Origin of the sequence: Mesorhizobium sp. L2C084A000 (assembly GCF_000502875.1) — a bacterium.
In the GTDB taxonomy this organism is placed as follows: domain Bacteria; phylum Pseudomonadota; class Alphaproteobacteria; order Rhizobiales; family Rhizobiaceae; genus Mesorhizobium.
On sequence record NZ_AYWX01000009.1, the window covers coordinates 55,903 to 110,581 of the forward strand.

At 60.8% G+C, this 54,679-nt stretch carries 60 protein-coding genes and 1 tRNA gene (1 of these 61 cut by a window edge); 28 read left to right on the forward strand and 33 right to left on the reverse strand.

Annotation, left to right across the window (positions count from 1 at the left end; all coding sequences use genetic code 11):
• The 6 genes in view from ctaD to X735_RS147910 are tightly spaced (at most 14 nt apart) and all read right to left on the reverse strand, a layout consistent with a single transcriptional unit that may run on beyond the window.
• Positions 1-1,080 carry the 5' portion of a cytochrome c oxidase subunit I gene (gene ctaD / locus X735_RS147935; RefSeq protein WP_023811929.1) on the reverse strand. The gene continues 891 nt to the left of window position 1, outside the view, so only the first 1,080 of its 1,971 coding nucleotides appear in the window; its start codon is at positions 1,078-1,080; its stop codon lies beyond the left edge, outside the window.
• Positions 1,077-2,072: a cytochrome c oxidase subunit II gene (gene coxB / locus X735_RS147930; protein WP_031213477.1), complete on the reverse strand. Its 996-nt coding sequence runs from the start codon at positions 2,070-2,072 to the stop codon at positions 1,077-1,079. The genes ctaD and coxB overlap by 4 nt, the downstream gene beginning before the upstream one ends.
• Before the next feature lie 14 nt (positions 2,073-2,086).
• Positions 2,087-2,620, reverse strand: coding sequence for a c-type cytochrome (locus X735_RS147925; protein WP_023811931.1), 534 nt, complete (start codon positions 2,618-2,620; stop codon positions 2,087-2,089).
• Complete coding sequence (locus tag X735_RS147920; RefSeq protein ID WP_023811932.1) at positions 2,617-3,486, reverse strand: substrate-binding domain-containing protein; 870 nt, start codon at positions 3,484-3,486, stop codon at positions 2,617-2,619. Before X735_RS147920 ends, X735_RS147925 begins: the two co-directional genes overlap by 4 nt.
• Positions 3,467-5,347, reverse strand: coding sequence for a methanol/ethanol family PQQ-dependent dehydrogenase (locus X735_RS147915; protein ID WP_023811933.1), 1,881 nt, complete (start codon positions 5,345-5,347; stop codon positions 3,467-3,469). The genes X735_RS147920 and X735_RS147915 overlap by 20 nt, the downstream gene beginning before the upstream one ends.
• Entirely contained in the window at positions 5,344-6,048 is a 705-nt protein-coding gene (locus X735_RS147910; protein ID WP_081734901.1) for a heme-binding protein, read from the reverse strand. The genes X735_RS147915 and X735_RS147910 overlap by 4 nt, the downstream gene beginning before the upstream one ends.
• 1,251 nt (positions 6,049-7,299) lie before the next feature.
• On the opposite strand from X735_RS147910, the gene nanR reads away from it, so the two are divergent.
• The 9 genes from nanR (at position 7,300) to X735_RS12195 (ending at position 16,931) form a co-directional block, all read left to right on the forward strand.
• Positions 7,300-8,007 (forward strand): transcriptional regulator NanR, encoded by a 708-nt coding sequence (nanR, locus tag X735_RS147905; protein ID WP_023811936.1) that lies wholly within the window; start codon positions 7,300-7,302, stop codon positions 8,005-8,007.
• Positions 8,007-8,312: a putative quinol monooxygenase gene (locus X735_RS147900; protein ID WP_023811937.1), complete on the forward strand. Its 306-nt coding sequence runs from the start codon at positions 8,007-8,009 to the stop codon at positions 8,310-8,312. The genes nanR and X735_RS147900 overlap by 1 nt, the downstream gene beginning before the upstream one ends.
• A gap of 46 nt (positions 8,313-8,358) precedes the next feature.
• Entirely contained in the window at positions 8,359-9,135 is a 777-nt protein-coding gene (locus tag X735_RS147895; RefSeq protein ID WP_081734881.1) for an aldolase/citrate lyase family protein, read from the forward strand.
• Positions 9,136-9,148: 13 nt separating this feature from the next.
• The gene (locus tag X735_RS147890; RefSeq protein WP_023811939.1) at positions 9,149-10,201 is read left to right on the forward strand and encodes an NAD(P)-dependent oxidoreductase; all 1,053 of its coding nucleotides are present in this window, start codon (positions 9,149-9,151) and stop codon (positions 10,199-10,201) included.
• A 118-nt stretch (positions 10,202-10,319) separates the two neighbouring features.
• Positions 10,320-11,975: an extracellular solute-binding protein gene (locus tag X735_RS147885; RefSeq protein ID WP_023811940.1), complete on the forward strand. Its 1,656-nt coding sequence runs from the start codon at positions 10,320-10,322 to the stop codon at positions 11,973-11,975.
• 27 nt (positions 11,976-12,002) lie between these two features.
• Positions 12,003-13,004 (forward strand): sugar ABC transporter permease, encoded by a 1,002-nt coding sequence (locus X735_RS147880; RefSeq protein ID WP_245273236.1) that lies wholly within the window; start codon positions 12,003-12,005, stop codon positions 13,002-13,004.
• 41 nt (positions 13,005-13,045) lie between these two features.
• Positions 13,046-13,852, forward strand: coding sequence for a carbohydrate ABC transporter permease (locus X735_RS147875; RefSeq protein WP_245273237.1), 807 nt, complete (start codon positions 13,046-13,048; stop codon positions 13,850-13,852).
• A gap of 11 nt (positions 13,853-13,863) precedes the next feature.
• On the forward strand, positions 13,864-14,958 hold the full coding sequence (gene ugpC, locus X735_RS147870) for a sn-glycerol-3-phosphate ABC transporter ATP-binding protein UgpC (protein ID WP_023811943.1): 1,095 nt from the start codon (positions 13,864-13,866) through the stop codon (positions 14,956-14,958).
• Positions 14,955-16,931, forward strand: a complete 1,977-nt coding sequence (locus X735_RS12195; protein WP_023811944.1) for a hypothetical protein — start codon at positions 14,955-14,957, stop codon at positions 16,929-16,931. Before ugpC ends, X735_RS12195 begins: the two co-directional genes overlap by 4 nt.
• Before the next feature lie 876 nt (positions 16,932-17,807).
• Here the strand turns inward: X735_RS12195 and X735_RS1000000168765 are convergent.
• The 5 genes from X735_RS1000000168765 to X735_RS147860 all read right to left on the reverse strand — a co-directional run bounded on the left by X735_RS1000000168765 (position 17,808) and on the right by X735_RS147860 (position 21,183).
• The gene (locus X735_RS1000000168765; protein WP_155930582.1) at positions 17,808-18,242 is read right to left on the reverse strand and encodes a hypothetical protein; all 435 of its coding nucleotides are present in this window, start codon (positions 18,240-18,242) and stop codon (positions 17,808-17,810) included.
• Between the two features lie 615 nt (positions 18,243-18,857).
• Positions 18,858-19,208, reverse strand: a complete 351-nt coding sequence (locus X735_RS1000000169850; RefSeq protein ID WP_245273238.1) for a hypothetical protein — start codon at positions 19,206-19,208, stop codon at positions 18,858-18,860.
• Between the two features lie 17 nt (positions 19,209-19,225).
• Positions 19,226-20,179 carry a hypothetical protein gene (locus X735_RS01000000165970; RefSeq protein ID WP_245273239.1) on the reverse strand — a complete coding sequence of 318 codons (954 nt, stop codon included), beginning with the start codon at positions 20,177-20,179 and terminating at the stop codon, positions 19,226-19,228.
• 110 nt (positions 20,180-20,289) lie between these two features.
• Positions 20,290-20,379 (reverse strand) — tRNA-Ser (locus X735_RS147865).
• 468 nt (positions 20,380-20,847) lie between these two features.
• A complete protein-coding gene (locus X735_RS147860) occupies positions 20,848-21,183 on the reverse strand; it encodes a hypothetical protein (RefSeq protein WP_023811948.1) in 336 nt (111 codons plus the stop codon).
• Positions 21,184-21,559: 376 nt separating this feature from the next.
• Here X735_RS147860 and X735_RS147855 point away from each other — a divergent pair, with 376 nt between their 5' ends.
• The 7 genes from X735_RS147855 to X735_RS147825 all read left to right on the forward strand — a co-directional run bounded on the left by X735_RS147855 (position 21,560) and on the right by X735_RS147825 (position 29,180).
• The gene (locus tag X735_RS147855) at positions 21,560-22,792 is read left to right on the forward strand and encodes a septal ring lytic transglycosylase RlpA family protein (RefSeq protein ID WP_023811949.1); all 1,233 of its coding nucleotides are present in this window, start codon (positions 21,560-21,562) and stop codon (positions 22,790-22,792) included.
• A gap of 103 nt (positions 22,793-22,895) precedes the next feature.
• A complete protein-coding gene (locus tag X735_RS147850; RefSeq protein ID WP_023811950.1) occupies positions 22,896-24,059 on the forward strand; it encodes a D-alanyl-D-alanine carboxypeptidase family protein in 1,164 nt (387 codons plus the stop codon).
• A gap of 137 nt (positions 24,060-24,196) precedes the next feature.
• Positions 24,197-24,871, forward strand: a complete 675-nt coding sequence (gene tmk, locus X735_RS147845; protein ID WP_023811951.1) for a dTMP kinase — start codon at positions 24,197-24,199, stop codon at positions 24,869-24,871.
• Positions 24,868-25,923, forward strand: coding sequence for a DNA polymerase III subunit delta' (locus X735_RS147840; RefSeq protein ID WP_023811952.1), 1,056 nt, complete (start codon positions 24,868-24,870; stop codon positions 25,921-25,923). The genes tmk and X735_RS147840 overlap by 4 nt, the downstream gene beginning before the upstream one ends.
• A 90-nt stretch (positions 25,924-26,013) precedes the next feature.
• Positions 26,014-27,564, forward strand: a complete 1,551-nt coding sequence (gene metG / locus X735_RS147835; protein ID WP_023811953.1) for a methionine--tRNA ligase — start codon at positions 26,014-26,016, stop codon at positions 27,562-27,564.
• On the forward strand, positions 27,564-28,358 hold the full coding sequence (locus tag X735_RS147830) for a TatD family hydrolase (RefSeq protein WP_023811954.1): 795 nt from the start codon (positions 27,564-27,566) through the stop codon (positions 28,356-28,358). The genes metG and X735_RS147830 overlap by 1 nt, the downstream gene beginning before the upstream one ends.
• Positions 28,359-28,361: 3 nt before the next feature.
• Positions 28,362-29,180: an MBL fold metallo-hydrolase gene (locus X735_RS147825; RefSeq protein WP_023811955.1), complete on the forward strand. Its 819-nt coding sequence runs from the start codon at positions 28,362-28,364 to the stop codon at positions 29,178-29,180.
• 13 nt (positions 29,181-29,193) lie between these two features.
• On the opposite strand, the gene X735_RS147820 is transcribed toward X735_RS147825, so the two are convergent.
• On the reverse strand, positions 29,194-29,847 hold the full coding sequence (locus X735_RS147820; RefSeq protein WP_245273240.1) for a GNAT family N-acetyltransferase: 654 nt from the start codon (positions 29,845-29,847) through the stop codon (positions 29,194-29,196).
• A 382-nt stretch (positions 29,848-30,229) separates the two neighbouring features.
• Positions 30,230-30,712 (reverse strand): RidA family protein, encoded by a 483-nt coding sequence (locus tag X735_RS147815; protein WP_023811957.1) that lies wholly within the window; start codon positions 30,710-30,712, stop codon positions 30,230-30,232.
• 189 nt (positions 30,713-30,901) lie between these two features.
• On the opposite strand from X735_RS147815, the gene X735_RS147810 reads away from it, so the two are divergent.
• The 3 genes from X735_RS147810 to X735_RS1000000167665 all read left to right on the forward strand — a co-directional run bounded on the left by X735_RS147810 (position 30,902) and on the right by X735_RS1000000167665 (position 33,057).
• Positions 30,902-31,588 carry a TetR/AcrR family transcriptional regulator C-terminal domain-containing protein gene (locus tag X735_RS147810; RefSeq protein ID WP_023811958.1) on the forward strand — a complete coding sequence of 229 codons (687 nt, stop codon included), beginning with the start codon at positions 30,902-30,904 and terminating at the stop codon, positions 31,586-31,588.
• 307 nt (positions 31,589-31,895) lie between these two features.
• Positions 31,896-32,867, forward strand: coding sequence for an SDR family oxidoreductase (locus X735_RS147805; protein ID WP_023811959.1), 972 nt, complete (start codon positions 31,896-31,898; stop codon positions 32,865-32,867).
• 40 nt (positions 32,868-32,907) lie between these two features.
• Positions 32,908-33,057: a hypothetical protein gene (locus X735_RS1000000167665; protein ID WP_023811960.1), complete on the forward strand. Its 150-nt coding sequence runs from the start codon at positions 32,908-32,910 to the stop codon at positions 33,055-33,057.
• A gap of 60 nt (positions 33,058-33,117) precedes the next feature.
• Here X735_RS1000000167665 and X735_RS147800 read toward each other — a convergent pair whose 3' ends face one another.
• Complete coding sequence (locus tag X735_RS147800) at positions 33,118-33,624, reverse strand: ferritin-like domain-containing protein (RefSeq protein ID WP_023811961.1); 507 nt, start codon at positions 33,622-33,624, stop codon at positions 33,118-33,120.
• A gap of 230 nt (positions 33,625-33,854) precedes the next feature.
• On the opposite strand from X735_RS147800, the gene X735_RS147795 reads away from it, so the two are divergent.
• Positions 33,855-35,564 carry an HAD-IIB family hydrolase gene (locus tag X735_RS147795; RefSeq protein WP_023811962.1) on the forward strand — a complete coding sequence of 570 codons (1,710 nt, stop codon included), beginning with the start codon at positions 33,855-33,857 and terminating at the stop codon, positions 35,562-35,564.
• A 52-nt stretch (positions 35,565-35,616) separates the two neighbouring features.
• Here X735_RS147795 and X735_RS01000000165975 read toward each other — a convergent pair whose 3' ends face one another.
• From X735_RS01000000165975 to X735_RS147780, 4 genes are all read right to left on the reverse strand, one after another.
• Positions 35,617-35,979, reverse strand: a complete 363-nt coding sequence (locus tag X735_RS01000000165975) for a hypothetical protein (protein ID WP_245273241.1) — start codon at positions 35,977-35,979, stop codon at positions 35,617-35,619.
• Between the two features lie 108 nt (positions 35,980-36,087).
• On the reverse strand, positions 36,088-38,367 hold the full coding sequence (locus tag X735_RS147790; RefSeq protein ID WP_023811963.1) for a xanthine dehydrogenase family protein molybdopterin-binding subunit: 2,280 nt from the start codon (positions 38,365-38,367) through the stop codon (positions 36,088-36,090).
• A gap of 3 nt (positions 38,368-38,370) precedes the next feature.
• Positions 38,371-39,393 carry a xanthine dehydrogenase family protein subunit M gene (locus X735_RS147785; protein ID WP_023811964.1) on the reverse strand — a complete coding sequence of 341 codons (1,023 nt, stop codon included), beginning with the start codon at positions 39,391-39,393 and terminating at the stop codon, positions 38,371-38,373.
• Position 39,394: 1 nt separating this feature from the next.
• Positions 39,395-39,967, reverse strand: a complete 573-nt coding sequence (locus X735_RS147780) for a (2Fe-2S)-binding protein (protein WP_245273254.1) — start codon at positions 39,965-39,967, stop codon at positions 39,395-39,397.
• 209 nt (positions 39,968-40,176) lie between these two features.
• On the opposite strand from X735_RS147780, the gene X735_RS12100 reads away from it, so the two are divergent.
• The 3 genes from X735_RS12100 (at position 40,177) to X735_RS147770 (ending at position 41,311) form a co-directional block, all read left to right on the forward strand.
• A complete protein-coding gene (locus tag X735_RS12100) occupies positions 40,177-40,347 on the forward strand; it encodes a hypothetical protein (RefSeq protein ID WP_023811966.1) in 171 nt (56 codons plus the stop codon).
• Positions 40,348-40,509: 162 nt separating this feature from the next.
• Positions 40,510-40,827, forward strand: a complete 318-nt coding sequence (locus X735_RS147775; protein ID WP_023811967.1) for a hypothetical protein — start codon at positions 40,510-40,512, stop codon at positions 40,825-40,827.
• Between the two features lie 40 nt (positions 40,828-40,867).
• Positions 40,868-41,311 (forward strand): PPC domain-containing DNA-binding protein, encoded by a 444-nt coding sequence (locus X735_RS147770; protein WP_023811968.1) that lies wholly within the window; start codon positions 40,868-40,870, stop codon positions 41,309-41,311.
• A gap of 22 nt (positions 41,312-41,333) precedes the next feature.
• Here the strand turns inward: X735_RS147770 and X735_RS147765 are convergent, their stop codons facing one another.
• Both X735_RS147765 and X735_RS147760 read right to left on the reverse strand, forming a co-directional pair.
• On the reverse strand, positions 41,334-42,608 hold the full coding sequence (locus tag X735_RS147765) for a DUF763 domain-containing protein (protein WP_023811969.1): 1,275 nt from the start codon (positions 42,606-42,608) through the stop codon (positions 41,334-41,336).
• 102 nt (positions 42,609-42,710) lie between these two features.
• Positions 42,711-43,319, reverse strand: a complete 609-nt coding sequence (locus X735_RS147760) for a cysteine hydrolase (protein WP_023811970.1) — start codon at positions 43,317-43,319, stop codon at positions 42,711-42,713.
• Positions 43,320-43,521: 202 nt separating this feature from the next.
• On the opposite strand from X735_RS147760, the gene X735_RS147755 reads away from it, so the two are divergent.
• Both X735_RS147755 and X735_RS147750 read left to right on the forward strand, forming a co-directional pair.
• On the forward strand, positions 43,522-43,917 hold the full coding sequence (locus tag X735_RS147755) for a GFA family protein (RefSeq protein WP_023811971.1): 396 nt from the start codon (positions 43,522-43,524) through the stop codon (positions 43,915-43,917).
• A 24-nt stretch (positions 43,918-43,941) separates the two neighbouring features.
• Positions 43,942-44,373 (forward strand): HD domain-containing protein, encoded by a 432-nt coding sequence (locus X735_RS147750; RefSeq protein WP_023811972.1) that lies wholly within the window; start codon positions 43,942-43,944, stop codon positions 44,371-44,373.
• 30 nt (positions 44,374-44,403) lie between these two features.
• Here the strand turns inward: X735_RS147750 and X735_RS147745 are convergent, their stop codons facing one another.
• The 5 genes from X735_RS147745 to X735_RS147735 form a co-directional block, all read right to left on the reverse strand.
• A complete protein-coding gene (locus tag X735_RS147745; RefSeq protein ID WP_023811973.1) occupies positions 44,404-44,814 on the reverse strand; it encodes a DUF427 domain-containing protein in 411 nt (136 codons plus the stop codon).
• 124 nt (positions 44,815-44,938) lie between these two features.
• A complete protein-coding gene (locus X735_RS1000000169855; RefSeq protein WP_245273242.1) occupies positions 44,939-45,226 on the reverse strand; it encodes an alpha/beta hydrolase in 288 nt (95 codons plus the stop codon).
• Positions 45,227-45,373: 147 nt separating this feature from the next.
• Positions 45,374-45,655, reverse strand: coding sequence for an alpha/beta hydrolase (locus X735_RS1000000169860; RefSeq protein ID WP_245273243.1), 282 nt, complete (start codon positions 45,653-45,655; stop codon positions 45,374-45,376).
• Positions 45,656-45,821: 166 nt separating this feature from the next.
• A complete protein-coding gene (locus X735_RS147740) occupies positions 45,822-46,007 on the reverse strand; it encodes a hypothetical protein (RefSeq protein ID WP_023811976.1) in 186 nt (61 codons plus the stop codon).
• Between the two features lie 88 nt (positions 46,008-46,095).
• Positions 46,096-46,290: a DUF2934 domain-containing protein gene (locus tag X735_RS147735; protein ID WP_023811977.1), complete on the reverse strand. Its 195-nt coding sequence runs from the start codon at positions 46,288-46,290 to the stop codon at positions 46,096-46,098.
• A gap of 316 nt (positions 46,291-46,606) precedes the next feature.
• On the opposite strand from X735_RS147735, the gene X735_RS147730 reads away from it, so the two are divergent.
• Positions 46,607-46,864: a hypothetical protein gene (locus X735_RS147730; protein WP_023811978.1), complete on the forward strand. Its 258-nt coding sequence runs from the start codon at positions 46,607-46,609 to the stop codon at positions 46,862-46,864.
• A 10-nt stretch (positions 46,865-46,874) separates the two neighbouring features.
• Here the strand turns inward: X735_RS147730 and X735_RS147725 are convergent, their stop codons facing one another.
• Positions 46,875-47,111, reverse strand: coding sequence for a hypothetical protein (locus X735_RS147725; RefSeq protein WP_023811979.1), 237 nt, complete (start codon positions 47,109-47,111; stop codon positions 46,875-46,877).
• A 95-nt stretch (positions 47,112-47,206) separates the two neighbouring features.
• Positions 47,207-47,620, reverse strand: a complete 414-nt coding sequence (locus X735_RS147720) for a hypothetical protein (protein ID WP_245273244.1) — start codon at positions 47,618-47,620, stop codon at positions 47,207-47,209.
• A gap of 235 nt (positions 47,621-47,855) precedes the next feature.
• Here X735_RS147720 and X735_RS147715 point away from each other — a divergent pair, with 235 nt between their 5' ends.
• Positions 47,856-48,497: a DUF1236 domain-containing protein gene (locus X735_RS147715; RefSeq protein ID WP_023811981.1), complete on the forward strand. Its 642-nt coding sequence runs from the start codon at positions 47,856-47,858 to the stop codon at positions 48,495-48,497.
• Between the two features lie 127 nt (positions 48,498-48,624).
• Here X735_RS147715 and X735_RS1000000167675 read toward each other — a convergent pair whose 3' ends face one another.
• The gene (locus tag X735_RS1000000167675) at positions 48,625-48,789 is read right to left on the reverse strand and encodes a DUF3309 family protein (protein ID WP_023811982.1); all 165 of its coding nucleotides are present in this window, start codon (positions 48,787-48,789) and stop codon (positions 48,625-48,627) included.
• 144 nt (positions 48,790-48,933) lie between these two features.
• Complete coding sequence (locus X735_RS147710) at positions 48,934-49,551, reverse strand: NAD(P)H-dependent oxidoreductase (protein WP_023811983.1); 618 nt, start codon at positions 49,549-49,551, stop codon at positions 48,934-48,936.
• Between the two features lie 321 nt (positions 49,552-49,872).
• On the opposite strand from X735_RS147710, the gene X735_RS147705 reads away from it, so the two are divergent.
• Positions 49,873-50,712, forward strand: coding sequence for an alpha/beta hydrolase (locus tag X735_RS147705; protein WP_023811984.1), 840 nt, complete (start codon positions 49,873-49,875; stop codon positions 50,710-50,712).
• Between the two features lie 28 nt (positions 50,713-50,740).
• On the opposite strand, the gene X735_RS147700 is transcribed toward X735_RS147705, so the two are convergent.
• The 4 genes from X735_RS147700 to X735_RS147685 form a co-directional block, all read right to left on the reverse strand.
• Positions 50,741-52,081 carry a sorbosone dehydrogenase family protein gene (locus X735_RS147700; protein WP_023811985.1) on the reverse strand — a complete coding sequence of 447 codons (1,341 nt, stop codon included), beginning with the start codon at positions 52,079-52,081 and terminating at the stop codon, positions 50,741-50,743.
• Positions 52,078-52,518 carry a DUF2231 domain-containing protein gene (locus tag X735_RS147695; protein WP_023811986.1) on the reverse strand — a complete coding sequence of 147 codons (441 nt, stop codon included), beginning with the start codon at positions 52,516-52,518 and terminating at the stop codon, positions 52,078-52,080. Before X735_RS147695 ends, X735_RS147700 begins: the two co-directional genes overlap by 4 nt.
• Positions 52,519-52,649: 131 nt before the next feature.
• Positions 52,650-53,261 carry an alpha-ketoglutarate-dependent dioxygenase AlkB gene (locus X735_RS147690; RefSeq protein WP_031213486.1) on the reverse strand — a complete coding sequence of 204 codons (612 nt, stop codon included), beginning with the start codon at positions 53,259-53,261 and terminating at the stop codon, positions 52,650-52,652.
• A 386-nt stretch (positions 53,262-53,647) separates the two neighbouring features.
• Positions 53,648-54,397, reverse strand: coding sequence for a Crp/Fnr family transcriptional regulator (locus tag X735_RS147685; protein ID WP_023811988.1), 750 nt, complete (start codon positions 54,395-54,397; stop codon positions 53,648-53,650).
• Between the last annotated feature and the right edge of the window lie 282 nt (positions 54,398-54,679).

Sequence of the window (54,679 nt, forward strand, 5' to 3'; positions counted from 1 at the left end):
GATCATCATGCTGGACGCGGTGAAGAAGCTTGCGCCGAGCTTCGGCAATCCGGTGGCGAACATGTGATGGACCCAGAGCCCGAACGACAGGAGGCCGACAGCGAAGAGTGACAGGACAAGCCCGAGATGGCCGAATGTCGGTCGCCTGGCGAAAGCCGGGATGATCGAAGAGACCATGCCCGTCGCCGGCAGGAAGATGATGTAAACCTCCGGATGGCCGAAGAACCAGAAGAGGTGTTGGAACAGCAGAGCATCCCCACCCTCCGCCGGGTTGAAGATGTGCGTGCCGACCAGCCGGTCAAGGATCAGGAAAGTCGAGGTGATCATCACCGCCGGCATCGCGAAGACGACGACGAAAGAAGTGACCAGCATCGCCCAGACATAGAGCGGGATCTTGTCCAGCGACATGCCGGGGGCCCGCTGCTTGAACACCGTGACGATGGTTGCCACCGCGACGGCCAGTGACGACACTTCGGTATAAGTGATCATCTGCGCCCAGACATCGGCGCGCTTGCCCGGTGCGAATTCGGGGCCGGACAGCGGCACGTAAGCGAACCAGCCCACATCAGGAGCCATGTTGAGGGCAAAGGACACCCAGGCGAAAGCGCCGCCCGAGACGTAGATCCAATAGCTGAACGCGTTCAGGCGCGGAAACGCGATGTTGCGGGTGCCCACCATCAGCGGCACCAGGTAGATCCCGGTCGCCTGCACGATGGGCACGGCGAACAGAAACATCATCGTAACGCCATGCATGGTGAACAGCTGGTTGTAGAGGTCGGGCCCGATCAGGCCGCGTTGCGGTCCCGAAAGCTGGATACGCATGGCGACAGCGTTGAGACCGCCAAGACCAAGGAAGACGAAAGCGGTGATCAAATAGCGTCGTGCGATTACCTTGTGATCGACGCTCGAGAGCGCTCCGACGATGCCGGACGGCGTCCGCCAGGTGCGCTCGAGCCAGCGATGCAGGCTGGCATCATCCATGCCCGTATCGCGGGGGCCGTCACGTTCGGGAGCAAGGTCGCCCTTGGCGGGGTCTGGTTCCGGGATGTGGCGGTCGCCTGTGACATCGGCGCTGCTCATTTCAGCCCCTCGAGATAAGCGACGATTGCGTTGAGCTCGTCGCCGTTGAGATCTGCCACTGGCATGTGGGAACCCGGCTTGATGCCTTGCGGGTCGGCTATCCAGGCGGCGAGATTGCCGCGGCTCATCGTCAGCGTTCCGGCCGCCAATGTTTTCCGGCTTGCTATGTGGGTGAGATCGGGAGCCACCGTTCCGCCGGCCGGCGTCCCCCCGATCCTATGGCACATCACGCAGGGGCGCTTGAGGAACAGGTCCGCGCCGGCCTTGGCCTCGCCACTCGCCGGCGCGCCGGCCGGCTGCAACTGGTCGTTCAGCCAGGCATCGAATTTCGGACGCGGCTCAGCGATGATGAAGGTGCCCATATTGGCATGCTGCGCACCGCAGAATTCAGCGCATTGACCACGGTAGACGCCCGGCTTGTCCGCCTTGATATCCAGCACGTTCATGTGGCCGGGGATAAGATCGAGTTTGCCGGCCAAGCTTGGGATCCAGAAGGAATGGATCACATCGGTCGAGGTCAATAGCAGCCGCACCGGCTCGCCGGCAGGGATATGGATCTCGTTTGCCGTCGTCAGGATGCGGCTCGGCGTAGCATCCTCGTAGCGCAACTCCCACCACCACTGGTGCCCGGTCACCTTGATTGTCAGCACAGCCTCCGAGCCGATCGCAGCAAGCGTCCTGTTGGCGAAAAAGCTCAGCAGCGTAAGTCCGATCAGGATTATGGCGGTCAGCCCGACAGCGGTGACAACCACGCGCATCTTGCGGCGTTCGGCCCCTGCGTCGAGTAAGAGGGGCTCATCGCCGGGACGCGATCGCATGACCAGCGGTGCTGCGAGCGCGATCATCACCAGCACCCACACAACCGCGCAAAGCGCGGTGAAGAACCAGATCAGCCAGGCCAACTCGTCGGCTGCGGGGCCTTTCGGGTCCAGCGCCGACTGCCAGCCTGCGCATCCCTGCAGAAGCAGGACACAGAAGGGGGCAAGCGCCATGAAGGCGAGCCGTCTCACGGCGACTTTCCCAGCGTCGCGGCATCCGGCAGGCGGTTTTCAGACGGGTGCACCATCATATCGTCGTTGCGCTGCGGCGCGGCGGAGGAGGGCGCGTTGCCGCTCAGTGCGCGTACGAAGGCCGCAAGTTCCCAGATTTGGTCGTCGGGTATCTTCTGGCGGAAGCTCGGCATCCCGTTTGGTCGCCCGTCGCGGATCGTGGCATGGATGCTTTCGATCGAGCTGCCGTAGAGCCACTTTTCGTCCATCAGCGCCGGGCCCATGCCGCCACCGCCATTGGCGTGACAGCCCGAGCAGTTGAACCAGCCGAACAGGCGCTTGCCCTCGCTAAGGTGAAAGGCGTTCGCCTCGAAGCTCGCCGCCTTGTTGTCACTGGCGGAAGGCCGCTGGCCGCCGGGCTCAAGCGCGGTCACCGGTGTCGGCTGTTCGCCTGAGCCGAGCGCCGATTGTGGCCGGGTATCGCGCTCCTCACGCTGGCAGGCGACCAGGACCAGCGTCAAGGGCAGCAACATCGCCAGAGCCTGCCTCATCGCGCCGGATTCCCGGCCATGTCCAGACGCGGTACGCCGTATTGCGCCAGAACCGCGTCGATCTCGGCCTTGTGTCTGGCAAGCGCGCTATTCACATCGCCACGCAGCGCATCGTCCTCGCGCCGAACACCCATTGAGATGTCGTACATCAGCGGCAGTTGCGGTCCGTCGATGCGAGGCGTGACCGGCGTGATCCGGAGCGACACCTTTTGCCTCTGGGCGAAATAGCCGGCGAGCGGACCCCAGACCACGGCAAGATCAATCTCACCGTTCGCGACAGCTTCGACGATGCGCGCCGGAGGGTTGGGAGCGGAGTAGTCGCCATAGACGGGATAGCCGATCAGATGTCCGATGATGCCGCGGCGGCCAAGCGCTTGGACAGGCGGCGAGTTGGCGCCATCGTCGCCGATGAGCTGAACACCGATGCGCAATTCTCGCAACCGCGGGTCGTTGAATGAGGCCACGTCCGGGCCGTCCTGGCGGGTCACGAAGACATAGGACGAACGGTAGTAAGGCGTGGTGGTGCGCAGCATTTCGAGATTGGCAGGCGTGCCGGGCACGAGATCGCAAAGGCCTGCCTTCAGCGTGTTGCGGATGAAGCCACGGCGCTGCGCCCACCAAGTATACGTCAGCTTGGCGCCGAGATCAGTGGCGATAATTTCCGCGATCCTGTTCTCGAAGCCTTGACCGGCCGCGTTGGAAAACGGCATGTTGTTCGGGTCGGCGCACACTCTCAACTCACGTGCATTGGCAATAGCCGGCAAGAGCAATAAGGCGAGCCCGGCCATGCCGATCGCCACCCGTTGGAACGCCTTGCGCGTCGGACGGACGGTCAAGTCCAATCCATCAAGGAAGCCGGAACACATAAAGCGTGCCTCCCGCCGTGGTAGCGTTCTTCAGATCCTTCATCGCGTTGACGAAGCCAAGTGCCGCGGTGGCATCGCGTGGGTCGAGGTCGCCCGAAACGATGGCGCCGGCCCAGCCACCGACGCCCGACAGAATTGCGACATATTGGTGCCCATCGGGGCCGCGATAGGTGATCGGCTGGCCGATGATGCCGGACGATGTCTTGAACTGCCAAAGCAGATCGCCAGTCCTGGCGCTGACGGCCTTGAACCAGCCTTCCATGGTGCCGTAAAAGACGACATCGCCGGCAGTGACGACGGTGCCGCTCCACACCGGAAAGTTCTCCTTCAGGACCCAGGCCGGCTTGGCGGCGGCAACATCCCAGGCGGTGAAGGCACCACGATTGCCGCCCGGCCCGGGGATCATGCGTACGTTCATGCCGACATAGGGTGTGCCTGCGATGTAGTTTACCTCGACGCCTTCTTCGTCCATGCAGAGATTGTTGTGGGGGATGTAGAGCAGGCCGGTCTTCGGCGAAAAGGCCGATGGTTGCCAGTCCTTGAGGCCGGACGCTGTCGGGCAAATATCTCGGACCACCTTGCCGGTGCCGGTTCTCTTGTCGGGGTTTGCAATCAGCCGGCCGGTCTTCAAATCGACACCCTTGCTGGAATTGACCGGGCCATAGGCTGTGGCAGACAGCACTTCGCCAGTGGTTCGATCGAGGATATAGAGGTAGCCATTGCGTTCCGGTCGGACCAGGACCTTGCGCGGCTTGCCTTGCCAGGTCATGTCCAGAAGGATCTGCTCGTTGATGCCGTCATAGTCATGGAGGTCATGCGGGCTCCACTGGTAGAACCACTTCGCCGCTCCGGTATCGGGATCACGCGCGAAAATACCGGACGTCCATTTGTTGTCGCCGGGCCGCAAATCCGGATTCCACGGTCCTGGATTACCTGTGCCGTGGAAGATCAGGTTCAAGTCCGGATCGTAGGAGATCCAGCCCCACATGTTGCCGCCGCCGATCTTCCAGGCTTCCGGCGGCCATGTCGTCACGCCGAGGTCCTTGCCCTTGTCCATGTCGTAGTGGGGCTTGAAGTCCGGGCCGATCAGCACATCCTTGTCGGGCCCTGTGCCATAAGCTGTCCAGACAACATGTCCGTCTTCCGCATCGAGCGCCTTGACCCAGCCGCGGACGCCCATTTCGCCGCCGGAATTGCCGACCAGAACTTTGCCCTTCACCACCAGCGGCGCCATGGTGATGGTCTCGCCGATGTTGATGTTGCCGATATGAGTGTTCCAGATCGGCTTGCCCGTATTGGCATCGAGCGCGATCGTATGGCCGTCCAGCGTGTTGAAGAAGATGCGGCCGTCGGCGAAGGCCGCGCCGCGGTTAACGACATCGCAGCAAGCCACCCCTTGTGCCGCCGGCTCGGGGTTGGGCTCGTACTTCCATTTCATCGGCGCACCCGGCCTGGAGAGGTCAAGTGCGTAGACGATGTTGGGAAAGGGCGTGACGATGTACATGATGTTGCCGACGACCAGTGGCGCTGCTTCCTGGCCCTTGTTCACACCGGTCGAGAAGGTAAAGGCGACCTGCAGGTTCTTGACATTGCCTTCGTTGATCTCGGTCAGGTCGCTGAAGCGGGTCGACGCGTAGTTCTTGGCCGGCATCGTCCATTGCCCGTCGTCGGGTGGCGCTGCGGCGGCGGGCGGCGCAATAGCCGCTGCCGATGGGGGCTCCGAGGCACCGCTCAGGAATGGGCCGCATGCCAGCAGCATCACCGAGAGTATGCAGGTGCGAAAAGAATTCCAGATCGCCAATGCGCGGGCGCCTCGTCCTGCGTCAACGCGCGCCGGTGCCGGGTGCAGCATGCCTTTCATTTGTGGATCGAACCTCCCACGCCGGCGCCGAGCTCCGCCGCGATGTCAGCCTCGGTGCCGGCACAAAGCGGATGGCCCCAGCCCGATGCGCTTTTGCCCCCGGGATCGAGATCGTAGACGATGGCGTCCTTGCGATTGGGATTGACCCCGGCAGGAACCTTGTCGAGGCCGAGCGCCGCGCGAACACGCCAGGCGACATTGTGATCGGCGCATGAGGAATCTCCGGAGACTCCGATGCCTCCGACGATGCTCTTGCCGTCATAGAGGGCAAGCCCGCCGCCAAACACAACGACGCCTCCAATCGGCTTGCCGACTAGGGGATCGCTGGCGCTTCCGAACGTTTTGGGATCGCCCGCATAGGCCGCGGCCTGGTTGACCGGATTGGTTTCCTGCAAGCCGAAAAGCGGCCCGCCCGGCTGCGCCCCCGCGTAGAGATTGGCCGTCGATAGGGCCATCTGCGCCAGGCTGAGCCCATTGGCCGTATTGGCCTTCTCTGCCGCGACGAGGCGACTGCCTGGCCATTGCGAATCGGCGGTGGGACCGCTGAAAGCGATCGCGCATACGGCGCCGTCAAGGGCGACGATAGCGGCCCATTCGTTGGTCTCAAAGCCACCGTTGGCAGGTCCGCCGCTTGCTTTCACATTGGCCTTGAGGACAGCGAGCAGCCTATCGTGGTCGGCCGGGCAGGGCGCCTGTGCCATGGCTTGGCCCTGTGGGAACAGGCCATCCGTCAACAACACCAGACCAAAGGCTGATAGCAAAAGCTGACAGCGATACATTGTCCTGCCCATTCGTTCGAGCATCAAAGAATCCCGGAGCACTCTGGCAGACTGGAAATGCGAGAATGAAACCGTGATCCAATGCCGTCGGTATTTAACTTGGGCGATGCAGCTATGTTCCTGCTTCTGCAAAAAATTGCGCAGCCCCTCGTACGCCGATGCAAGTTGCCGTCTGTCCGTGTCGCCGGCGGAATATCCGCGGCCGAGATTGTGCTACCTGCTGTGATACGTATTGTGATACGAACAACACCCGGGAGGAAGAACAAACGTAATAAAAACAGTTAGTTGATGGGCAGACTGACCCAGCCAACGGTACCATCGGCTTTCCTCATAAAGCATTGAATTTAGTGGATGATCGCCCCTCCGTTGCAGGAAGCGGTCGGGATCATGCTGCCCAGAGAGATCAGGGATCACGGAAGGCGTGTGGTTCTCCGTATACCAGCCGTGACGGAGAAGAACGAACGGCAGACCCGAGGTCCGCAACGCAGCTTGACCTTTTGCAACGCTGCGCTGAAGCGCTTGAGGGGTTTTGAGCTATGGCGTTCCGGATGGGTGTCGCATCGGCCCGAACTGCGAGGTCGATCCTGGCTGCGTAAATTAAACTCGTTGACGATGTCCGCTTCTGGCTGTTGGGACGCTTGGTCTTATCGTCCAACTGGGGATCGTATGAGAACGGCAGCTATCTCAAATGCCTGCCGAGACCTGACAGTCGGTTACAGCCCGTTGCCGCCGGACTGCTTGCGCCCGCTTTTGGTCAGGCGAAATGCGTCAAAAGATGTTCGATGACGCGCTGTGTAGCATCGATGTCTGCCATGCTCAGCCCTCGGCGATGATCGCTAGTGCCTATGCAAAGCTAGCATCAAGGGAGGTCAGCGCCTCAATCGCTCCGTCATATACGCTGTCGAGTGTCGCTCCCCAGCCGTCTGCTGCGCCACGAGTATCGATGCCAAAGCGGGCGAGCGCCTCCTCGATGCCGGCGTCGATGCGCCCAGCCAATTTTACGCCAGATTCGTTCCAACTTTGTGCGGCGTCTCAGTTGGGCGAACGCCGATAGATACTCGTTTGACAGGAAGAACAATGACCGTTCTCACTTGGTCACGAGCGTCTGTTGGTAGAAGGATCGTTGACAGAGGCGCTCTGGGGCCATAGCGTATTGGTATAACAGGTATGCCAATGATCGGAGTTCTGATCAAGCCGCGGAAGCTTTCGGACGAGGTTGCAGCGCACCTTGAGCGGATGATCCGCGAGGGAGAGCTGGCCGAAGCCGACCGGCTCCCATCCGAACGGGAACTCATGCGGCAGTTTGGGGTCGGGCGCCCTTCAATCCGCGAAGCCCTGCTGCATCTGAGCAAGATGGGCCTTGTCGAGGTGAAATCCGGCGAGCGCGCCCGCGTCACTCGGCCAACGCCCCAATTCGTGATCGACGCCCTCTCGGGGCCGGCGCGTCACATGATTTCGGCCCCCGGCGGGGTTCATGACTTCCAGAGCGCGCGTTTGTTTTTCGAAGTCGGTCTTGCCCGCAACGCCGCCATCAATGCCACCCCAGAAGATATTGAAAGTCTCAAAGAGGCGCTTGAAATCAACCGACAGTCGATCGGGGACCTGACGCGCTTCGAGCGCACCGACGTGGACTTCCACTACGTGCTGGCGGTGATCACCCGCAATCGAATCTTCACAGCTATCCACGCGGCGTTGGCCGAATGGCTGCTCGAACAGCGGCGCACGACTTTGGCCAAAGGTGAAGACCGCAAGGCCTATGAGGCTCATCGCGAAATCTTTGATGCCGTCGCCGCGCGCGATCCAGACGCCTCCGAAGCGGCTATGCGCAGGCATCTGGAATATGTGTCCAGGCGCTATCTGGAAATTGCAGGTGCCAAGTGATGAGGGGCTTCGTGGTCTGGGTCGATTTCCGCCTCAAGCCGGGTGCCCGGGGCAGATTCCGCGAACTTGTGGACGCCAATGCAACCGCGTCGATGCGCAGCGAGGCCGGCTGCCGCCGCTTTGACGTGACGGAGGCGCGCGGCGAACCGGACCGGGTCCTGCTCTATGAGATTTACGATAGCGAGGCCGCATTCGAGGAGCACTGCCGCACCGCTCACTTCGACGAATTCAATACGCAGAGCGCGCCGCTCGTCGTGACCAAGTTGGTGATGACCTGCGACCTCGTTCTTGAGGCCACGCATTGACGAGAACTAGGCGGATTGGCCCTTTTGGGCGAACGGGAGGAAGTGCATGTCAGAGCCAAGTCTCAGGGCGTTAACTTCTCACAGGCGGGTCAAACTTGGTACGCTCGTCGCCGAGTTCGCGACGCCGGGTATAGGTCACATCCTGAAGTCCGCTGGCTGTGACTTCGTCTTTTTCGATATGGAGCATTCGGGCTTCAGCCTGGAAACGGTGAAGAGTGCGATCCGCTATTTCGAAGCGGCCGACCTGCCGGTTATGGTGCGTGTGCCATCGCAGGACTACCATTTCCTTGCCCGCGCCATGGACATGGGGGCCGAAGGCCTGATCGCCCCGATGGTGAGTACCGTCGAGCAGGCGCAGCACATCATCAATTCCATGAAATATCACCCTGCCGGCGTCCGCGGCGTGGCGCTGCAGATCGCTCATGACCGCTACCGTCCGGGCTCGGTCGCTGATAAATTCTCAGCCGCCAACAAGCGCTCGACATTCATCTGCCTGATCGAGACCGCCGACGGCGTCAAGAACATCGACGGCATCGCGGGACTGGACGGGGTCGATTGTCTGTGGGTCGGACATTTCGATCTGTCCGTCTCGCTCGGCATTCCGGGCGACTTCGCCCACCCCACTTTCACCGCTGCAATGGCCAAAATCGTTGCAGCCGCCAAGAAGCACAACAAATCGCTTGGACGCCTGGTGCCCAACGTCGCGCAGGGACACGACTTCTACGCACAAGGCTTCGATTTCATTTGTTATTCGGGCGACGTTTGGGTCTTGCACGACGCGATGGCTGACGCGGTTTCCAAAATCCGGGCCGGGTGCCAATAGAGCGGAGGAGACGATGGACAGCGTGAAATTCAGGGTGGCGCTTTCCGGTGATTTCCGTAAGCCGGACGGCTCGCCGACCTATCCAGATTTCGATCTGGAGCCGCTGCGCAATGCGGCGGGCGTCGAGATGATGTTCCTGGAATCGAACAGTCCGCTTCGCGCCGACCAACTTGAGGATTTCGATGCGCTGATCCTTCTCGCCCATCGCTTCGATTCCACGAGTGTCCCCAGGAGCGGCCGCCTGGCCGTCGTTGCCCGCTTCGGGGTCGGCTACGACACTGTCGACGTTGAGGCCTGCACCGCCGCCGGCATTGCCTTGGTCATCACGCCCGATGGCGTGCGACGGCCCGTCGCCGTATCCGTCATCACCTTCATGCTGGCACTGACCGGCAAACTGCTGACAAAGGACGCGCTCACCCGCAAGGGACCTCATGGCTTCCAGGAGCGCTCGGAACATATGGGCGTCGGGCTCGTCGGGCGTACGCTTGGGTCGCTGGGCATCGGCAACATCGGCGCCGAGGTCTTCCGCTTGGCGAGGCCCTTTGACATGCAATTCATTGCCCATGACCCGTTCGCTGACAAGAGGATTGCTGCCGACCTGGGCGTCGAACTGGTCGGGCTGGAGGACCTGTTTCGCCGCGCCGACGTGCTGTCGGTGAGTTGCCCGCTGTCGCCGCAGACCCACCACATCGTCAATGCTGAGCGGATTGCCCTGATGAAGCCGACAGCTTACCTGATCAACACCGCGCGCGGCCCGATCGTCGACCAGAAAGCGCTGACACAAGCGCTGCAGGCGCGCCGCATCGCGGGGGCCGGTCTCGACGTGCTCGAGCCGGAGCCTCCCGATGCAGACGATGCGATCCTCAAACTCGACAATGTCATCCTGGCGCCGCACGCGCTTTGCTGGACCGACCAGTGCTTTGCCGGCAACGGTGCCGCCGACGTCAAGGCGGTGATCGAGGTGCAACACGGTCGCGATCCGCACGGCGTGGTCAATCGCGAGGTGCTTTCGAGCGAGCTGTGGAAGACCAGGCTGTCGGGGCTCGCGGCCCGCTTCGGAACCTAGGAGGACGCTGATTTTTGGTGCGCCGCCGCGGCCCCCTTGCGGCGACTTTACGGGAGGAATGCTCGACCGCCGCGCCCGCGGACGAGTGAGGCAAATGGAAACGGGAGGACCAAGCACTATGAACGATCGTGACAAACGTGACTTTCAGGCAGGTCTCGAAGCAGAGGTCGACGCCTTCATGCGCGGCGAAACCACCCGCCGAACTTTCATAACCCGCTTCGGTCAGATGACCGGCATGTTGGCTGCGTCTGGCCCGATGCTGGGGATGATGACCGATTGGGCGGTGGCGCAGCAGACGCTGGAACTGGCGGACGCCACCTCGCCGCTCGGCCAAGCGCAGGCCGCAGCCCTGAAAGCATCGAAGGAAGGCCCGGCGGACGGTTCCGCCTTTCGCGCGGTGGAGGCCGCCAAGGCGCATTCGGGCGTCACCCTCAACATGACCTACGAGGCTGGCCTGCAGGCACTCGATCCGCGCAATTTCAGTGGGCCGATGTGGGAGCAGCTTACCGGGATGAAGTCGAATGTCGTCGAACTGTCGAACCCTGACCAGTACTCCAAGGCAGTCGCCGAGCACATCGCCGGCTCGGGTGCCTATGACGTTCTCGACATCTCACCGGCCTGGACACCGTCGCTTGCCGATGGCGGCGTCATTGCCCCTCTAGACGACTACATCGCCAAATACATGAACCCGGCAGACCTCGAGGACTATCATCCCCTGTACAAGGCGCTGCCGACCTACAAGGGCAAGATCTGGGGGTTCTTCGACGACGGCGACATGTTCGCTCTCTACTACCGCAAGGACATCTTCGAGGATCCGAAAATGGTGGAGGCTTACCAGGCGAAGTTCAACGCCAAGCTTGGACCGCCGAAGACCTGGGAAGAATATGCCCAGATCGCCCAGTTCATTACCGACCAGATGGCGCCAAAGGTTTATGGCGCGGGACATTTCCGCAAGGCGGGCAGCCCTGGCAATCAGTTCGACTTTCTGCAGCAGTACCGCGCCAACGGCGGAAAACTGTTCGGAGACGACATGAAGGCCGGCTTGGTGTCGGATGCCGGCGTCAAGACGCTGACAAACATGCTCGCCGCAAACAAGGCCTCGATCCCCGGTAACAACGAGCTCGACGCCGTTTCCTTGTGGGCGGCTTTCCTGACCGGCAAAGTCGCGATGATCTATTCCTGGCCTCCTAGCGGCCGTATGGCGGCGAACTATTCGCAGTCCGCCACGGCAATCAACTTCATTCCGCAGTCGCAGATCGCTGGCAAGGTCGGCTATGCCGTCGTTCCGGGAAATCCGGAACATGCGACCGGCTACAACAAGGCACTGTCGGCGGATTCACCCAACCCAGAGGCGGCGTATCTGTTCATGCAATGGGTATGCTCGCCACCCGTCTCGCTGGCACGTTGCATGCTGCCCTATGCGCTACGCGACCCATACCGCATCTCGCACTTCAAGTCCGAGCTCTACGGCGCGCTCTTCCCCAGTGCCAAGGAGTACCTTGCCAACCTCAACAACTCGGCAAATGTCGGTCTGCTCGATCCGATCATGCCGGGCGCGCAGGACTACTTCTTGAGCATCGACCGCATGTGCACCGCGGTGTGGGCTGGGGCGGATGCGAAGGCGTCGCTTGAAACGGCGGCCGCCGAGTGGAACGAGACGACCGACCGACTGGGTGTGGATTCGCAGAAAGGCTTCTACACCGAGTTCTTGAAACTGCCTGGCGCCACTGCCGACAACACGGTGGAAAAACTTGGCATGGCCGTCACCCTCTGAGGGGAGGCATGCTGTCTGGAGCAATTGGTGTTGCGGGCGCTTGGCTCGCAACACCTCCCCGCTAAGCGGCGATTTTTGGATACGCCTATGCAGCCCACCGCCACGATCCGTCGCTTGAAGGCCGCCGGCGCACCGCCCCGGCTGTCTGCCTTTGCCCAATGGGCAGACCGTCACTTCAAGTGGCTGCTGGTGGCGCCCGCGGTGCTGCTGATATTGGCGCTCTCGATCTATCCGCTTCTGTTCTCGCTGGTGGTATCTTTCATCAACTACGACTTCCAGGTGCCGGGCCACGCCTTTGTCGGATTGAAGAACTTTGAGCGGGTCGTGTTCGATCCAGTAGCACGTTGGTCGCTGTTGCTGACAGCATGGCTGTCGGGCATCAGCGTCGCTATCGAATTCGTGCTCGGTCTCCTGGTGGCGCTGACAATGGTGCGCAGCTTTCCGGGCCGCGGTGTGATCATGTCGATCCTGATCGTGCCGCTGTTCATCAGCCCGGTCATCGTCGGCCAGGCCTGGACGCTGCTTTTACAGCGGCCTTTCGGACCGACCAACTATATCCTGACGCAACTATTGGGGCAGGAGGTTACGATAGGATGGATGACGGAGCGCCCGTGGCTCTATATCTCGCTGATCATCGCCGATGTCTGGCAGTGGACGCCGTTCATGTTCGTCATCCTGCTCGCTGGGCTGACCGCAATCCCACCCAATCTCTATGAGGCGGCAGAACTTGACGGCGTCAACGCCTGGCAGGCTTTTTGGGCGATCACGCTCCCGCATCTCGGGCCGATGATGCTGCTGGCCCTGACCTTCCGTCTGCTCGACGCAATCCGTATGTTCGATACCATTTTCATCATGACAGGCGGTGGCCCGGGAACACAAACTTACACGGCCTCCTATTATCTCTATACCGTCGGCTTCACGCAGTTTCATCTATCGCAAGCAACAGCAGGAAGTTGGCTGTTCCTGATCTTTACGGCGCTCATCGTGACGTTGCTGGTGCGTCGGCTCTTGAAGGTAGAACCGGTCTAATGGCCGCCGTCGCGCCCGCCCGCCGCAGGAAACGCCGGTCGTTGCCGATCGGCCGAATTCTGCTGCTGGGGTTCTTCCTGGTGTTTGTGCTGTGGCCGCTCTACTGGATGTTCAACACCTCCATCAAGCCCAGCGACGACTACCTCACCGTACCGCCTGTCTGGTTCCCTGCCGCACCGACGCTTGTCCACTACGAAGCTGCGCTGTTCACCTATCGCGGTCTCGACGGGCTTATCAACAGCCTGATTATTTCGCTTTCGGCGACGGTGCTTTCGGCACTGATCGGCACGCTGATGGCTTATAGTCTGGCGCGCTACAACACGGGCGGCCGGCATCTGTCCTTCTGGGTCCTGTCGCAGCGCTTCCTGCCACCGATAGGCATCGTCCTGCCGGTATTCCTTATCTATCGTGGCGTCGGGCTGTACGACACCCATATCGGGCTGATCCTAGCTTACACGGTCTTCACGCTACCGGTGTCGGTTTGGATGATGTTTGCCTATTTCCGCGGCATGCCGAAGTCGATGGAGGAGGCGGCCCTCGTCGATGGCTGCACGAGATGGGAGGCGTTCTGGCGCGTTGCCGTGCCGCTCGCAGCACCAGGCATCGTCGCGGCGGCTGTCTTCGCCTTCATTGCCTGCTGGACGGAGTTCTTCTTCGCTCTGATTTTGACCAGCCGAACTGCCTTTACGCTGCCAACGGTCTTCCGAGCCTTCATCGGCTTCCAGGGCGCACAATATGGTGAAGCCGCAGCCCTTGCCATTGTCTCCCTTGTGCCATCGATCGCCCTTGGAGTGCTTGCTCAACGACATCTCGTGCGCGGGCTGACGCTCGGCGCCGTTCGCGGATAGGAAGGGAAGGCATGGCCGAAGTCAGAATCACCGGCTTGCACAAGCGCTACGGCGCCTTCCATGCGGTGCGCGGCATTGACCTCCACATCCCCGACGGCGAGTTCACTGTCCTGGTTGGACCCTCCGGATGCGGCAAGAGCACTCTGCTGAGGACCATCGCAGGACTGGAGGAGAGCTCACAAGGCACGATCGAGATTGGCGGCGAAGTGGTCAATGATTTCCGGCCGCGCGATCGCGACGTGGCAATGGTGTTTCAAGATTATGCGCTCTATCCGCATATGAGCGTGGCCAAGAACATTGGCTTCGGCCTCAAGGCTCGCAAGATGCCGAAGCCAGAGGTCGAGGTGCGCGTGGCCGAGGCGGCACGCATGCTTGGCATCACTCCCTTGCTGGGGCGTTTTCCGCGTCAGCTGTCCGGTGGCCAGCGTCAGCGCGTCGCCATCGGCCGCGCCATAGTCCGCAACCCCCTCATCTTTTTGTTCGACGAGCCACTGTCCAATCTCGACGCACAGCTTCGCGACGAAATGCGCGGCGAAATCAAACGCCTTCACCAGGACATTGCCACAACGATGATCTACGTCACCCATGACCAGATCGAAGCGATGACGTTGGCTGACCGCATCGTGCTGATGCGCGACGGGTTGATAGAGCAGCAGGGCGCGCCACTCGAGTTGTTCGAGCACCCGGCCTCAACCTTCGTCGCTGGGTTTCTGGGTTCGCCGCGGATGAGCTTCCTGCCAGGCAACCTTGCCTTGGACGGAAGCGCCGCCGCCATCCGGCTCGCGGACGCGCTGCTGCCCTTAGCGCCGGGCAGGGGGCTGAAGGGCGTCGCAGACGGACAGCAGGTGCTGCTCGGGTTGAGGCCAGAACATCTCACTCGGGCGCACACTGCCACACCGGAGCAGGGCACGTTTCGCTATGAGGCAACGATCGACCTGCTGCAGCCGACCGGCTCGCGCAGCTACGCGACATTCCGACTGGCTGGCGCGCCGGTGATGGCTGAGCTGCAGGCGCACGACGTCAGCCGTCCGGGCGAGAAGCTTGCGATCGACATCAACATGAACCGGGCCTCGATCTTCGACGCCACGACGGAGCGGGCAATTTGACCTCGACAGCTTCCCTGGCAGTCCGCTTATGTGGCACCGAACAGCACGAGGCACCGCTGCGCACACTGCGCGCCGGATCCTTGTCGGTCGCGTTCGACAATGGGGCGTTGCGCTACATCCGCATCGGGACGATCGAGATCTTGCGCGGAATCTCGTTTCTTGTACGGGACGAAAACTGGGGAACATGTACCCCCGTTCTCGATGATCTGCGGATCGACGAGAGGCCGGATGCGTTCGCCATTGAATACCGTGCAACATGTGCCGCAACATCCGGCCGCCTGGTTTACCGGGCACGCGTCTCGGGCAGTGGCGATGGTGCGCTGTCGTTTGTGACAGAAGCAGAGCCTGAGACCGACCTTTTGACCAACCGGACCGGCTTCGTCGTGCTGCATCCCATAGCAGATTTGGCCGGCAAGCCGGTGCGGGTCCTGCATCAAGATGGTCTCGAAAGGCTTTCGCATTTTCCGGACTTTATTGATCCGGAATGTCCGTTCACCGACGTGCGCGCGTTGTCACATGAGATCGCGCCTGGGATCTGGGCCACCTGCACCATGGATGGTGATGCCTTTGAGATGGAGGATCAACGCAATTGGTCTGACGCATCCTATAAAACCTATGTTCGTCCCTTGCGTCGCCCGTGGCCCTACAGACTGCCCAAGGGCCAGAAATTCACCCAGGCCGTCCGGCTGCATATGTCGGGGACGCTTCTTGCGCCGATGTCTGAAAATCCTGACCCGCCGATCAAAGTGACGATTGGCGGACCGGCCGGCCGAGTGCCTCGCATTGGCGTCGGCGTCGCCGCCGACGAGGCCAGGCACGCCCTTGGAAACTCCGATCTAATTCGGCAATTGGCTCCGCAGTGGATAGCCTGCCAGGTCGATCTCCGTCTCGGGCACGGCCACGATGAACTTGAACGGTACGCAGCGCTGACTCGGTTGATTGGTGCAAGCGTCGTGCTGGAGATCATAACCAGGGGAACGCTGGATCCCTTCGGCGAGTTGAAGCCAGTCGCGGATGCTGTCCGTCGCCTCGGCCTCAATCTAGAAGCTATCTGCGTCTTTCCGGCGCAGGACATGAAATCGGTACAGCCGGGAGCAGCATGGCCGGCCATGCCGAGCTTCCAGGAAAGCTACTCGGCAGCGCGCCGGGCTTTCCCGGGTGTACCGGTCGGCGGCGGCATGGCCGCGTACTTCACCGAGCTCAATCGCAAGCGCCCGCCAAGCGAGGCGCTCGACTACGCGACCTTTACCACCTGTCCAAGCGTGCACGCTGCCGACGATGTGTCAGTGATGGAGACGCTTGAGGCCATTCCCCACCTGATCCGCTCTGCCCGTTCCTTCATGGGCGAATTGCCGCTGCGTGTGGGTCCCAGTCAGCTCGGCTGCCGCGAGAACCCTTACGGTGCCTCCACGGCGCAGAACGAAGCGAATGGTCGCGTCTGCCTATCGCGCATCGATCCTCGTCAGCGCGGGCTGTTCAATGCGGCCTGGATCGTCGGCTATTTCGCCGCATGCGCTCGCGAGGGCATCGAGGCCGTCGTCTTCGGTGACTTCACCGGTCCATTTGGCCAAATCCATAGGAAGGCTGATTTCGTGCAGCCATGGTTTGACCAGCAGGATTCCCGAACGGTCTATCCCGCTTTCCATGTCTTGGCTGGTCTCTCAAAGCTCGTCGGAGCCACCTTGCTGTCCGTAGGAACTTTCGGCGCTGACGGCGTTGTGACGATCGCAGCTGAAAACGATCGGGGCGTGACCCTGTGGGTCGCTAACCTCACCGCCAAGACGCAATCTGTGCGGCTTTCGGATGCGCCGAGCAGCGCCCGTATTGCTCTTCTCGGCGCCGAGCAGTTCGAGCAGGCGGCAACCGATCCCAACTTCATGGAAATTTCCGCAAGACCGCTGGATGACCAATTCATCTCGCTTGACGCCTACGCCGTCGCGCGAGTCGACCTCGATCGGCCGTCTTCGGCCTAGCCCGATCTTCGCTTAGTTGGCCAAAACCCCAACAAAGATGAGGGTGATAGTTCTATGAGGCCCTAAGGCCGCGCTTGGGATCCATCTCGCTTTGACCCCCAACCCCATCGTTGGTCAATTCAAAGGCATAGCGCGCGAAAGCAGCAGATGATTGAGACCTGGTCTGCCGTGCAAAACGTCCGTGAGCCTGGTTTGCTCTGGCTGCGCCGGGCAAGCCTCACGCGCCTCAATGCCCCCTGGCCACTACGTGCGCTTCAGCATGTGCCTGGAAACCCGTTCACCGAAACGATTTTCAGGTCAACAAAAGTCAACATAATCGTAACACCCCATGGAGTGGCACCGTTTGCATCTTGATTCATTCAAGCGGATTGTTGACCCATTCAAACCCGTCCGAATATGTCCGTTGAGGAGTCAAGTCATTCGTTGAGCGCCGACGATTGCCAAGCCAATTTGCTAGGAATCAGCCGCAGCTCTCCACCTCTCCCAACGATACCGCTGCGCTTCGGCTATCCTATCCTTTCCTCCTTGGGATGTGGGGCCTGTACTCAGCCCACCATGAAACCGACATCTGAGCTTTCCAGGCACAGCTGCGTTTCTGCATTCCGTCCCCCTCCTAGTTTTAGCTTCGCATGTCTCGGTGTAGTCTTGGGCCAACTGGTTCTGTCCTCCATGTTCGATCCTTCGCTCCAACGCGGAACAGGGTAGCTTCGCCGCTCGCGGCAAACATTTTTCAAAATGGTTTAGGTAAGATTTTTTGTTTCGTTGGATTTCCGTCTTGTATGGTCTCTATCTCTGTCTCTGTGTCGATAGGGTATCGATGGGGTATGGATAAGGTATCGATAGGGTAGGGCAGCGACAGGGTCTCGATAGGATGGCTCACTGAGAGCGTTTCAAAGACCCAGCATTTCGGACGATTGCGGTATTATGAATACCCGATTTGAATGGGAGTACCTCTGATTCATCTTTTAGCTTTACTGGGCAAAGCCGCTCAAGCTCGGATAGCGCCGCTCCACGAACTCGCTTGCTTACAATCTTGTCGATTTGCATTATCACGCCAAGCCGATGTTTTTCACCCATCGGCGGGTTATCTTTGAACCAGTCGATAATGAAATATTCTTCAGTCTTTGGATCGTAGATGACAAAACGATCTTCGATAAGGACAGTTCGAGCCAATGACAGCTGTTTTTCATTTAGGCGGCTCTCTGCAATGGCATGAGCATCGGGGAGCTGACAGCAGCCCCCACTGGTCTGGTACGGAGACGTAAGCAGGTAAACGTAAAAATGGTGGCTCTCCAGAGCTGGCAAAAGCACGGGCCGCTTCGATCCCGTCCAGCGTCGTAGAAATCTTAGCCGAGGCTCGGCATCGGTGAGAAACAGCGCCTGCAGGCGGTGGAACGCCTCGTGGTAGGCCGCATTGGGCCGGCCGCTGTCCAGCGCGGTACGATTGCGTCTCTAGGCGTGTAGTAGCCGCCGGCGGTGTCCGTCCGGTCGCTCCAAACTCAGGCGCGTCTGCTCGGTGTCACCGTCGACGGCACCCCAGCCGCATAGGCCGATTTCGCTGCCTTGGGGCGTAGACCCTCGAAGGCTTTTCGCGCGAAGTCGCCCGTCTCTTTCGACTGTTGCCGAAGCAAGTCGAGCTCAGAGGGCGTCAGCATCACGGAAGTCGAGGATGTACTCAGCTTCGGAGCGGATGAGGGCCGAAGGCTGGAGATTGAGTTCTTCCCTAACGACATCGCCATACATCCTTCGGCCTCTCGGATTTGTTCTCGGCTCACGGCCATTAATCGGAGAGCACCGCATATACAAGCGTGACTGTACCCCTGAGAGCGCATACGTGCCGTTGTTCGAGCATCTGGAGCGCGCCGTCGAGCTCAAGCGCGCCACGATGATAACGCGGCGGTCCTCACCGCAATGATGCGCGGGAGGTCAAAGATGCGCCGGCGGTTTGAACGCGATCTTCTTCAGCCAGAACTGCTTTTGCTCGAGCGTCGGGCCAGAACGGTATTTTGGCCGATGCCATTTGTGGCCCATCAGCATGGCCACGACCTTTTCGGGCGCCTCCACGGCCGTCAGCCGATCCTCGTATGTGTGCCGCAGGCTGTAGAGAGAGTGGTCATCAGTCGGCAGGAGATTCGCATTGTCAAGAAACTTGTTGACCAAGGCAGAGAGCGAGTCGGCCTTGTCGAGATAGCGCGGAAACCCTTTGGGGTGGAGCTTCATTACGGCGAGCGCGCAACCCACGAGCGGAATGTCGCGCAGGGAGTGGTCTGTCTTCAACACGCGTCCATCGGGCCTCACCTGCACATGTGGCACCGCGCATCTAGCAAGATGCGGTGCGGCAGAAGGTTCGCCGCCTCCGACAAACGCATGCCGGTGTCCGCTATCAGCAGCACAAGGTGACGGGCCTCCTCGTTGAGTTCCGCCAGCGCGCGGTCGGCAAGGATCTTGTCTTGGACGAAAGCCGCTTCGAAAGCCGCTCGTTGGACCGCGACCTGTCCCGATAGCCGCAATTTCTTGAACACCGGCGGCAAATTCAGCTGATGTGCCATGTCGACAGTGGTCAGCATCTTCGACACGTGGCCGATGTCCTTGTTTGCGGTGCCGATGTCGAGACTTTCCACGCGTATGCGTTTCTGCCACCACTCGCGAAATTGTATGGCGTGGCTCCGGGTGAGGGCGGCTATGTTCATGTCGCCCACAACCTCGATAAGGTTGCCAACGGCGCGCTTTTTCGGATTGCGCCACTTTCGGAGCTGGTTCGGGGACATGGCATTGAGGCTTTGGGCCTCGATCTTCTCGAATTCTGCAACCAGCCCCGTGAGGCGGATCGCCGGCCGCTCCTCACCACCCAGGGCGGCCGCCACCTCCCGCTCGTCCTCAATGACGTTCCTGTCGAGGAGCAGTCTAATGCGGTCGACAATATCATCGCGCGCGCCTTCAGCGAGCTCGGCATTCGTCTGATAGACCAGCCTCAGGGCTTTCGCCCGCTGCTGGGCCGCCTCGAAACGCAAGCGAGCTTCGCCAGATTGACCGTCGCGAAGCCCTCCCCAATACGCATCGAGCTCGACGTGGAGGCGCTGCACTACTTCCTTGGCACGAATGCCACGGGGATCGTTTACGATCGGAATGTCGGTGCTGATGCGGACCAGGACGCGGCGATCGAGCTCGGCGAATTCCTTCGGAACACGGCGAACGAGGTACCAGGTGCCGTCGCGCTTATGCGCCTTTGGCGGATCCTTCCGCGCCATTCCATCCCCTGGCGTTACACAGATTGTTACACATAATAAGGGGCATGTTGCGCGAGCAAGGTCAATAGGAGGTTCAAAATGCTAAAAAGGTGGGTTGCAGGGGCGCCAGTTGGCGGAGGAAGTGGGATTCGAACCCACGGTGAGCTTGCACCCACGCCGGTTTTCAAGACCGGTGCCTTAAACCGCTCGGCCATTCCTCCATCGTGATTTTTCAACCACTTGGGTAGCGCGGGGGCCAACCCGTTTGGCCTGTTGGCACCGGATTGGCACCGAAGGCGCTCCCGGCTGGTTCACGCCTCATTCCTGTAAAGCGGCATTGAGGGCTGCGTCAACCACCGCTGCGTCGCTTCCTGCTGTCCTGGGCAGACTCTGAGCTTGTCGGGATCGAGCACCGGGACCATCGCGGTCCAATGGTGCATGAAGAAGAAGCCCGCCGCGGGCGTTGCCCGAGATTGTGAGGCGCTGCAGTGCTTCCATGCAGCGCCCCAGGCAAGGGCGCAGTCCAGCTATCGCCAGAACCATCCTTGCAACCGGGCGGGGCGGGTTAATCCCTATAGGTCAACCTCTTGGGAGAGCTGCGGCATTTCCCCAAAAAATTCAGTTCGCCAAGGGAACAGCTGCTCGTGAGGAAGGCCGAAGCTGCAAATCGGCTCCGGCCTGCGTGTTCCTCAGTCTTTGCAGCTTTCGTCCGCCTTTGCCGCCGCGGCCTTATCACCATGCTGCTGCGCCTCAATGTCCTGCTGCGAGGTTGCAAGATTCTTGTCGCCGCCGCCTTCGGCGCCCGCCAACGGCATCGTGGCGCCATCCTTGGCGGCTGGCTTGCCCGCGCTATCCGACGCTTTTGGGGTCTCTAAAGGCGCATGAGTTCCATCTTTCGAAATACCGGCGGTCTGTTCGGAATCCGTCCCTGCGTTGGAAGCCGACTTGTCCGGGCATGCGGCGATCGCAGACCCGGCAGAAAGTGACATTGCGATCGCGATTGTCAATGAAGCCATTTTCATCATGCTCGTCCTTCTGTTCGAGTGCCCTGCGGAAGAAACTAGCGGCGCATTTCTTTGTTCCGACGGTCGGTCCGCTGCCCGTCAAAGCTTGGTCAACGGCAGGCATGGGCGGCAGGAGCGAAGCCAGGCTCTTTGTGGCAGAGGGCATCACATCTCTCGCGTGGAAGCACGAAAACCGTTACTTTTCAGAAGGCTTTCACGGTGGAGACGCCACAATCTTGCCCGGTTGCAGCCACAATCGGTTAATACCGTGATAAGCAATTCCTGCGCACAAAGGATCGGGGTTCAAAGGCGTCGTTGTATTGGTCGGGTGAGTGTTTCGGCTTCTTCGACGGTTGGACACGACGTCTAGGTCAAGACTGAAGGGGACATCAGGAAAATGCAGGCTGTGACGCAACCGCGTCTTCGTCGCGCTGCTGCAGTCGCGTTGTTCGCCATGTCGGCCGCCTTGCTGGCGGCTTGTGCGTCGCAGCCCGAGCCGAAAGCGATGGTCTACAAGAAGACCCGCTCCAAAGAATATTTCGCCGAATCCGAATATGGCGTGAAGGCAAGCCCGCGTGTGATCTCCCAGAATGGGCGCATCCAACGTGGCGGCGGCAGGGATCAGCTCGGCAAACCCTATCAGGTCCGCGGCAAGTGGTATTACCCCCGGGAAGACAAGCGCTACGCCAAGGTCGGCCTGGCCTCCTGGTATGGCGACGCCTTCCATGGCCGGCTTACCGCCAATGGCGAAGTCTACGACATGACCCATCTAACGGCGGCGCACCCGACCATGCCGCTGCCGAGCTATGCCCGCGTCACCAATCTCAAGACCGGCAGTTCGGTCATCGTTCGCGTCAACGATCGCGGCCCATATCACGAAGGCCGCATCATCGATGTCTCGGAGCGCGCTGCCCAGATGCTTGACTATGCCAACACCGGCACCGCTCAGGTGAAGGTCGAATATGTCGGCCGCGCGCCGCTCGACGGCGATGACGACCAGTATCTGATGGCTTCCTACCATCCCGGCAACAGGGCGCCAGACCCGTCGGATGGACTGCCGACCGGCGTCATGGTCGCCATGAACGGGCCGTCGCCAAGCCTGCCTGCGGGCGCCGCCGCCGTGCCGTTTCCGGGCCAGTTGACCGATTCCGGCGCTGTCCAGCCGGTCATGTCGACGCAGTCCTCGGCCTATGGCGATCTGGCGCTTCCGGATTTCGGCCCGATCGTGCCGGAGCGCCCGCAGATCAATCTGCCGCCGCAATCACCGTTTGCCGTGGCCTCGCTGTCCTATGCCGACGAGCGGGTCGAACGCGCCTCAAATGCCTTCGCCGCAATGGGTAGCGACGGCATGTCGCCGGCCGACGTGCTCCAATCGTGGAAGCGGCAGCCGCCACCGGCCGGTCCGTCCACCGACTACGTTGCTGCCGGTTCGTTCGAGGATGCCGGAGAAGCCAAGCGTATTGCCGCTCAGCTTGCCGCCTTCGGCAAGATCGAGATCCAGCGTTCGGAACTCGACGGCGAGGATTGGTATTCGGTCAATCTCTATCCCGATGGCCATCACAACCTGGATGATTTGCTGCAGGCTGCCTGGTCGCATGGCGCTCCCGATGCGCTGGCTGTGCGCAACTGAGCACAAGCCAGGCTGGATTTCCGCTACGCGGTTGATCCGCCGTGCAAAAAGCCCGATACTTTTTGCGGGCTTGCCGGCGGTGCCGGCCAACGGGTCGAACATCATGCAATTGCGCTTGCTCCCGCTCGCCGGGCTTCTGGTTTTTGGCCTGCTGCTGTTTTTCCAGGCTCCGGCCGGTGCGCAGCTGTTCGAGACCAAGGCCGCACAGGCCTTCATGATCGACGCCGAGACCGGGACGGTGCTGTTTTCCAAGAATGCCGACAAGCCGATACCGCCGGCCTCGATGGCCAAGCTGATGACCATGGAAGTGGTTTTCAACGCCATCAAGTCCGGTCGCCTGAAGCTCGACGATACGTTCGTTGTCAGCGAAAACGCCTGGCGCAAGGGTGGCGCGCCTTCGGGAACATCGACAATGTTCGCCAAGCTCAAGTCGTCGATCCGGCTCGAAGACCTGATTCAGGGCGTGACCGTGCAGGCGGCCAATGACGGCTGCATCGTCATCGCCGAAGGCATGTCGGGATCCGAGGACAATTTTGCCGCGCAGATGACCGAACGGGCCCGCCAGATCGGCCTCAAGACGTCGACTTTCGTCAATTCGACCGGCCTGCCGGCGGATGGCCAACAGACGACCATGCGCGAGCTGGCGCAGCTCGCCCTGCACCTGTGGCGCGATTATCCGGATCTCTATCGCTATTACAGCCAGAAGGATTTCACCTGGAACAAGATCTCACAGAGGAACCGCAATCCGCTGCTGGCGATGGACATCGGCGCCGACGGCCTGGCGGTCGGTGCGAGCGAGGCAGCCGGTTTCGGCATCGTCGGTTCGCTCAGCCACAATGGTACCCGCGTGATCGCGGCGATGAGCGGGCTGGCCTCGGACAAGGAGCGCGCCGAGGAAGCGCGAAAGCTGCTCGACTGGGGTGTCCGCTCGTTCGAGAAGACTGAAATTTTCGCCAAGGACGAGGTGGTTGGAGAAGCCCAGGTTTTCGGCGGAGCGAAATCCGGGGTGACGCTGAAGGCCAAGGGTCCGATCGACATTTTCCTGCCGATCACCAACCGCGACAAGCTGACGGCCAGGATCGTCTACAACGGCCCGGTTGCTGCACCGGTGGAGGAGGGGCAGCCGGTGGGTGCGCTGCGCGTATGGATCGGCGATACGCTCAGCCAGGAGACACCGCTTTTCGCCGCCGAATCGATCGGCGTCGGCACGCTGCCGCAGCGCGCACTCGATGCCGTCAAGGAACTGGCGGTCGGCTGGCTGCGATAACGCATATCACTCAAAACCAGCCATGGTTTTGGGGGCGACTGCACAAGGGCAAAAATTGACGGCATGGACGTTTGGCCGAACGCGGACTATCTAGAGCGCTACAATCCCATTCAGCCATGGACAAGAAGGCCTCTCGGTTGGCACGCGGTTTTTTCATCACCTTCGAAGGCGGCGAGGGGGCAGGCAAGTCGACGCAGATCGAGCGGCTGGCCAGGAAGATGCGCGCCAAGAAATACGATGTGCTGCTTACCCGCGAACCCGGCGGCTCGCCGGGCGCCGAAGCCGTCAGGCATGTGCTGCTTTCGGGCGCGGCCGAACCGTTCGGACCGAAGATGGAAGCGCTGCTTTTCGCCGCCGCGCGATCCGATCATGTCGAGCAGCTCATCCGGCCGGCGGTCGAGCGTGGTTCCATCGTGCTTTGCGACCGCTTCCTCGATTCCTCGCGCGTCTACCAGGGCGTCACCGGCGGCATCGATTCGGCGTTCATGGATGCGCTGGAGCAGGTCGCCATCAACGGCATGATGCCGGACATGACGCTGATCTTCGACATCGATCCGGCGGAAGGCCTGAGGCGCGCAACGCTGCGGCGCGGCACCGAGGCAGTCGCCGACCGCTTCGAAAAGGAGACGCTGGCGATCCATCAGGCCCGCCGCGAGGCGTTTCTGGCGATCGCCAAGGCCGAGCCGGAGCGCTGCATCGTCGTCGACGCAGCCGCCGAGCCCGACGCGGTCGAGAACGTCGTCACCGCGGCGGTGTTCGCGGCACTGGCGGCGAGAACGCCGGCACGCGACAGGCAGGCAACGCCGGCATGATCTTCGAACGCATCGCACCCGAGCAGCACGACACGCTCGACGGCGTGCCGGAGCCCTCCGAAACGCCCGTTCTGGTCGGGCATAGCCAAGCTGCAGGCGTGCTCACCGCCGCTTATCGTGCGGGCAAGCTGCCGCATGCGCTGATCTTCTCCGGGCCAGTCGGCATCGGCAAGGCGACGCTCGCCTTCCACCTTGCGCATCATCTGCTGAAGCACCCGGATTTTGCGCAGGCGCCGGAAAGCCTTGCCACTGCCGATCCGGCTTCGTCGCTGTTTCGCCAGATCGCCACCGGGGCGCATCCTTCCGTGCTGCATCTGACCCGGCCGCTGAACGACAAGACCAAGAGTTTCAAGACAGTCGTCACCGTCGATGAGATACGCAAGGTCAGCCGCTTCCTGTCGCTGACCTCGCACGACGGCAGCTATCGGGTCGTCATCGTCGACCCCGCCGATGACATGAACACCAATGCGGCCAATGCGTTGCTGAAAAATCTTGAAGAGCCGCCGGCACGGACTCTGTTCATCCTGATTGTCCACGCGCCGGGCAGCCTGCTGCCGACGATCCGGTCGCGCTGTCAGGTGGTGCGATTGAACCCGCTCGACGCCAACGACCTGATGACGGTGCTGGAAACGACCGAGCCCGCGCCGCCTGACGATCCGGCGGCTCGCGCGGCACTGGTCGGGCGGGCAGGGGGCAGCGCCCGGAACGCGATCCTGTTGACGCAGTATGGCGGGCTGGAGATCGCCTCCACGCTCGACGCTCTGGTCACCGGCAGAAAGAGCGATGTCGGCGGCGCGTTTCGCCTCGCCGAAGCCGTGGCTGGCCGCGATCAGGCGATCCAGTTCGATATCTTCAACCGCCGGGCGCTGGACCTGTTGTCGGACGCGGCAAGTCAGGCAGCACTGGCGGGCGATCTCGCACGGGCCAAAACGTTGTCCGACACTTGGCATGAGGCGCTGGACGCTATATCTGAGACCGATACCTACAATCTCGACAAGAAGCAGCACGCCCTGATCATGATCGACCGCCTGAATTCTGCAATGCGAATGTGACTGGGTTTCCTGGATCGGGATGGCAAATGCTGCCTCGATACGATATCCACCGCCACGCCTTTCCATTCAGACATTCATGACGGTTCCTTCATGTCACGCGACAAGTTCTACATCACCACCCCGATCTTTTATCCGAACGGCAAGCCGCATATCGGCCACGCCTATACGGTCATTGCAACCGACGCCCTGGCACGCTTCCAGCGCCTGGACGGCAAGGACGTCTTCTTCCTGACCGGTACCGACGAACACGGCCTGAAGATGCAGCAAACGGCCGAGAAGGAAGGCATAACGCCGCTGGCGCTGGCCGACCGCAATTCGGCGATTTTCCGCGCGATGACCGAGGCGATGGGTGGCTCGAACGACGACTACATCCGCACGACGGAACCGCGCCACTACGAATCCTGTCAGGCGATCTGGAAGGCGATGGCCGCCAATGGCGACATCTATCTCGACCGTTATAGCGGTTGGTATTCGGTGCGCCAGGAAGCCTATTTCGACGAGAGCGAGACGACGCTCGGCGAGGATGGCGTGCGTCGCGAACCGCTCGGCTCGCCCGTCGAATGGAACGAGGAAGAAAGCTATTTCTTTCGGCTTTCCGCCTATCAGGAAAAATTGCTGGCCCTTTATGAGAGCCAGCCAGACTTTATCGGTCCCACCGAGCGCCGCAACGAGGTGCTCAGCTTCGTCAAGTCCGGGCTGAAGGATCTGTCGATCTCGCGCACCACCTTCAAATGGGGCGTGCCGGTGCCCGGCGACGACAAACATGTGATGTATGTCTGGGTCGACGCGTTGACCAACTACATCACCGCCGCCGGCTATCCCGACACAAAGGCCGAGCAATGGCGCTATTGGCCGGCCACGCACATCATCGGCAAGGACATTGTCCGCTTCCATGCGGTCTATTGGCCGGCATTTCTGATGTCGGCGGGCATTGAGTTGCCGAGCCGCGTTTTCGCGCATGGCTTCCTGTTCAACCGCGGCGAGAAGATGTCGAAATCGGTTGGCAACGTCGTGGATCCATTCGCGATGGTCGAGCACTACGGCCTCGACCAGGTGCGCTACTTCTTCCTGCGCGAGGTGCCCTTCGGCAACGACGGCAGCTACAGCCATGACGCGATCGTCAACCGCACCAATGCCGATCTTGCCAACGGCCTCGGCAACCTTGCGCAACGCTCGCTGTCGATGATCGCCAAGAACTGCGGCGGCGTGGTGCCGCAGCGCGGCGACCTGACGGATGCAGACAGAGCAATCCTGGATCAGGCCGTCGCCGCTCTCGACATCGCGCGCAAGGCGATGGCCGAGCAGGGCATCCATCTGGCGCTGGCGGCGATCTTCGGCGTGGTGGCGGAAGCCGATCGCTACTTTGCCGGCGAGGCACCATGGGCGTTGAAAAAGACCAACCCTGCGCGCATGGAAACGGTGCTGTGGACGACCGCCGAAGTCGTGCGCCGCGTGGCGGTGCTGTGTCAGCCCTTCACTCCGGGATCGGCCGCGAAACTGCTCGACCTGTTGGCGGTGCCGGCGGAGAGCCGCGCTTTCGCGCATGTCCATGCTGACCATGCGCTGGTGCCCGGCACTGCGTTGCCCGTACCGGAAGGGGTGTTTCCACGTTATGTCGAACAGCCGGACGCGAACGTCTGATGCTCGTCGACAGTCACTGCCATCTCGACTTTCCCGACTTCGCCGAGGAGCGGGCGGCCATCGTCGCCCGCGCGTTAGCCGCCGGAATCGACCGTATGGTGACGATCTCGACACGCGTGAGGCGGTTTCCGCAAGTACTTGAGATCGCTGAAACTTTCGACGAAGTCTATTGCTCTGTCGGCACTCATCCGCACAATGCGGCCGAAGAGCTGGATATCACGGTCGAGGAGCTTGTGCGGCTATCCGCGCACCCGAAAGTGGTGGCCATCGGCGAGGCCGGGCTGGACTACTTCTACGACAAAGCGCCCCGCGATGCGCAGGCGCAAGGCTTTCGCACCCACCTATCAGCCGCGCGCGAGACCGGCCTACCGCTGGTCATCCATTCGCGCGACGCCGACGACGACATGGCAGCGATCCTCAAGGCCGAAACGGGGAAGGGCGCCTTCCCCTTCATCCTGCATTGCTTTTCTTCCGGACATCGGCTCGCCGAAATTGGCGTCGCTCTCGGCGGCTACGTGTCGTTCTCGGGTATCCTCACCTTCAAGAATTCAGCTGAGTTGCGCGCCATTGCCGCCGATGTGCCGCATGACCGGCTGCTGGTCGAAACCGACGCGCCCTATCTGGCGCCCGTGCCGTTTCGCGGCAAACGCAACGAGCCCGCCTATGTCGCGCACACGGCCAAGGTGCTGGCCGAAACCATCGGCGTCAGCGAAGCTGAAATCGCTGATCTGACGACGGATAATTTCTTCCGGCTGTTCGGCAAGATGCCGCGGCCTGTAGAGCAAAGTGCCTGAACGATGACCGACCGGCTGCGCCTCACCATTCTCGGCTGCGGCTCGTCCCCAGGTACGCCGCGCATCACCGGCGACTGGGGCAATTGCGACCCCGACAACCCCAAGAACCGGCGCACGCGTGCCGCCGCACTCGTCGAGCGGATCGCGGCGAACGGCAGCCGCACGACTGTCGTCATCGACACGGGGCCGGATTTTCGGCAGCAGATGCTGCTGGCCGGCGTTAAACGTGTCGATGCGGTCGTCTATACCCACCCGCATGCCGACCACATCCATGGCATCGACGATCTGCGCGGTTTCGTTCTCGATCAGCGCCAACTGATCGACGTCCATGCCGACAGGGCGACGATGCTTCGGTTGCGGGAAGCGTTCGGATACTGTTTCGAGACGCCGCAAGGCAGTTCCTATCCGCCGATCGTCAGGCCGCATCTCATCGACCACACCAGGCCGGTGGTCATCGAAGGAGAGGGGGGTACCCTCACCCTTGAGCCGCTGCCGCAGATCCACGGCGACATCGTATCGCTCGGTTTCCGCATTGGCGGTCTCGCCTATTGTCCCGACATCAGCGACTTTCCGGAACCCACCGCCGAACGGCTGCGCGACCTCGACGTGCTGATCATCGACGCGCTGCAGTACCGGACGCATCCCAGTCACCTGTCCCTTGGCGAAGCGCTTGAATGGATCGAGCGGCTGGCGCCGATACATGCGGTGTTGACACATATGCACGTGCCGCTCGACTACGCCACGGTGATGGCCGAGACACCCGCCAACGTCGAGCCGGCCTATGATGGGATGGCGATTGAAATCCCTTACGAATCAGCGTGATGCGAATAGACTTTCATACAGGCTTTCGGTTCATTGGTGCGAATATCAGCAGCGTTCCGATCCGTTCGTAGCCCATCCGGGGATAAAGCAGAGCCCCGGCGTGGGTTGCAGCCAGCACCGAGCACCTCGACCCACGCGCCCGATCGTCGTGCAACATTTTCGACATCAAAGCCTGGCCAATGCCGCGACGCCGGTGCGAAGGCTCGACATACATGCTCGAACACCACGTGGCTTCCACGGCATCCAAGCTGCGCACGCGCCCAACGATATCGGCGCCATCGACTGCCACATACTGGCGCAACGGCGCGCTGTCGCCGAGCAAATGATCCGGGATCGGCTGTCTGCGGATGATCTTTCCCAACTGCGCCGCCGCCCGTTCGGCTGTCTGCACGCGTTCGACCGAAGCGCCCGCAACCGCTGGCGGGCTCGGAATCCGGCGCAACCGGTGGACGAAAAAACCTTCGGTCCGAAGCAGCCGGTAGCCGAGAGCTTTGTAGGCGGTTCGTGTCGGCCCGTCCGGATCCTCGTTCGCGATCACAACGGAAATGGCAAAGCCCGGCCGTGCATGCTGCCGCACGACGGCATCGGCTTCTTGAGCGGCGACGTCATGGACGACCCATTCTTCGCCGCGGTAGTCACGAAGATTCTTGCGCTCGGCATCGCGCATCAGCCACAAGCGTCCAACGCGGCTGGCCTCGTAAGGAAAGGTGCGGCTTCTGTCGGCGCTGAAGCCATGCACGAACACTTCGATCGCCGCTTCGATCTCGCTGTTTGCCATCTTCATTTCGACAGCCTAGCGTTGGCCATCCGCTCAAGGCAATACGGCACAATCGGCTCAAGCCTATGAGAATCAGCGGCAATTTCCAGTTCTTGACCGATGCGTTAGTTCCATAATCTATCTTATGCGACTTTTGGATGCGGCGGCAATAGCAATAGAGTGTATGCGTCGTGACGGCTTTGCTTCGTGGGAGCCAAAATGAATTGGTGGTTCCAACGCGCGGCTGTCGGCGGCGTGCTCGACCCCATGTCAGTTGGGGCGATCAGGCTCCCTATTCCAGAATAACGGTGGCTTCCACCTCGAAAAGCATGGGGTCGATTGCAAGCTTGGGAACGGGAACCAGTGTCTGCGCCGGCAACGCCTCGCCGAACATGTCCTTGACGTTCCTGGTTAACACATCGAGCTTGGACATGTCGTGGTCGACCACGAAGACCGTGAGCTTCGCCACCTGATCCGGCTTGGCGCCGATGCCCCCGAGCGCCGCATGCAAATTTGCGTAGGCCTGCTTAACCTGGACGGCGAAATCGGGTGACAAGGCTCCTGTGCTGTCTTGGCCGCCCTGCCCGGAAATGTAGGCAATCCGAGCTCCGCGCGGTGCGATCACGGCGGTGCTGTAGCCATTCGGCGACGGGTCGTAGAGCGTCTGTGGATTGATGATGGTCAGCTTGAACTCGTTCGCCGGCGACGCAGTGGGAACTGCAATGGTCATGATGATTAGCCCTCCGATAAGCAGATGCTTGATTGCGCGTGACATGATTTCTCCTGGCTCTGCTGACTGCGAATAACGCACTCGCCGCCGGCATGAACTTTAAACCAGATCGCTCATACGATGAATCGTGCGATGTACGAGTCATCGTATGGTACATCGTACTAGTCAAGCGATCAGCGTCGACATTCCTGACGGTGCCTGCCAAAATCGACGTTCGGCCAGCAAGGAAGACAGATGGCAGCCAAACCCCGCAGTGCCAGCAAACGATCGCAACGGACAAAGCTTCAACCCATCCAGGAGGCGAGCAGCGAGCCGCCGCTGTCTCGAGAGCGTATCGTGGCGATCGCCGTGGAACTGCTGGACGCCCAGGGCATAGACGGATTGACAATGCGTCGGCTGGCCGATCGCCTCGGCTCGGGTGTGATGAGCCTGTATTGGCACGTTGACAACAAGGAGGATGTCTTTGATCTAGCACTCGATTCGGTGCTCGAACATCGCGGATCGCCTGAAACAGGTGAGTCTCCGGACTGGCGTGGAGACGTCGTTCATATGCTCGAAGACTGGCGCGCCAGAATGTTGCGCCATCCTTGGTCGGCATCGCTGTTGCCGCGCCGGGCGCTCGGCCCGAACATTCTCAGCCGCCTGGAAATGTTGAGCAAGACCTTGTCCAGAGCCGGTGTTGCCGACGCGAATCTGAACGCCGCGATATGGTCGCTCTGGAATTATGTGATGGGCGCCACCCTCACCCGGGCAAGCTTCGACCTCTCGGAAGAAGACAGGGCAGCCGCACAGCAGCGTCTTACACACCTCAGCGAACACTACCCGACAATCGAACGCTCTCGTCTGCTGTTGGACAACGATTGGGATGGCGCCTTCCGAAAAGGCCTCGACTTCCTGCTCGATGGGCTGTCGCCAAGATAGAATTCCGGCGGCTACGCCCGGAGTAGACCGGATGGCGCTGCTTTGCCAGTTTGACGCAATAGCTTCCCAATCCACATCATCACGTTTGGCTCGCCGCCAAGGCGGCGCAGGCAGCGGGCAAGCCCCGGTGCTCGATCCCATCGCGGCGGTGGCTGGCGCGGCTGCATTGCAGCTGAATTGGTGCAGCTGGCGATGTCGTCGTTACGCGTTGCCAAACGCTGGCCGGAATCCTCTCGGCAAGTCGATCTTTTGCGCAAACCTTTTTGCCTGACATGCGTTGTTTCCTCTCCAAGCCAAGGAGACGATCATGCAGATGAAGTCGGAAATAGCCGGTGAAGCGGCCAAGCAGCGCCATATCCAACGTGGCGTCGATGCCAAGGACAAATCGAAAGGCGGTGGGAAGCAGCAAGGCGCCATGCAGGCTGGCGCCCGTGAATATCCCGAGCCCCCCTTCCCCGAGCAACATCAGCCCAAACCGGGGCACGAATGGGCGCTAGAGCCGGAGCCGCTGTACGATGCGCCGTACTATCTCGGATCGAAAAAACTCGACCAAAAGGTAGCACTCATCACGGGCGGCGATTCCGGCATCGGCCGCTCGGTGGCGGTGTTGTTCGCCCGCGAGGGCGCCGACGTCGCGATCGTCTATCTGGCCGAGGACAAGGATGCTGAAGAGACCAAATCAGCGGTGGAAAAGGAGGGACGACGCTGCATCCTGGTCAAGGCCGATGTCAGCGAACGCAGCCACTGCCACAAGGCGGTCATGGAGACCGTTGAAAAATTCGGTCGCATCGACGTGCTGGTCAACAACGCTGCGTTCCAGATCCATTCCAGCGATTTCGGCGAGCTGACCGAAGAACATTTCGACACGACGCTGAAGACCAATCTTTACGGCTATTTTCATATGGCGCAGGAAGCGGTGCCGCACATGAAGCCAGGTTCGGCGATCATCAACACCGGTTCGGTAACCGGTATCGACGGTTCAAAACAACTGGTCGACTATTCGATGACCAAGGGCGGCATCCATGCCTTCACGCGGGCCCTGTCGGGCAATCTCATCGGCAAGGGCATAAGGGTGAATGCGGTCGCACCGGGTCCGGTGTGGACGCCGCTCAATCCGTCGGACAAGGAAGCCGACGACGTCTCGAAATTCGGCGCGGACACGCCAATGAAACGACCCGCGCAACCGGAAGAACTCGCGCCGGCCTATGTGTTCCTCGCTTCGCCGCATTGCTCGAGCTACATCACCGGCGAAATCTTGCCGGTCGTCGGAGGGTACTGAGGATGGCCGGAATGAAATCCATGAGCAAGGAGTAGGATGGATGGGCCGTCTGCTTTTCATGGTGGCGCTCACTTGTGTAGCGTACCGCATCTACACGGAAATCGCAGGATCTGCTCGGCATGCGCCGCAGGATGACGATGAGGCGCTGCGCAAGCAATCAACGGCCTTGGGCGTCGACCCGTCTCGCTGACGGAGTGGAAACCTGCCAGCAATCCGGCCGGCCGAGTTACCAGCCGGCCGGATTGCAGCCCTATTCGGCTGCCTGCAGGTTGATCTTGCTTTCCGCCATTTCGGTGAGCTTGCGATCTGTCGCCTGTTCTTCCCTCAGGTTCTTGGCCAGCACATTGGCGCAGTCGGTGCGGCCGAGTTGCTTGGCCCAGGCGATGAGCGTCCCGTAGCGGGTCATCTCATAGTGTTCGACGGCCTGCGCCGAAGCAATCAGCGCCGCGTCGAGAACCTCCTTGTCATCGACGTCACCGCTCACATCGTCGGCCTCCTCGAGAATACCGTCGATTGCCGGACAGTTGACCTCCTTGGCCTTGACGCCATGCAACTCAAACACCTGTTCGACGCGCTCGATATGGCCTCTCGTCTGGTCGAGGTGTTTTTCAAATCCGGCTTTCAATTGCGGGTCGGTTGCCTTGTCGATCATCTTCGGCAGCGCCTTCTCGATCTGCTTTTCGGCGTAATAGATGTCGCGCAGCGTGTGCACGAAGAGATCGTCGAGTGTCTTGATGTCCTTCGAAAAGAAGCCCATGGCCTTACCTTTCATTGCGCTTGGTGTGGATTTCGGCGACGGGGTTTGCACGCCGCCAGCAAAGACCGGGACGGTTCCCGGCTTGTCTGGTCAACGTACCGGCACCGAAGGAGTTCCTGATTTCCGAGGGCGAACCGCCCCTCCTCCACCTACGATTCGGTCGGTGGGGAGCCTTTGTCTCGATCACACGTTCTAGCCACAGGGCAACCGGAACGAGAAGGGTCGGCGGAATGTATTTCATTGCATTGGCGGCAGACTATGACGGCACGCTGGCTCATGATGGGATCGTCGCCAAGAAGACGCTCGCCGCGCTTGAGCGGTTCAAGAAAAGCGGCCGCAAGCTGGTTCTCGTCACCGGGCGTGAACTGCCCGATCTCAAGCGCGTCTTTCCCGAGCTTAGCCTCTTCGACAAGGTCGTCGCTGAGAATGGCGCGATGATCTACACGCCGGCCAGCGAGGAAGAGCGGGTGATCGCCCCATCGCCCGAGCCCAAATTCGTCGCCAGATTGAAGCGGCAGGGCGTCAAGCCGCTTTCGGTCGGGCGATCGATCGTCGCGACCTGGGAACCCCATCAGGCGACCGTGCTCGATATCATCAAGAAGATGGGTCTCGAACTGGAAATCATCTTCAACAAGGGCGCGGTGATGATCCTGCCGAGCGGCATCAACAAAGCCACCGGGCTCGCTGCGGCCCTTCAGGACCTTCGACTTTCGCCGCACAACGTCGTCGGCGTCGGCGACGCCGAGAACGACCACGCGTTCCTGCAAGCCTGTGGCTGCAGCGCCGCCGTCGACAATGCAATTCCGGCGGTCAAGGATACAGCCAACCTGGTCATGCGTGGCGCCCGCGGCAAGGGCGTGGAGCAATTGATCGCAAAGCTGATAAAGCGTGATCACGCGATAGTGCCGAAGCGCCATGACGGCATCGTTCTTGGGTCGTCTGGCGGCGATGATGTCTACCTGTCGCCGAGCGACACGATCCTCATTGCCGGGAGTTCCGGCATTGGTAAATCCACCTTGGCCACCGCGCTGACGGAACGCTTCGTCGAAAGTGGTTTTCAGTTCTGCGTCTTTGATCCCGAAGGCGACTATGACGGCCTCGAAGGCGCCGTTCGCCTGGGAGACGGCTCAAGCGCGCCGACAAAGGCGCAGGTGCTGGATCTGATCGCCAAGGCCGACAGCAACATTGTCGTCAACGGATTGGCCCTGCGCGTCGACGAGAGGCCGGATTTCTTTGCCGACCTGCTGCCTGGCCTGAGCAGTTTCCGCCGGCGCACCGCGAGACCGCACTGGCTCGTCATCGATGAAGCGCACCATCTTCTGCCCAAGCGGCGCGACGATACGCGGGCGGTCCTTTCATTGGAATTGCCGGGCACAATCTTGATCACCGTTCACCCCGAGGCGATCTCGACAGACGCCTTGCGCCTTGTGACAGCCATCATTGCGCTTGGCCCCAAGGCGAAGGACGTGGTGAAGGTCTTCTGCAAGGAGACTGGCATTGAGCCGCCAAAGGACATCCCCAGCCCCAAGGGCGCGCGCGTGCTGTTCTGGCGGCCGCAGGCGGGCAAGAAAGTCAAGACGGTCAAGGTGGTGGAACCACGTCAGTCACTCAAGCGGCACAGCCGGAAATATGCCGAAGGCCAGCTCGACGAAGCCGGCAGCTTCTATTTCCATGGCCCTGACAATGCGATGAACCTCAGGGCTCACAATCTGATGATCTTCGCTCAGATCGCCGAGGGCATAGACGACAAGACTTGGGAGTTTCACTTGCGCACCGGCGACTATTCCAAATGGTTTCGACATCAGATCAGGGACAAGGACCTGGCGCGCGAAACCGCCGAGGCGGAAGAGGACAAGACCCTGTCGGCGCAGGAGAGCCGCAAGCGGGTGCTTGACGCTGTGCGCCGACGTTACACGGCTCCGGCCACAGCCCCGGAGTGACACTCGAGAGCCAAGGCAACTAAGCTATCGCTGCACGCGAAAACTTTTTCAGTCAGGCAACGCCGCCACCGCGACAATCGATGTCGGCTTGCGCAAGCGCTGCAATCCCGATCACCTCGGAGGGCGGCGGGTTGTTATAGCTGCAGTGCTTCGCGCAATGCTCGGCAAAGAACTCGTCCCGTACGTCGAGACGAAAATTGGGTGAACTTAGAACGCCGCCATCGGGAAATGGCCCCTTGATGAAGAAGGTCAGCCGGATGAGATAGTCGAGCGCGCTGCCGAGTTCTTCCAGATCTGATTTGATGTTCGCCGAAATTGCGCGCCACTGTGCCGCCGCATCGCCAGGGAAGCCCCTCCTCTCTTTCCGGCAGATCGTAATTTTCGGCGGTTGCCGTATTGCCGCAGAGGTAGACAAATCCCTTTGCTCCGGTGACGACCGTGCCTTTTCCCCACGGCATCAACCTGCCGTTTTTGAATTTCCTATGGGTTACGAGTTCCATGCTCCGTCCAGAGCTCTTGATCGTCAGCCTATCAAATCATCTATTCTGATCGGCAGATCGCGAATGCGCTTGCCGGTGGCATGATAGACGGCACTCGCCACGGCAGCAGCCGTTCCGACATTGCCGAGTTCGCCCAAGCCCTTGACGCCGGCAGGATTGACCTGGTGGTCGATTTCGGGGACCAGGATAACGTCGACCTGTTTGATGTCGGCGTTGACCGGCACGAGATAGTCCTGCAGGTCGCGATTCACGTAGCGCGCGTGTCGCTGATCAATTTCCGTGGCCTCGTGCAACGCTTGGCCAATGCCCCAGATCATGCCACCTATCAGCTGGCTGCGCGCGGTGCGCGTGTTCATGATGCGCCCGGCAGCGAAGGCTCCGACCATGCGCGGCACCCGGATTTCGCGTGTATAGCTGTTGATGCGCACTTCGACGAACTCGGCGCCAAACGCATATTTGACCGAATCTTCGTCGTTCTCTCCACCATGAAACTCCGATTGTCCGGCATAGAGTTTCCTCAGGGCTTCAGGCGAAGAACCCTTCGGCGCAAACTCGGCATATTCTTCGATGGCGCCGACTTGCATGGCCTTGAAGACATCGGCCAGCTTGGCGGACTTGCCGGTCTCGGTGACGACCTCTTCGTCCTTCAAATCCAGCTTCGCATTGGCCGAACCTGCCAGCGGAGCCCCCTTGCCCGCAGCGGCGGCAAACAGTTTTTCGCGTATCGCGTCGCAGGCTTTCATGACCGCGGAGCAGACGCTGGCGGTCGAGATCGATCCGCCCGACACGGGAGCCGGCGGCAAGGCACTGTCGCCCATCTCCACGCTGATCTTGTCCATGCCGACCCCCAGCCTTTCGGCCGCCATTTGGCCGGCGATGGTGCGAACGCCGGTGCCAATTTCATGGGAGCCGCACTGGACCCGAACCTCGCCATCCGCGGTGAGACGAACCCGGGCCGCGCAAGGTGCGGCGGCAGTCGGATAGATTGCCGTCGCACAGCCCATTCCGACCAGCCAATCGCCGTCGCGCATCGAGCCGACCCTGGGATCGCGCTTCGACCAGCCAAAGGCCTCGGACGCCTGGTCGTAGCACTTGATGAGTGAGCGGCTGGAAAATGGCTTGCCTCCGATCGGCTCCTTCTCCGGTTCATTGATGCGACGAAACTCGACAGGATCCATACCGAGGGCCACGGCCATTTCGTCCATGGCGTTTTCCAGCGCGTAGACATAAGGCGTCTCCGGCGGCGATCGCATGTAGCCAGGCGTGTTGCGGTCGGCATGAACCAGCGAAACATGCGTCAGAACGGAGCCGTAATCGTACATGCGCGCGGTGGCGGACGTGCCGCCGACGACATAAGGGTCCGGGCGTGACGTCACCTCCCAGGCCTCATGTCCGAACGCCGTGATGCGGCCGTCCTTGCCGGCGCCCATGCGGATCCGATGCCGCGTTTCGGCGCGATAGGTCTGCGTACCGAAGGCTTGCATGCGATTGACGACGCAGCGAACCGGCCGGCCGATGCGCCGCGCCGCGACGGCAACGATAGCAGTGCGTGCCGTCATCGGCCCCTTGGAGCCGAAGGCGCCGCCGATATAGGGACTGACGATCCGCACATTGGCCGGATCGAGCTTCAGTTGGCGTGCCAGTTCCACCTTCCAGCCCGTAACGTTTTGACTGGGTTCGTGTATCGTCAACTGGTCGCCCTGCCATATGGCGGTGGTCGAAAACAGCTCGATCGGATTATGATGCTGGGTCGGCGTCGAATATTTTTCGTCGATCTTCACCGTCGCATCCGCCCAAGCGGCGTCGAAGTCACCGGCCTTCGCATCCTCCTTGAACATCGGGCTTTTGCCGGCAGCCGGTTCCATCTTCACGCCCTTGGAATCAAAGCTGGCGCTGGGCCGTTCGTCCTCATAGTCGGCGCGGACCAACATCGCTGCCTCCTCCGCCGCCTCGAAGGTTTCAGCGACCACCAGAGCGATGATCTGACCATCGTGAAAAACCGTCTTGTCGTGCAAGGGCCCAATCGAACTTGCACCGGTGTTGCCGAATTTCGGCATGTCGGTCTTGTCCAGATCGCCATAGGTGACGATGTCCAGCACACCGGGTACGGCATTGGCGTCTTTCGTGTGAAGTTCGGAAACCTTGCCCCGGGCAATGCTGCTGGTGGCAAGGGCACCGTAGGCGACGTTGGCCGTAACGATGTCGGCGGGATAGCCGGCTTGTCCGGTAACTTTTAGCCGGGCGTCAATGCGAACAACGGGATCGCCCTGGTTTTCCCTTGGAGCGGGTGCAGCTTGGTTCATGGCTCAGCCCTTCATATCCCGGGTTTCGAGCAGCGCCCGCACCAGCGTGCGCTTGCCGAGCGGTATCTTGAATGCGTTATGCTCGCGCGGTCTGGCATCGGCGAAAGCAGCCTCGGCGGCCTCCTGCGCCGTGGCTTCGTCAAGCACTTTGCCCTGTAGCACGTCCTCTGCTTCGCGCGCACGCCACGGCACCGTCGCCACTCCGCCAAGCGCAATGCGCGCACTCCTTACCGTCTCGCCATCCATGTCGAGCGCGACAGCCGCGGACGCCAGCGCAAACGCGTAGGATTCGCGATCGCGTATCTTCAGATAGCGCGACCGGCTGCTCCACTGTGCCAGCGGCACTTCGATGGCGGTAATGAGCTCGTCGGCGGCCAGATCCGTCTCGATGTCGGGCGTTTCGCCCGGCCGTTTATGCAGCTTGGCAAAAGTGAGCGTGCGCCTTCCCCGCGGACCTTCGACATCGACGGTGGCGTCCAGCGCAACCAGCGCCTGCGCGAAATCGCCGTGATACGTGGCAATACAGGCATCGCTCGTACCCAGCACGGCATGCTGGCGATTGGACCCTTCCATCGCAGCGCAGCCGGAGCCCGGTTCGCGCTTGTTGCACGGCCAAGATATCTCTCGAAAATACTCGCAGCGCGTACGTTGCAGCACATTGCCGCCCAGGCTCGCCATGTTGCGAAGCTGACCGCTGGCAGCGAATTTCAAGCTGTCGGCGAGGACCGGGCAACGGCGCCTGACATCATTGTTGTCGGCTGCTTCACCCATACGGACCAGCGCACCAAACCGGATCTTATCATCGTCTATCCTGATCTGCCGCAAGGCCGGCTCGGCAAGAGTGTTGAGGTCGAGCAGTCGCTCCGGCCGCGCGACACCGAGCTTCATGTAGTCGGCCAGATTGGTGCCGCCGACGATGAACTGCGTGTCGGCGCCGGTTGGCGGAACATGCACGGCATCGGGACGGGACGCCATGGCGATTGCCGTGGAGACGCTGGTTGGTCTTTCATATACGAACGGGCGCATCCTAAGCCCTCCTGGTCTCGTCGCGTGCCTGAACGATCGCCGCAACGATGTTGGGATAGGCCGCGCAGCGACATAGATTGCCGCTCATATATTCGCGAATATCATCTTCCGATCCAGCATGGCCTTCGTTGATGCAACCGATGGCGGACATGATCTGACCCGGTGTGCAATAGCCGCATTGAAAGGCATCGTGGTCGACGAAGGCCTGCTGGACCGGATGCAGGTCCCCGTCCGCCGAAGCCAGGCCTTCCACCGTTGTGATCTCCCGGCCCTGGTTCATGACGGCAAAGCTCAAGCACGACAGTACCCGCTTTCCGTCGATCAGCACCGTGCAGGCACCACACTGACCGTGATCGCAACCTTTCTTGGTGCCGGTCAGGCCGACATGGTCGCGCAGCGCGTCAAGCAGGCTGGTTCGATTGTCGAGCGCGAGGTTGTAGGTCTGCTTGTTGATACGCATCGAAACCGCCGACAAATCGCGCGGTTCGGCCGGTTTTGCGGACGCGGGCTGGGCAGCTCTCGTTGGGGAATTCACAAGCGGCATCACCGCCGCCGCCGAAACAGAGGCCGTCATGAACATGCGTCTGCTCAAGCCGCTGGAAATTTTGGCATCGGACATGGCTGGCTCCGGGCTGGCTGGGTCTCAAGCGGCCCAAACCACTCGCGGAGGGCAAAGTTCCCTCCTCACGAGCCTGTGATCCTTTTTCTGCTGGCCGGATCGATGCAATCGGAACCTCCCCGGTCAAGCGATGGTTGTGTGCCAAGAGCCGGAAGGAGGCGATCATGAGCGATGGTCGGCATGGCAAGGACGGCGACAATGGACCTGTATTCTCTGCGGAGCAGGCGAGACAAGGCGAGATCATCCTGCGAACGCGCACCCGTCGGGTCATCTTCATAGCCGGCTTGGTCGGTGTCGTGATCCTGGCCCTCGTCGTGAGGTTGGCAATCGGCTGAACCAATTCCCCTCGCCTGCTGCTGCGCTCTCCCCGGCCCGAAAAGCGTTAGCCTGCGCGCGGCGGTGTTTGGCCATGCCGGGCGATGGCATTGGCTACGCGAACTTCTGTTGGAACCAGCGCGTCAAATCGACGTTCAGCCCTTATTCAATAGGAGCAGGCCATGCCACGAGGCGACAAATCGAAATACACTGACAAGCAGGAGCGTAAGGCCGACCACATTGCCGAAGGCTACGAGAAGCGCGGGGTTTCGGACAAGGAAGCAGAGCGGCGTGCATGGGCTACCGTCAACAAGGACGATGGCGGTGGCAAGAAGGAAGGCGGTTCGGGCCGCGGCAAACACACGGGCCATCTCGCGGCGCACAAAGGCGGTAAAAGCGGCGGCAAGGCATCGGCATCACGGTCTGCCGCAAGCCGATCCGAATCGGCAAAGAAAGCTGCAGCGACCCGCAAGCGCAATGCGGAACACCGCGCCCATTGATCTTGGCGACGGCCTTGGGCCGAACGATGGAAGCACAGGGATGAAATCTCAGCTCGTCAATGAGATCGGCGGACAACGGACATTCGTCGTGGTGCTCGACCCAGGCGAAGAAGCGTTCGCGGCACTGACCGCCTTCGCGGTCGACCAGGAGATCGGCAGTGCGTCCTTGACCGCCATAGGGGCTTTCGAAAAAGCCACCGTGGGCTGGTTTGATCCGACCGCGAAGACCTACCGCAAAATCCCCATCGGCGAACAGTGCGAGGTTCTGAGCGCGATCGGCGATGTTGCACTGGGTGATGATGACAAGCCCAGCCTGCACGTCCATGCGGTGCTTGGATTGAGCGACGGCACCACCCGGGGTGGACATCTGCTTGACGGCATCGTTCGACCAACGCTCGAAATCACCCTGGTGGAAGCGCCCGGTCATCTGCGCCGCAGCAAGCGTCCGGACCTCGGTGTCGCGCTGATCGATCTGGCCGACTGATCTACAGCCCTCTGTCTCGTTCTCACGCTTTTTTGCTCCGCTCAGCAGGCGCTGTGTCCGGCGCAGCTTCCCACCCGAACACGCTGCGCCCGCCAAGCAGATGCGATTGGTCGAATTCTCCCGCGACAATTTCCTTCAGGCTGGGGCCGGTCACGTATCGCTCGACTTGCCGCGACTGATCGTCGAGCCGCCTCAAGGCGCCGATTTCTTCATCGCGACCGAGCTTTGCCTTCTGCACGGCCGACTTCAGAACCCCGATCGTCTCGTCATAGACCTTCAGCGGTACCGGAAATGGATGCCTGTCCTTGCCGCCATGCGCCAGCGAGAAGCGGCCGGGATCGGAAAAACGGCAAGGAGCGCCATGCACCACCTCGGCAACGAGGGCCAGCGCGCGCACTGTGCGTGCGCCGACGCCGGGGACCAGAAGGAGCTCGGCGAAATCGGTGGGACCGCGGTCCGCGGCGGCTGCGATATTGCCGTGTAGGCGATGCATGACGACATCGCTTTCGCGAACGTCATGGTGGGCCGGCATGACCAAATGCGGCAGCAGCGGTTGTTCCGGTTCCTGCCGGCGCGTCGGCTCCGCGCCTCGCTCCAATGCCGCCAGCTCGCCCAGGATGCGATCCGGTCCGAGATTCTGCAAAAGGTCAAGTTGCCCTTGGCGGGACGCCTCGGCACGCCGGTCGGTCAGGTTGACGATCTCGCCTTGATTGGCCCCTTCGATAGCGGCATGCGGCTGGTCGACAAAACTCTTCAGGCCCTCGGAGAGCCAATGGTAGCGGCGCGCCACCTTGCTGTCGCCGTTCATGCCTTGCTGCACCACAACCCAGTGACCGTCATCGGCGACGATAAAGCCATGCAGATAGAGATCGAAACCGTCCTGGACGGCGGCGCTGTCGACCTTGGCGACCAGCCGGCTGGCGGTTGCCAGGCCCGCTCCGTCGAAGCCGACGCGTTGGCCGATGGCTTCCAGCTCATGCGGGGTTTTGCGCGAATGCGCGCCGCGGCCACCGCAGACATGAATGCCGAGCTCGCCGGAAAGCGGCGTGAGGCCACGCTTCAAAGCGCCCACGACGCTGGTCGTGATTCCTGACGAGTGCCAATCCATGCCCATGACAGCACCAAAGGACTGGAACCAGAATGGATGCGCCAGCCGCCGCAGCAACTCGTCTCGACCATAGTGATGAATGATCGCCTCGCACATCACAGCGCCAAGACGCGTCATGCGGTCGCCGAGCCATTTTGGCACGCGCCCGCCATGGAGTGGAAGATCAGCACTTCCCGATCGTTGCGTCACGTCCTGCTACCTGTTCTGGTGTCCGTCATTCTCTTAACAGATAGGCAGCCCAACCGCGCAAGGAAGCATGGACACTTCCCACCCGGGCCGGGTTAGCGGACGTCAAGTCCAGTTCGAGAGAACCGTTTCCATCTCAACCGTCTCGACCTGTTGCGCGAAACGTTGGTGGTAAACGGTCAGCAGTGCATCATGGGTTGCGTCGGAAGAACTGCACAGCGCGTCCGTGACGAGAACCACGCGATAGCCGAAATCGATGGCCCCGAGCACCGTAGCCAGAACGCAAACATCCGTTTCGCCGCCGGTGATGACCAGCGTATCGATGCCGCGCTCCACCAGGAGCGCTCTGAGACGCCCTTCGAACCAGGGCGAGTAGATGTGCTTGTCGACGATCGCCGCTGGCGGGCAGTAGCCGGCTAAAGACGGCAACAATTCGGTCATTTCGGGCCCGATCGTCTCGATCGTCAGGGAAGCCCAGCGCTGATAATAGCGCTTCCATGTGCCGACCCCTTGCCCCGGCTTCCCGGCGGGCAGGAAGCGTGTAAAGACCGTCTGTGGCGCGCGTCTTTCGACCAGCCTCTCGATCTGCGGGAGAACCCGGGTGATCCAGGGTGTTGCCCATTCAGACGGCTCTGCAAATAGCCGCTGCATATCCACGCAGATATGCATGCATCGATCGCCGAGAGGACCGTATGCCAGCCCCGGCATCGACATCAGCGCTTCTCCGACCGGCGATGCATTTTCCCTGTTTCCTCCCGTTGTCGGCAAAGACACGCAACGCCGCGCGCAAGCACTGGTTCCTGAGATAGCCACAGGAACCGACGTAAAGGGCTGGCGTTTCCGCTGAGATGAATGGAGGTGCTCGCATGAGACCGCGCGAGAGGCGTTGGAGCGGCAAGTCAGCCGGGGCGCCAAAATGGAACTGAGCGGAGGATGTCTCTGCGGCACGATCCGCTTCCGCGTTGGAAGCGAACCGAGAGTGCATTACTGCCATTGTGATATGTGCCGGCGGGCGACCGGCAGTGCGTTCGCGGTTCTGGCCTGGGTGCCTTCCCAAAGCGTGACCTGGACCAATGCGATGCCGACCTATCGCAGGTCTTCGCCGATTGCCCGGAGGGGCTTCTGCTCCGCCTGCGGGTCACCGCTCAGCCTTGCCTATGACGCATCGCCCGGAGAGGTCGCGCTGCATATCGGAACGTTCGACGATCCGGCTCGCCTGGAACCGCGCTACAATTATGGATCGAGGCAGCGACTTGGCTGGGTTTGCTGCGGAATAGACCTGCCGCACCACGATACCGAGGAGCGATGGTGAAACCAGGTCTGAAGGACAAGCCAGATGAGCATGTTTTACCGGGCGGCCAAGATTGCCGAAGAGGTCCACGCAGCACAGCGCGACAAGACCGGGCGACCGTATATCGAGCACTGCCGCCGTATCGTTGACGCGGTCGAAACCAAGGACCAGAAGGTCGTCGCCTATCTCCATGACGTCCTCGAAAAGGGCGAAGGCTGGGACCGGACCAAGTTGGAAGAGGCCGGTTTTGGCCCGACGATCGCTTCGGCCGTCGACGCCATGTCGCGCAGGTCCGGTGAGGATTACTTCGCGTTTGTGCGACGAGCGGCATCGAATCCATTGGCGCTGCCGGTGAAGCGCGCGGATCTGGCGGACAATATCTGGCAGGCACGACAGGTCGGGGCATCGACTGTCAAATATGAGGAGGCACTATGCATCCTTGATGACGAGTTTCCGCGCCGTCAGCACCAGCCTTGAATTCAGATCGCCCCGCTGCGAACGGGCAATCTACTCCGGGACGTGGGGCGTGTGCCGTCTGTCCTCCGCGGGCTCGGCATCGATGCGCGCCTTTTCCGGATCGAATGCACCATGACGTGCAATGGGCCGCGCCGCGGTTTCAGGCGTCTCGTATGCCCACATGACATCGTCAGCCGAGCTGCCCACCGCATGGACGCGCCAGTAGCTCGCGGTGCCTTTCAAAGGGGAGCGGCTGGTGGTGTTCGTCTTTTCGAAAAGGTCGAAATAGATGTCTTCGAAAGGGATGTAGAACACGGGCTCATGTCCTTCTTCCTGAAGCACTTTCGCCCGTTCCGTGGCAGCGACTATGGCGTCGGAAAATCGTACCGTCACCGTGCCGGCAAACGGTTCTATGGCCAGTTGGCCAGCATGGTGTGTTGAGATTGCGCCTGAAGCTTGCATTCAAATTCTCCCTGGCTGCCAATTGATTGCGAGACCGCATTTCGGTTCGTCATGCATGGAGACGAAATGCACGGCGATGCGTCAGGTTCCGGTCTGTACTATGAGGTCGAATGACGACCCCACTTCAGCGCTTGCCATGGCTATCGAGAAACGCAGCCAACAATCGCGAAACCTGATCAGAAGCCTCACGCGTCGGGAAGTGTCCGATGCCATCCAGCACCACCCGCCTGTAGAACGCGGTGAAATGCTTTTCGAGCCCCTCTGAGGACTGGGCAAACACAACGCGGTCGTCGCCACCATGAAGCGTCAGGATTGGCACCGTGATGATCTTGACCGCTGCTTGCCGGCGGGCGAGTTCGGCATAGCGTGGATCGGGCTCGGCCTCTTCCCATCTGACCCGATAGGAATGCAACGTCACATCCGCCCAGNAGTTCGGCATAGCGTGGATCGGGCTCGGCCTCTTCCCATCTGACCCGATAGGAATGCAACGTCACATCCGCCCAGTCAGGATTTTCGAACGAGCTCGCGACACCATCGAAAATAGCGTCGTCGAACCAGCCTAATGGGCCCCAGCTATCCCACTGGTATCTGGCGAATTTCTTGCCATTGTTTCGTACGAACTCAGCGCCCCGGGCCGTCGCCATGAACCATTGATACCAAAATGCTTTCGCTTGTCCGGGCGCCGGCGTTGCTGGTTGCCTGGTTGCCAGCCGAGCGACAGCGCAGCACAGCACTTGATGCGGTCCGGGAAAACCGACGCGAGCAGATAGGATATCCGGGCGCCCCAATCGTGTCCGACAACCGCAAAGCGGCTGAGGCCAAGCGCATCGGCAAAATCCAAGGCGAAAACGTCCGAAAGCCAGCTTCATGAAGGGCTGGCGAAATGCGAGCGTATGTCGTCGCGTCGTCGGGCCAGCCATGCAGCAGGATAACCGGGGCGCCGTCTCGCGGTCCACCATCGAGATAGGCGACGCGCAGCAGAGGTGTGTCGCAATGTGAGACCGAGTTCATTTGCCCTGAGGCACAGTGGCTGGCTGATCACCACCAGTCGTGGACTCTGGTCTGGCGGCCTGGTCAATCTGTGGGTTCTTGTTGATGGTGCCGGTGTTGGCTTTCATCGGCTCGATATTGTTGTCGCAGGCGCCGAGCGCAAGGACGGCGGCCAGGACCAGGAGTAAAAAGAACCTCTTCATCGAAACCTCCTCTGGTTGCTGTCCGGCAAACGAGGTTCCACCAATTTGGTTGCCTGATCGTACTCTCAAGACGCCATGGATTTGACGATCAACGCTTTGAGCTATTGGAATCGGCTGCAACTGTCGGATCAGGCAAAACCGGGCCACGTTCAGTCTCCGAACCCTCAGCCTCGATCTCCTGCACGGCCTGGTCCCAGTGCTCCTGCTCGCGGCCAGCCGGCCGGCCCTCTTGCTCCCAGATTTCATGGGCTCGCCGTTTGATCTTTTCTTCCCTGCTGTCCATGGCTAGATCCTCCAATTCGTCAGTCTCAATTCCGGGCCATATTTTTTGTTCCTCCCCATATTTTTCCTCCTCTGTCGGGAACAGCGCTGCCGGAGTCGCGATTTCGGGGAAGGCGCTTGTGGATTGCGTGGGATGAGCCGCTTGGTAATTTTCGTACCGATATTTTTTCGTGACACACCGATGCCCGCAGCTTTATGAATCTGGCTATCGGCCAGCGCCGAGCACGTCCCTCTCCGATCCCATTGCCCGGCGCTCAACGCCTGATCGCCCGTCGCATCGACATGACGGGCTATTGCTTCGAGAGGAGGTGACGCCCATGCGGGAATTGCCGAAAGACATCGACGCCGATGTGGTCATCGAAATCAGCAAGCTGCTGGACGACAGCCCGCTTTTCGTCCCGGTGCGGGTTCATGAACTTGCGGCCAAGGTGAGGCAGAGGGTGAAGACCGGCCTGCCGGATTTTTCGATCGAAGAACTGATCGTGGAGATGGCCTCCGTACGTCAACTGGCCATGGCCTTTGATCTGCCTGGATCGGAGAACGTCGTGCAAATCCCGGTGCGGTATCGCCGCTAGCACTGCGGCATCACACGCTCCATCCGGAGGTCAGAACAAGCGACGCCTCAAACATCTGCGCACCGATCTCATCGCGTACTTTGACGGTTACCTTGACGAAATCGCAGTCGGGCATTTCGTCTTGGGCAACATCCTGCAAAATACGAATTGCTTCCGCTCTGGCTTGTTCCCGGGATTCGAACAGCTGCCCGTCATCGTCGGGTACCGCGCCGTCACCGTTTTGAAGATCGAAATAGTACCGCTTCATTTTCGGGCCACGCTGGAAACATCGGGCGGGTCAGTGATTTCGCTTCATTGGGGTTCCTGCCCGCTCGGCGGCCGTGCTGGTGAAGACGTGGTCGTTCAACGCACCGCAGCGCGAAGCGCCGATAGGAAAAGCACAAGCAACGCCAAGGCATTGAGGCCGGCGGCGATGGCATGTGAATACTCCCATTGGCGCCGCAGCAGCTCCCAGTTTTCAGGCAGGACAGTCCAGTTCCGGGTCGCCTGATTGATTGGGTAGGTCAGCGTCCAGAAGGCAAATTGCGTGGCGCCGATGCTGAGAAAGGCGACGACAACCAAGCCGAAAGATGCACTCGCTCGGTAGAGCAGGATCGCCAGGGCGGCCGTAGAGAGCAATGCTCCCAGCACCACGATTCCGAACAGGCTCCATCCATCATAGGCGCGCTGCGCAGCCAGATAGTTTGGCCCGTCAAGCTTCATCTTGTTGAATATCGCGAAGAAATGCGCGGCGGCCGGAACGAAAGCCAGTGCCACGAAAATGAAGCTGACCACCCTCAGACTATAAATTGCCATATCCGGCCTCCTCTCAGGAGAGAGCTAGGGCAATCGGCAAGGTTGAAAAGGTCATTATAACGACGGCTTCCGCCCGCGATCATGTGGTCTCGAGTGAGGTCGTTTTTTTAGACCTCACTCAACTATCTCGGAACATTTTTTTTGGGTTCTGGTTCTACGCACTGAAGGGACGAACCTTACCCAGGGAGATTTCCCCATGAAACATGTTCTCATTACCAGCATGCTGGCGATCGGGCTCGGCTGTGGAACGGCAATGGCTCAGACACAACAGCTCGAAAGCCAATCTGGCGCAGACGCCAATTGCGCTTCCGGGCAGGCTGACTGCCAGGGCGGTTCCAAGATGGGCGAGCAGGCCCAGGGCAAAGCCAAGCTGAAGACCGACGAGCAGGCGCAGGGCAAGGCCGGCACCACCACCGACCAGCAGGCTCAGGACAAGACCAAGATGCAGACCGACGAGCAGGCTCAGGGCAAGGCTGGCACCACCACCGACCAGCAGGCTCGGGAGAAGACCAAGATGCAGACCGACGAGCAGGCTCAGGGCAAGGCCTCGACACAGGATACGACGTCGACCGGTTCCATCAACAACGTGACCGTGGAGCAGAAAACCCAGGTCACTCAGATCATCCGGGAGACGAAGGTCGAGCCTGTGTCCAATATCGATTTTGACATCACCGTCGGCGTCGAAGTCCCACGGCAGAAGGTCAGGCTGCATCGTTTGCCGGCTCGTATCGTCAAGATCGTTCCCGCTTACGAAAGTTACGAGTATTTCGTGCTTGCGGACGGCCGGATCGTCATCGTTGATCCGGATACGTTCAAGATCGTCCTGATTTTGACCTAACATCTCCAACGAGTGGTCCGCCCTCTAGAGGGCGGACCGTCATTGCTGGACTGCTATGGATTCAAAGCAACCCAGAAGGACCGCAAGCGGCAGGTGATACATTCTGCCACCCGCATCGCGGACTCGGCTAGAGACGCCCGAGCACGACTAAGATAATGACTACAAGCAGCAGCAGACCGAGACCGCCGCCGCCATAGTAACCGGTGCCGTAGAAAGGCCCGCCGCCAAGACCACTAAAACCGCCAAGCAATGCAATGACCAGAATAATGATAAGAATCGTGCCGAGACCCATGACTTGCTCTCCTGTTTGCGGCTTCGCGCCGTATAGACGGAGCGGCGATCGCCGGCTGATGAGAATATGAACTCGCTACAAGCCTTCCTGTTCCCGATTGAGACCTCATCGACGCTGCCAAGGTAGTGTTTAGGCGAACAAAGGTCACCCCGAGACGCCCGAGTAGTCCCGCTCTTTCAGCAATCCAGCGAGATGGGCGGCGTTTGAGGCTGCCATTTCGATCGCACTCGAGACTTTTTCCGGAGTTGCCGGCAGGTCGACGTAGTTGACCTCCTGCATGGCCTCGCCAACCCAATAGACCCCGCCATTGGCCGGGATGGTGAAGCCAACATCGTTCAGTGCCTGAAAGCATTCCGCGTGGCAGTGATGCGCACCGTCCTCATTGCCGACGATGGCTACCAAGGCCACCTTTCCTGCTGCCGGCATGCGCCCTCTGTCATCGGTCTCATCGAGAAACGCATCCATCCGCTCCAGGACGCGCTTGGCCACACTCGAGGGCTGGCCAAGCCAGATCGGGAGCCCGAGCACGAAAATGTCGGCCGCCAGTATTTTCTTCCTGAGTTTCGGCCAATCGTCGCCCTCGCCCATGTCGGAGAGCACGCCGGGCTTGATATCGTGGCTGAGCGCACGCACGATCTCGCCCTTCACCTCGTATTGCATCAGCGCCGCCAGGACATCGGCGAGCAACCGATCGGTGGAGGATTTTTCCCTGTCGTTCGAAGCTTTGAGCGAGCAATTGAGTGCGAAGGCCGTAAGCGGCATCTGGATCTCCCTGCATTGTCCTAATTGCAAATCGCCGCGACGACTTCGCGACAGCCCATTCGCCCGTTGCGGGACCGCTCGGCATTTCAACGCCAGGGTTGAATGCTTGTTCCGCCAAGCGGACCAACAGGCCGGTGGCGAGAGTGGCCCCCTCCTCCCGCCGGGTGACGGTCCAGCCGGCTGAGCGAGCAGGCTGGGTTCTTTGAGCACTGGCCACTGCTGGAGAACGGGCGGCGGTGAGCAGCGACGCCGGCGGAACCGGTCGGGCAACCTATTCGTTCGCTCATCGTTTTCTCCTGAGTTCCCGAGAATGGATAGACGATGCTCGTCCGGACCCTCGAAGCAGGCAATATGCGGCTGGCGGTATCCATGGCCGGCGATCCGGGCCGACCGGCCTTGATCCTTCTGCACGGCTGGCCCCATTCCCGGAAAATCTATGAGGGTGTGATCGATGAACTCGGCGCACGATACTTTACGCTGGCTTTCGATCTTCCGGAGATCGGTGAATCGCGTGGCACGCCGCCGTCAACGGAAAAGAAGGTTCTTGCCGATATCGTGATTTCAGCCGCCGAGACGCTTGGGGCCAAATCCATCGTCGTTGCAGGCTTTGATGTGGGCGGCATGATTGCCTTCGCTGCTGCTCGCCATCATGGCGATCGCATCGTTGGCGCGGTGCCGATGAATACAGTTATCCCCGGCCTTCATCCCTGGACGAAGATAGTGGCAAACCCGGACATCTGGCATTTTGCGTTCCATGCGGTGCCCGAACTGCCGGAGTTGCTGGTGACAGGCCACCAGCGCGCCTACTTCGATTTCTTCTTCGATCTGCTCGCCGGACATCCCGATGCATTGACCAATGAAATGCGGGAGACTTTTGCGGAGGCCTATTCGAGGCCGGAGGCACTTAAGGCCGGCTTTGATTGGTATCGCGCGTTCAAGGAGGATGCCAAGGTCAATGCAGTACCGGCGCGCATCGAAGTTCCGATCCTCTATATCCGCGGCGACGCGGATTTCGGATCGATCGACGACTACCTCGAAGGTTTGAGGCTGTCTGGAGCAAAGGACCTGCAAGGTCGCGTGATCGCCAACTGCGGCGAATTCCTGCCCATCGAGGCACCGGCAGAATTCGTCAAGGCGCTGGTGGAATTTGCACCGAGATAGGTGAAGCGATCCGCGTTTATGCAGGTGCCTACCGGCTCGCGGAAGTTACGCGCCAGACTGTGTTTCCGACATCGTCGGCGATCAGCAACGCGCCCGATTTGTCGACGGCAACGCCGACGGGCCGCCCGTGTGCCTTGTTGTCCTTGTCGAGGAAACCGGTGACGACATCCTGCGGCTTGCCATCTGGATGACCGTCCTTGAACGGCACGAACACGACCTTGTAACCGTTGAAGGTCTTGCGGTTCCAGCTGCCATGCTCGCCAACAAAGGCGCCATTGCGATACGGGTCCGGCAGGTTGGTTCCAGTGTAGAACGCTAAGCCCAGCGGTGCGACGTGGGAACTCAAGGCATAGTCGGGAGGGATCGCCTTGGCGACAAGGTCCGGCCGCTGCGGCATCACGCGCGGGTCGACATGCTGACCATAGTAGCTGTACGGCCAACCATAGAACGCGCCGTCCTTGACCGAGGTCATATAGTCGGGAACCAGGTTAGGCCCGAGCTCGTCGCGCTCGTTGATCACAGCCCACAGCGCGCCGCTCTGTGGTTCCCAGCTCAGCCCGTTGGGATTGCGCAGGCCGCTCGCGAAAATACGATATCGGCCAGTGGCCCTGTCGACTTCCCATATGGCGGCCCGGTCCTTTTCTGCCTGGATGCCGTTCTCGGTGATGTTGCTGTTGGATCCGATGCCGATATAAAGCAGAGACCCGTCGGGGCTGGCCACGAGAGACTTTGTCCAGTGATGATCGATAGGCCCGCCGGGCAACGGCGTCAGCACTGTGCCCGGCGCGGTGATCTTGGTGTCGCCCGACATGTAGGGGTAACGCACGATAGCGTCGGTGTTGGCGACGTAGAGATCGTTGCCGACCAGGGCCACGCCAAAGGGCGAATTGAGATGATAGAGGAAGACCTCCTGGACATCGGGCACACCATCGCCGTTGGTATCGCGCAGCAGGGTGATACGGTTGCTTCCTTCGGTGCCGCCGCCTGACGTCGCCATGGACTCGATCCAGCCCATGACCAGGTCTTTCGGCCGCTTGATCGCCGCACCGGGCGGCGCCACGGACTCGACCACCAGAACGTCACCATTCGGCAATGTGTAAAGCGAGCGCGGATGCTTTAAGCCCTTGGCGAAGGCCTGGATTTGCAAACCCTTGGCGACCGTCGGCTTCTCGTCTTGTTTCCAACCGATGACCGACGCGACATGCATCGGCGGCACCAGATACTGGATCGGTTCAGGCAGCGTCGGGTTCGCTCCGACCTGATCGGTGGGATCCGGTTCGTTATCGCTGCATGCGGGCAGCGCCAAAATCGATCCACACAGCAGACCGAGGCTCGCGATACGCCTGATATGCCTGGCCGAGACATTCATTCGACCACCTCCACCTGAGTGCGGCCGGAACTCCATCCCAGCAGGCCCACCAAGAGAATAACGATCACGGCGACGGCGGACAGGATGAGCCCCGTCGGCACGACCGAGGTCCAGGCATCACGGCTGTGCACCAGTGCGTTGAAGAGAGACACGACGAGCACGACGAGGCTGCCGAGGAGATATGGCCATACACGCCCGGCTTCACCGGAAAGCCGGCCGGTAAACAAATCCACCAGTGCTGCAAGAACCGCGAGCACGCCCACAACCAGGCCAGCAAGCAGCAGCCAGGCGGAAAAATCGGCCCACATCATTTCAGCGCCTCGCCAATAGGCAACGTCGGTCAGCAATGTGCCGACGAAACATGCATTTGCGACTGCCATCGGCGTTTTATGGAACGGACGCCTGGCGGCCACCAACACTGAGCGGGCACGGGCCATGCGCATTCTCCACCTTTGAAGCTGTACCTGCCCTCCAAACCAACTTGTGGTTGGGAGGTTCCCGGAACCGTTTGCGTTCAAGAACTCGTGATGGCGCTGGCGATGCCTCAGAACGGCTCGGCGCGCGATGCTCATGCGGAATTGGCTCGCAATGTCCGCAAGGTGATCGAGTATCGATGCAGGTCAACTGGCGGAATGCTATGCTCCCATTCCGTGCGCGATGGTCCGGTCATGAGATACGCCGACCTTGGTTCGACGACGATGGTGCGGCGATCCCACTTGGTGCCATTCTTCCGCCGGAGCCGAAAACTGCAAGGCGCCAGCAACGAAACACCCGCAACGTCTTCGAAATGAGGCTTGTCTCGATGCCAGCCAATGCCGGCGCCGGGCCGGTATTCATTGATCAACACTTGCGCGAAGGCCTCGGCGGGCCTGCCTGCCAACGCCGCGATCTTGTCGCGTAGGGCCAACAGGAAGTCAGGGATCGGCGGCGCCTCGACGACTTGGCGCCTGTCGTAGTCGTAGCGCAGGCCAAAACCGACGACGCGCCGGTTTGCCAGATGGCCATGGAAATCGAACGCCTCGAAAGGCAGGCCTTCGAGATGCCGGGCGAGTTCGGTTTCTTCTTGCGCCGCGATCAGTTCGGGCTGGTAGAGGAAACCTTCCGGCAGGTCGTCGGCAGCACCAAAGAGATCGTGCTGGAGCCTGGATGAGTCGAGTGTTTTCGATGTGGGTGTCGCCATCCCAGCTAGATGGTGAAGGCCAGCCCGCCTGGCAATATCGGAACCTGGCCAGCAAATCTGCACCCCACCCAGCGGACATCACCGCATCTGACAACGCCTGCCAATCCGGAGTTTATCGGGTGCTGTATTCAACTCAGGATTCGCGAGCATGCCTTGAATGCAACCGAGGGAGGTTGCGTGCATGTACGTACGGTTCTTACCAAACCGTGAGCCTTCGTTGCCAGTTGCTTGTCAGCAACTAGATTGGCACCGCGGCATCCCCAAAAAATGCCGCGGTGGCCGGCGCGGGCTTAGGCAACGGTGTCTCACCGGCATCATCGCGTCGGCCACTCGAAAATGTCTTCCTGGCGGTTCAGTGGTGGAGAAGCCTCTGTTGGCCCCGGCGCTCAAGCGAGAGGCCGCTCCTGCCTCGCGGCATGCTTCGAGCCCAAATCTCCGATCAGCCGGCGGTACTGGGTTTCAGGTGGACCGTAAGAGCCTCGCGCCAACTTCACGAGACCGTCTCGATCGCGGATCGTGATCTCTCCGCGGCGCGCCCGGATATAACCGTAACTTTCGATCATCTGAAGACCGACGGTAACCCCGGGACGCCTGACACCAAGCATGACGGACAGAAATTCATGGGTTATCATTAGCCTGTCGCCGACAGTGCGGTCGCTGCACATCAGAAGCCATCTCGCCAGCCTGACTTCCAGGCTCTGCCGTGCGTTGATCGATGCCGTATAGCTTGTCTGAACATGAAAATATTGGACATAGCGCAACAGGAACGACCGCAACGTGGGACTGTCCTCCAGGGCTTCAACGAAGGGGGCAGCCTCGATCCGGAGCGCCTCGCACGTCGACTGGACGTAGCAATCAAAGTTCGCCTGGTCGTCCCCCATGACCAGGGCCGAACCGGTCATTCCTTCGAACCCGATGATTCCGACTTCCGCTTCGGTCGCCGCGGAAGTCTTGGCCACCACCGACGCCAGTCCGCTTTCCAGAAAATAGACGGCTTCGATCTTCTGCCCCTCGGTCTCCAGCGGCGCGCGCAACTCCAGGAAAACACTTGCCAGATGCGGCTTCAGCCGCGCGAAATCGTCCGCGCTCATGCGGCGAAGCAATTCGCTCTTGGATTGCAGGATCTGGTAATCCACGAGACTCTTTTCCCTTGGGCAAGAGTACTGGGATCTCTTAGCCGGCCGCGCCCGTCGAACGAGCGGACGGTAACGAACCATAGACTTCGTCTCGCCCAGCACTAGGCGGGCCGGCGTGTTGGTATGAAACCGACAGTTACTGCTGAAGACTCGAAGGCCTTGTTGGCTGACCATCTTTCGCCAGCAAACGAGCCTCCCGCAGGATAGAGGCGCGATCGAACCCGAGGAGCGATATGATTTCGCGTATCTGCTGTTCAGTGGCGCCTGTATCCCGCGCCAGCG

Coding starts and splice junctions, on each gene's coding strand:
- coxB (WP_031213477.1), bottom strand. CDS start 2,072: ATGGCGCTTGCCCCCTTCTGTGTCCTGCTTCTGCAGGGATGCGCAGGC.
- X735_RS147925 (WP_023811931.1), bottom strand. CDS start 2,620: ATGAGGCAGGCTCTGGCGATGTTGCTGCCCTTGACGCTGGTCCTGGTC.
- X735_RS147920 (WP_023811932.1), bottom strand. CDS start 3,486: ATGTGTTCCGGCTTCCTTGATGGATTGGACTTGACCGTCCGTCCGACG.
- X735_RS147915 (WP_023811933.1), bottom strand. CDS start 5,347: ATGAAAGGCATGCTGCACCCGGCACCGGCGCGCGTTGACGCAGGACGA.
- X735_RS147910 (WP_081734901.1), bottom strand. CDS start 6,048: ATGGCACAGGCGCCCTGCCCGGCCGACCACGATAGGCTGCTCGCTGTC.
- nanR (WP_023811936.1), top strand. CDS start 7,300: ATGATCGGAGTTCTGATCAAGCCGCGGAAGCTTTCGGACGAGGTTGCA.
- X735_RS147900 (WP_023811937.1), top strand. CDS start 8,007: ATGAGGGGCTTCGTGGTCTGGGTCGATTTCCGCCTCAAGCCGGGTGCC.
- X735_RS147895 (WP_081734881.1), top strand. CDS start 8,359: ATGTCAGAGCCAAGTCTCAGGGCGTTAACTTCTCACAGGCGGGTCAAA.
- X735_RS147890 (WP_023811939.1), top strand. CDS start 9,149: ATGGACAGCGTGAAATTCAGGGTGGCGCTTTCCGGTGATTTCCGTAAG.
- X735_RS147885 (WP_023811940.1), top strand. CDS start 10,320: ATGAACGATCGTGACAAACGTGACTTTCAGGCAGGTCTCGAAGCAGAG.
- ugpC (WP_023811943.1), top strand. CDS start 13,864: ATGGCCGAAGTCAGAATCACCGGCTTGCACAAGCGCTACGGCGCCTTC.
- X735_RS01000000165970 (WP_245273239.1), bottom strand. CDS start 20,179: ATGGCGCGGAAGGATCCGCCAAAGGCGCATAAGCGCGACGGCACCTGG.
- X735_RS147860 (WP_023811948.1), bottom strand. CDS start 21,183: ATGATGAAAATGGCTTCATTGACAATCGCGATCGCAATGTCACTTTCT.
- X735_RS147855 (WP_023811949.1), top strand. CDS start 21,560: ATGCAGGCTGTGACGCAACCGCGTCTTCGTCGCGCTGCTGCAGTCGCG.
- X735_RS147850 (WP_023811950.1), top strand. CDS start 22,896: ATGCAATTGCGCTTGCTCCCGCTCGCCGGGCTTCTGGTTTTTGGCCTG.
- X735_RS147840 (WP_023811952.1), top strand. CDS start 24,868: ATGATCTTCGAACGCATCGCACCCGAGCAGCACGACACGCTCGACGGC.
- metG (WP_023811953.1), top strand. CDS start 26,014: ATGTCACGCGACAAGTTCTACATCACCACCCCGATCTTTTATCCGAAC.
- X735_RS147830 (WP_023811954.1), top strand. CDS start 27,564: ATGCTCGTCGACAGTCACTGCCATCTCGACTTTCCCGACTTCGCCGAG.
- X735_RS147825 (WP_023811955.1), top strand. CDS start 28,362: ATGACCGACCGGCTGCGCCTCACCATTCTCGGCTGCGGCTCGTCCCCA.
- X735_RS147820 (WP_245273240.1), bottom strand. CDS start 29,847: ATGCGCGATGCCGAGCGCAAGAATCTTCGTGACTACCGCGGCGAAGAA.
- X735_RS147815 (WP_023811957.1), bottom strand. CDS start 30,712: ATGTCACGCGCAATCAAGCATCTGCTTATCGGAGGGCTAATCATCATG.
- X735_RS147810 (WP_023811958.1), top strand. CDS start 30,902: ATGGCAGCCAAACCCCGCAGTGCCAGCAAACGATCGCAACGGACAAAG.
- X735_RS147805 (WP_023811959.1), top strand. CDS start 31,896: ATGCAGATGAAGTCGGAAATAGCCGGTGAAGCGGCCAAGCAGCGCCAT.
- X735_RS1000000167665 (WP_023811960.1), top strand. CDS start 32,908: ATGGGCCGTCTGCTTTTCATGGTGGCGCTCACTTGTGTAGCGTACCGC.
- X735_RS147800 (WP_023811961.1), bottom strand. CDS start 33,624: ATGGGCTTCTTTTCGAAGGACATCAAGACACTCGACGATCTCTTCGTG.
- X735_RS147795 (WP_023811962.1), top strand. CDS start 33,855: ATGTATTTCATTGCATTGGCGGCAGACTATGACGGCACGCTGGCTCAT.
- X735_RS147790 (WP_023811963.1), bottom strand. CDS start 38,367: ATGAACCAAGCTGCACCCGCTCCAAGGGAAAACCAGGGCGATCCCGTT.
- X735_RS147785 (WP_023811964.1), bottom strand. CDS start 39,393: ATGCGCCCGTTCGTATATGAAAGACCAACCAGCGTCTCCACGGCAATC.
- X735_RS147780 (WP_245273254.1), bottom strand. CDS start 39,967: ATGACGGCCTCTGTTTCGGCGGCGGCGGTGATGCCGCTTGTGAATTCC.
- X735_RS12100 (WP_023811966.1), top strand. CDS start 40,177: ATGAGCGATGGTCGGCATGGCAAGGACGGCGACAATGGACCTGTATTC.
- X735_RS147775 (WP_023811967.1), top strand. CDS start 40,510: ATGCCACGAGGCGACAAATCGAAATACACTGACAAGCAGGAGCGTAAG.
- X735_RS147770 (WP_023811968.1), top strand. CDS start 40,868: ATGAAATCTCAGCTCGTCAATGAGATCGGCGGACAACGGACATTCGTC.
- X735_RS147760 (WP_023811970.1), bottom strand. CDS start 43,319: ATGTCGATGCCGGGGCTGGCATACGGTCCTCTCGGCGATCGATGCATG.
- X735_RS147755 (WP_023811971.1), top strand. CDS start 43,522: ATGGAACTGAGCGGAGGATGTCTCTGCGGCACGATCCGCTTCCGCGTT.
- X735_RS147750 (WP_023811972.1), top strand. CDS start 43,942: ATGAGCATGTTTTACCGGGCGGCCAAGATTGCCGAAGAGGTCCACGCA.
- X735_RS147745 (WP_023811973.1), bottom strand. CDS start 44,814: ATGCAAGCTTCAGGCGCAATCTCAACACACCATGCTGGCCAACTGGCC.
- X735_RS147740 (WP_023811976.1), bottom strand. CDS start 46,007: ATGAAGAGGTTCTTTTTACTCCTGGTCCTGGCCGCCGTCCTTGCGCTC.
- X735_RS147735 (WP_023811977.1), bottom strand. CDS start 46,290: ATGGACAGCAGGGAAGAAAAGATCAAACGGCGAGCCCATGAAATCTGG.
- X735_RS147730 (WP_023811978.1), top strand. CDS start 46,607: ATGCGGGAATTGCCGAAAGACATCGACGCCGATGTGGTCATCGAAATC.
- X735_RS147725 (WP_023811979.1), bottom strand. CDS start 47,111: ATGAAGCGGTACTATTTCGATCTTCAAAACGGTGACGGCGCGGTACCC.
- X735_RS147715 (WP_023811981.1), top strand. CDS start 47,856: ATGAAACATGTTCTCATTACCAGCATGCTGGCGATCGGGCTCGGCTGT.
- X735_RS1000000167675 (WP_023811982.1), bottom strand. CDS start 48,789: ATGGGTCTCGGCACGATTCTTATCATTATTCTGGTCATTGCATTGCTT.
- X735_RS147710 (WP_023811983.1), bottom strand. CDS start 49,551: ATGCCGCTTACGGCCTTCGCACTCAATTGCTCGCTCAAAGCTTCGAAC.
- X735_RS147705 (WP_023811984.1), top strand. CDS start 49,873: ATGCTCGTCCGGACCCTCGAAGCAGGCAATATGCGGCTGGCGGTATCC.
- X735_RS147700 (WP_023811985.1), bottom strand. CDS start 52,081: ATGAATGTCTCGGCCAGGCATATCAGGCGTATCGCGAGCCTCGGTCTG.
- X735_RS147695 (WP_023811986.1), bottom strand. CDS start 52,518: ATGGCCCGTGCCCGCTCAGTGTTGGTGGCCGCCAGGCGTCCGTTCCAT.
- X735_RS147690 (WP_031213486.1), bottom strand. CDS start 53,261: ATGGCGACACCCACATCGAAAACACTCGACTCATCCAGGCTCCAGCAC.